Raw genomic sequence first — 56,338 nt, 5'->3', positions numbered from 1 at the left:
GCCCGCATTTCTGCTGGATGTGCCATTGGATGCCAGACATGGCGGGCGTTGTGCTCGGTCAGGAAGTTGCTATCGGCCATCGTATCGTACTCCTTGGAATCGGTTTTGTTCAGGCGGAAAGAAGCGAGAGAGCGCGCTCATAGCTAGCGCCTGGGCGGGTTACATCGAAATGCACGCAGGACATCCCAATAGCCTCGCCGCCACGGATGTTCTTCAACTGATCGTCGACGAAAACGCAGTCGCCGGCGTCTATTGACAGGCCGTTGGTAATAAAGGCGAAAGCGCGTGGATCGGGCTTCAGGATCTCGGTATATGTGGCATCGACGATCAGGTCGAAATCGGCGAGGAACGGCAGCTTGGCGCGGAACTCCTTGCCATAGAAGAGATCGAGTTCATTGGATAGAATGGCCAATCGATGGCCCGCACGCTTTGCTGCGCCGATCGCTTCAAGCGCTTCGGGACGGATGACTTCCGATGGATCGTTGCCGCGAACGGCGGTCAGGAAGGGCGGCAGTGTGTCCCAATCCTTGCCCACAAGCCTTCCGGTCTCGCGAGCGCGCGTGGTCCAATAGTCGCGCTCGGTGATGACGCCGGCCTGCATGTCGCGCCAGGGCGGATCCGTGTCGACGTCAAAAGGGCCACGCCAGGTCAAAGTACCAGCGGCAAGGTCGAGCGCCCTTTCGCTCAGGTCATGCGTCTCGAAGAGGGTTTTCGAGATCACCCCTCCAAAGTCCAGCACCAGTGCTCTTCGCGTCATTTACGCGTTCTCCTTGATCTTCATGAGAAAGGTATTCGGCGGCTCTCCACCCATTGCCCGGGTTGCCGTGACCGATGCCCGCAGCACAACGCCCTCAATTTCGCGTTCCAGCTCTGGTGTCATGCGCGTGGAGATGCATGCCGCTGAGATCGTCGCCTGGATCTTGCCGTGCCAATTGAAAATTGGAGCGGCGATACCAGTGACGTCATTTTCAAAACTCCTGCTGGAGATGGCGCAGCCGTTCTTCCGTATCTCCTCAAGCCGCTGTCGAAGCTCAGTCTCAGACTTGACGGTGCTATCGGTATAGGTTGTCGGTACATTGAGGCGCCGCAGCGCTTCATTGACGATCGCATCGTCTGCGTAGGCCAGAAACACCAGGCCGGAAGCTGTGGCGTGGATGGGAAGAGGCTGCGCCGGATCAATAAATACTCTCGTAGATCGGTGCGGCTCGGCAATAGCGATTGTCGTCATGCCCTTGCCGGAGAATAAGCATGCATGCGTCGATTCCCCGACCTCTCCCGTTAGGGTCTCAAGTATCGGCTGTAGTACCGCAATCACCGGAAAACTCGCCTCACGGATGCGGGCGAGCCGCAGGACTGCGGTGCCCAGACGGTAGCGCCGGGTCTCCGGGTGCTGTTCCACAAAACCACTGGCAACAAGCGAAGCGAGGATCCGCATCGTTGTGACCTTGTCCATGTCAGCTGCGCGCGCAAGATCGCTAAGTCGATATTCAGGCGTTTCAGGTGCGAAAAAGCCAAGTAAAAACATGGCTTTATCGATCGTTTTCATGGTGGAACCAGGACGCTTGTCTTTGCTCTCGATCATTTTCTAATCCCCGCAATCTTTAGATACTTGACAGAAACTAGTCGCGGATGCAACATGTTTGAAACAGCGTAGATAATAATGGAACAGCACGCAACCCAACTGGAGGAATCGAATGAAAAATTTCCTGAACGGCGCTCTTATTGCGCTCATGGCGTCAACCGGAATGGTCGGAAATGTTCAAGCCGAATACCCGGAGCGGCCTATAACGATTATCGAACCCTGGCCGCCGGGAGATGTGGATGACCAGCTTGTTCGCGTGATAGCCGAAGAGTTTACGAAGCAGACAGGCGTCCCCGCAAAGGTAGTAAACCGGCCCGGCGGATACGGTGTCGAAGGTGCCCAGTCTGTGCTGACCTCCGCCGCAGACGGCTATACGGTTGGCAACTTTCTGATCGACATTCCGACGAGCTACATCGTGCAGGGCATCACGCCCTTCGGGCGCGAAGACATGGAAGTCGTCGGTCTCAATATGAACTTCCCCTTTATCCTCGCCGCCAAGAAGGACGCGCCCTACAATAATCTTGCCGAACTGGCCGAGTACGCGAAGAATAACCCGGTCAAGCTGGCCCATTTCGGCTTTGAGACGATCCCTGCGCAGCAGACGTTTGAGGCTGCGCGCCAGCTCGGTTTCAAGTTCTCGACTGAAACAGGCTACGACGCGACGGACTGCACGACGCTTGCCAATGGCGATGCCGACGTAATGAACTCCACCGTCGGGCTGGTGCTGGCCTGTAAGGACGATATCAAGATCATCGCGGCCTATACTGAAAAGCCGATTTCGGTCTTTCCTGAAGCGCCTCTGCTGCGCGACCAGATCACGGGTCCAACCTTCTCTCTGTGGTCTGGGCTTTTTGTACCAAAGGGCACGCCCCAAGACGTAAAGGACAAGCTCGCCGCAATCGCGGAAAGGGCCATGATGTCCGAGCAGGCAAAGCAAATCGCCGCAACAAGCGGCGCCGAAGTCTACTGGCAGGGCTCTGCCGAGGCGCAGGCACGTATCGACAAGGACTTCGAAGCGGTCAAAGACCTCTTCTCGAAGATGAAGAAATAAGTCTTCACATCGGTCGGGCTCCTCGTCCGGAAAGCCCGACCGTCCTCGGTCTATAACATGTCAGGATATCGCGCCATGACTGTCCATGTCGATCACATCCCAACAGCTGCGGATGCGGAAACGCCGCAGTTTGAGGATGACGTCACACCTGAAGCCGCATCCACGGCAGGGACCCTATTTTGTATTTTCGCAGCGTTCGCGCTCATTCTTCTGCCCTTCGCAACGGTCGCAGGCAAACGTCCACTCGGCTGGATCCAGGAGCCGTGGTCCTGGCCTTTCATTGTGCTGGTCGTCGCCCTTCTCGGCGGCGGCGGACTGGCCTTCGATTATCTTAGGCTGCGCCGGAAGCCGGGATTTTCTGCGAAGGCAAAGGAAGCCTTTGCAGGAATGGGAAGGTCTTTTGCCTATGCGGCCGCCTTCTTGGCTTTCATCGGAGGGGTATGGCTGATTGGGTTCACGTTGGCCTCCATCCTCTTCATGCAGGCCTTATATTACATGTCTGGTCTTCGGGGCGCGAAGTGGAGCCTTATCGGGCTCGCTGTGACCGTGGCGATTGTTCTCGCCTTCCGCGTCGGCCTCGGCATCTGGTTCCCACTCCCCCCGATCATGCTTCTCTTCCCTGACTGGGTAGGCAACGCGCTTGGAGAATACCTATGATGGATTCGATCATCCTCGGCTTCCAGGAAGTCGCGCACTGGCAGGTAATCGCTGCGCTCCTGATCGGTGCGATCGCCGGCATCCTGGTTGGCGCAATTCCAGGCATGGAGCCAGCCGGCGCAATGGCTATCGCCTTGCCATTCACGCTCACCATGGAGCCGCTACCGGGCATTATCCTCCTGCTCGGATGCTATGGTGGTGCATGGTATGGCGGCGCCATCCCGGCAATTTTGATTAGGGTCCCAGGAACACCCGTAAACGTGCTGACGACCTATGACGGCTACCCGCTCGCCCAGAAGGGCCATCCAATGCGGGCACTGTCGCTCGCCTACTCATCGTCCTTCGTCGGCGGTATAATCTCGATCCTCGCACTGATTTTCCTGGCCCCCTTCATGGCCAAGATTGCTGCGAAATTCGGTCCGCCGGAATTCGCGGCGGTCATGATCCTCGCATCGGTTTCGGTCGTTCTTGCGCATCACCAGAATATCCGGGGCGCGATCTTGACGTTTGGCATCGGAATGTTCCTCGGAACCGTCGGCTTCGAGAGCCCACACCATACGCTGCGCTACACCTTCGACCAGACTTGGCTGCTGGGCGGTATTCCAATGGTGCCAATGGTCATCGGCCTCTTTGCGCTGAGCCAAGCCTTCATCTTGCTCGAAACAAAGTCGCCGCCAAAAGTACCGGAGAACCTCTCGTCGACCGGACGGTTTGTTGGTCTACTCGAAGTTTTCAAGTACCGCGCAACCGTGATCCGGTCATCGCTCATCGGGCTCGTTATGGGGCTGCTTCCGGGGGTCGGCGAATTCGGGGCTCAGTTCCTATCCTATTCGCTTGCCCGCCGCTTCTCGAAGAAGCCGGAGGAGTTTGGCAAGGGCTCGCCCGAAGGTCTGGTGGCGTCCGAAGTCTCCATCAACGCCTGCACCTCGACCGTTCTCGTGCCGCTGCTTTCGTTGGGCATTCCGGCCGATCCGCTGATGGCTATGCTGCTAGCGGTGTTCATGATCCACAACATCGTGCCCGGGCCGCAGCTTTTCGTTGAGCATGCGGACTTCATTTCTGGCCTCTATATTTCACTGTTCCTGCTCAACATCTTCGTGATGATATTCCTGCTGATTTTCACCAAATATGTCGTGCGCCTGTCGTCAATCTCGCCACGCGTTATCGGCGCGGCGATCATGATTCTGGGCTTTATCGGCACATATACGCAGAACTTCCGCATTACGGACGGTTTGGTCGCACTGGCATTCGCCATTGTGGGCCGCTTCATGTTGAAGAACGGAGTGCCGGCTTTCCCGATGGTTGTCGGGCTTGTGCTCGGACCAATGATGGAAGGCAGGATCAAGCAGGCCTTCAGTATCTCCAATGGAGATCCGTCAATCTTCCTGACGCGTCCGCTTGCCGCGACGTTTCTTACGCTCGCTGTGGTCGCCGTCGTCACGTTCAGCTGGAACCACTTCAGGAACAAGACTGTGGAGGCGCACTGATGCAGAACGAGATCAATGCGATGCGGGGGGATCACATCCCGCCGCAAGGGCTTCTTGTTGACGGTAAGTTTCGCTCCGCCTTATCCGGTCAAGAGCTTGATGTTCTCTCGCCGCTTGACGGCACGCGGCTGACGACCCTTGCTGATGCGGGTCGGGAAGATGTCAATCTCGCCTGCCAGTCGGCCCGCGCCGCCTTTGAGGCGGGTGTCTGGTCGCGGACGGCGCCTGCCCACCGCAAGAAGGTGCTGCTGAAGCTGGCCGATCTCATCGAGAAAGAAGCCTTGAAGATCGCCGTGCTTGGCGTGCGCGACAATGGCACCGAGATCGCCATGGCGTTGAAGGCCGAACCAATGAGTGCGGCCTCGACTTTCCGTTACTATGCGGAACTGATCGATAAGACATACGGCGAGATTGCGCCGACCCAGAGCGATGTGCTCGCACTGGTGCACAGGCACCCGGTTGGCGTGGTGGCTGTCATTGTGCCGTGGAACTTCCCGCTGATGATCGGCGCCTGGAAAATTGCGCCGGCGCTCGCAGCCGGCAACAGTGTCGTGCTGAAGCCTGCGGAGACCGCTTCGCTCACATTGCTGCGGATTGCCGAGCTAGCGCTTGAAGCCGGCGTTCCGCCTGGTGTCTTCAATGTCGTAACGGGACAGGGCGCTGTCGCCGGCGAAGCACTTGGGTTGTCGATGGACGTCGACGTGATGGCCTTCACCGGATCCGGTGGCGTCGGGCGAAAACTCCTTGAATATTCCGCCCATTCCAACCTGAAGCGGGTCTATCTCGAACTTGGTGGCAAGAGCCCGAACATTGTCTTTGCCGACGCGCCCGACCTGGACAAGGCAGCGAAGGTCGCTGCTTACGGCATCTTCCGTAATTCCGGCCAGGTCTGCATTGCCGGGTCGCGTCTCCTGGTCGAGGCGTCAATTGCCGACCAGTTCGCAGACAAGGTGGCAGCGATTGCGGCGTCCATGAAGGTCGGAGATCCGCTTGATCTTACGACCGAAGCCGGCGCCCTCAACTCTGAGACACATCTGGACCGTAGTCTCGGCTTTGCCGCGCGGGCTCAAATGGAAGGTGCTGAGCTTCTAACCGGCGGCAGCCGCATCCTGCAGGAGACGGGAGGGTGGTTCATGGCGCCGACCGTCCTGTCGAATGTTCGTCCGGAAATGGAAGTTTCGCGGAACGAGGTCTTTGGCCCTGTCCTCGCCATCACGCCTTTTACCGACGAAGCGGATGCTATCCGCGTGGCAAATGGCACCGATTTCGGCCTGGCGTCTGCGGTTTGGACCTCCAATCTTTCGCGGGCGCATCGAATGGTGGAGAGCCTTCGCACTGGCTTGGTACACGTCAACACCTATGGCGGCTCGGACCTCACCGTGCCGCTTGGTGGTGTCAAGCAGTCTGGCAATGGCCATGACAAGTCTCCGCACGCACTCGATAAATATCTCGACCTCAAAACTGCATGGATACAGCTGTGACCGTAACCAAAGCGCTTCCGCCATCCGCACCGGCCGTCATTATTGGCGGCGGCATCATCGGTGTCTCGACACTTTATCACCTTGCGAAGAAGGGGATGGAAGGAGCCGTCCTTTTGGAACGCAAGCAGCTTGCGTCCGGCACTACGTGGCATGCGGCCGGCATTGTTGGCCAGTTGCGTGAGAGCTCAGCGCAGACCGAGCTTTCGAAATATACTGCGCGCCTCTTTACAGAACTGGAAATCGAAACAGGACAGGCAACCGGTTACAAGCAGAACGGAACCCTGCATCTGGCCTTGTCGGATATCCGCGCCGAGCAACTGCTCCGGAATCAGGATCATGCGGCCCGCATGAAGATCGAAAGTCGCATTCTCTCGGTCGAGGACATAAACGAGCTTTGGCCACTCGTCGACACGTCCGATGTGCATTGCGGCTTCCTTGTTCCCTCGAACGGGCAGGTCAATCCACTTGACGTGACCCAGGCGCTGGCAAAAGGCGCCAAGGCGCGAGGCGCACAAATCTTCGAGAACACTAAGGCCATTCGTATCCTGACACGGAACGGCAAGGTGGTCGGCGTCGAGACAGATCAGGGCGTTATTGCAACGGAGAAGGTTCTTCTGGCGGCGGGCATGTGGTCGCTGCGTTTTGCCGCCGAGCATGGCGTGACCGTTCCGCTCCACGCGGCCGAACATTTCTACATCCTCACCGAAGCCATTCCTGACCTGCCGCGCACATTGCCCGGTCTCGTCGTTCTTGAGGAACGGCTCTACACCAAGGAGGATGCCGGCAAACTTCTGATCGGTGGCTTCGAAGCACGGGGCAAGGCCTGGGGTCGCGAGGGCATCCCAGAGAGTTTCGAATTCGACGAGCTACCCTTCGACATGGATCATGTGGAGCCGGTACTGGAGAAATTCTTTACGCGTTTCCCGGCTCTTGAAACGATGGGTATCCAGACCTTCTTTAATGGACCGGAGAGCTTTACACCGGACGGACGGCCATACATCGGTCCCGCTCCGGAGATGCCCGGGCTCTTCATCGCCGCCGGCATGAACTCGAACGGCATCCTCAATTCTGGCGGTGTCGGGCTCACCATGGCAGCCTGGATGACGGAGGGCCAACCACCGCGCGCTGTCGCCTCGATGCTGGCCGCACGAGCGCATCCTTTCCAGAAGAACATGGCCTACAATGCCGAGCGTGTGACCGAAGGCGTCGGTCTTCATTGGGGCTTGCATTGGCCGGGCCGGCAGATCGAGACAGCGCGCGGCGTTCGCCGGGTACCGCTGCATGACCGTCTACTTGCGGCCGGGGCCGTTATGGCCGAGCGTATCGGCTGGGAAGTGCCGATGTACTTCGACCTCGAAAACCCGAGCTGGACTGAGCGTGCAAGTCTGGGTTGGCAGGACTGGTCGGAACGGGTCAAGGCAGAGTGTTTTGCAGCACGCGATCATGCGGTGCTCATTGACCAGTCGATGTACGGAAAGATCCTCGTGCAGGGACCGGATGCCGTCAAGGCTTTGAACCGTGTCTCCGGCGCCGAAATCGATGTTGCGGTCGGCACCTCGGTCTACACGCAGTTCCTCAACGAGAAGGGCGGGATCGAAGCGGATGTCACCGTGACCCGCATCGCCGCGGAACAGTTCATGGTCGTGACCGGTCATCCAAGCCAGATCCGCGACCAAACCCACATTCGCGCCCATGCAGAACACGCCTGGCGCTTCGAGATTTTCGACGCGACCTCGGCCTATGGTCTTTTGACCATACACGGCCCGCAGTCCCGTGCGATCCTCCAGCAGCTTTCGGCGGACGACCTGTCCAATGAGGCATTCCCGTTCGGCGCGGCGCGCGAGATTGACCTTGGCTTCGCGCGCGTCTGGGCCATCCGCCGCTCGTTCCTGGGCGAGCTCGGTTATGAGTTGATGATTTCGAGCGAGTTCACGGCGCACGTATACGACGAAATCATGCGTGCCGGCGCTCCACTAAGTCTGCGCCACGCCGGCATGTTTGCACTCGGTGCTTGCCGCCTCGAAAAGGGCTTCCGGCACTTCGGCCACGATATCGGTGAGGAAGACACGCCAATCGAAACGGGCCTCGGCTTTGCTGTGAAGCTCGCTAAGGAAGGCTTTGTCGGTCGCGAGGCGCTGATGCGCCAGAAGCAGTCGTATGGTGCCGCCACGCCGCATCGCAGCGTTTCCGTGTTGGTAGAGGGTGCGTCCGCTGAAACAGGTCCATATCTCATTCACAACGAGCCGGTCTTCAAGGATGGCGCACTCGTTGGTCATATTACCTCCGGGGGCTGGGGCTGGAGACTGAACGCGATGATTGGACTTGCTTCTCTTAACCGCGAGAACGGCGTCACCAAGGATTGGATCGATGAAGGTCGTTTCGAGGTGCAGGTGGCAGGCAAGCTTTATCCGCTCCGGGTCCAACTCGGCGCTTTTTATGATCCAGCCGGGACGATCATGCGGGGCTGATTCACACAAAAGAAGGGGAACTGAAGATGAGCGCAATAAAAACAATCCTCGTGATCGGCACTTACGACACGAAGGATCAGGAGCTCAACTACGTCGCTGATTGCATCAAGAAGCTGGGTGGGAACGTGATCTCGATGGACGTCAGCGTGCTTGGGGATCCGTCGCAACCAACGGATATTTCCAAGCACGAGGTCACTGCCGCAATTGGAAAGACTATCGATGAGGCGGTGAACGCCGGTGACGAGAATCTGGCCATGCAGATCATGGCTTCTGGTGCGTCCACGCTCTGCGCCAGACTCTATGCCGAAGGTCGCATCGACGGCATGATTGCCCTTGGGGGCACCATGGGTACCGACCTTGCATTGGATTGTGCCCGTGCGCTGCCGATCGGCGTTCCGAAATATGTCGTCTCGACGATCGCGTTTTCACCGCTGATTGCGCCGGATAGGCTTTCCGCGGATATCCAGATGATACTGTGGGCTGGCGGTCTCTACGGCCTCAACGACATCTGCAAGGCGACGCTCAGCCAGGCGGCCGGCGCCATCTATGGCGCGGCGCTCGCAGTGGAGCCGCCTGACCCGGACCGGCCAGTCATCGGTATGGTGAGCTTCGGCTCTTCCGCGCTTCACTATATGATTCACTTGCGACAGCCGTTGATCGACCGCGGCTTTTCCGTCGCAGTCTTTCATGGAACTGGCATGGGGGGCATGGCTTTGGAAAGCCTCGCGGAGCAAGGTTACTTCGCGGCAGTGCTGGAGCTCGCGGTGGCCGAGATCGGCAATCTTATGGTCGGTTCTGTCGTGAACGCGGGCGCCAACCGCATGACGGCTGCCGGCCGCTTGGGCACACCGATCATTGCCGCACCCGCCTTTGGCGACATGATCGACTTCGCGACATGGCAGCCCGTGCCCGAACGGTTCCGGGATCGGCCCTATCATGCTCACAACCGCCTGCTCGCCTCTGCCTCGCTGACTGCGGATGAACGCCGCGAACTTGCTCGTGAAGTGGCTCACCGGCTGCAGCAGTCCTCGGGGCCGGTCCATTTCGTGCTTCCGACGCAGGGTATTCATGCCTGGGACGTTGAGGGCATGCCCGCGCATGATCCGGAAGCGCTTGCCGAAATGGTAGACGAGTATCGGAAGGTGATGGTCGATCCGATCGAGCTTTCGGTGCTCGATTGCCACATCAACGATTTGGCCTTCTCAGAAAAGGTGCTCGAGGTCATCGATCGGTGGATTGCTGACGGCACCATCAAGATGACGCGGTAAAGATGTGATGGATCCGCGCTATTCAATACTTTTCGAGCCGCTGAAGATCGGGCCGGTCACCGCGCCAAACCGCTTCGTATCGATGCCGCATGCAATCGGCCACAGCTATTTGATGCCGAACGGAGCCATTGGCATTCGCGAAACCCGTGCCGAAGGCGGTTGGGGCATTGTCGCAATGCATCTGAGCGAAATCGATCCTACTTCTGATCTCGCCGGTTTGCCATATGAGCGGCTTTGGGACGAGGGCGACGTTGCCGCGCATGCGCGATCTGTCGAGCGAATCCATTCTCATGGAGCGCTCGCCTCGATTGAGCTTGCGCATACGGGAATTCGTTCGCGGGGGATATCAACAGGATATCCGGCGATGGGGCCATCCGTCGTCCCTATCCTGAAGCCGGACATGCCCTTCATGGCAAAGGCTATGGACAAAGAAGATATCCGCAATCTGCGACAGATGTACCGCGCGGCAACGCGACGGGCAAAGGCCGCCGGTTATGACATCGTCTATGTCTATGCCTCGCACGAAGCCTCGATTTTGTGGCACTTCCTGTCTCCTGCTTACAACTTCCGCACAGATGAGTATGGCGGCAGCTTTGAAAACCGGTTGCGGCTTTTCCGTGAAGTGCTGGAGGAAACCAAGGATGAAGCGGGTGACGACATGGCTGTTGCGGTGCGCTTTGCCGTGCATGAGCTTTCCGGCCCGAAGCGTATCCTGAATAGCGGCGAGGGCAGGGATGTCGTTGAGGCGCTCGCCGACCTACCTGACCTTTGGGATGTGAATGTCTCGTCCTGGAGCCGAGACAGCGGCACGGCTCGCTATGATGCCGAAGGTTTCCAGGAGGAATTTACCAGCTTTGTGAAGCAGGTAACCGGCAAACCGGTCCTGGGCGTCGGGCGCTTCACCTCCCCCGATGCAATGGTTAGCCAGATCAGGCGCGGGGTCCTCGATCTCATCGGTGCCGCCCGTCCGTCTATTGCGGATCCATTCCTGCCTGCAAAAATCCGTGAAGGCCGGATCGAAGACATCCGAGAGTGCATTGGCTGCAACATTTGCGTCGCGGTTGAGACGATCGGGGTGGAACTGCGATGCACGCAAAATCCGACGATTTCCGAAGAATGGCGTCGCGGTTGGCACCCTGAGAAAATCCCTGCGGCCGGCAATGCAAAGACCGTACTGATCGTGGGCTCTGGACCTGCGGGTCTTGAGGCGGCGCTCGTTCTTGCCAAGGCGGGCCACGAGGTGACGGTGGCTGAACGCGCCGAGGAAATGGGTGGTCGCTCAGCGCGCGAGGCTCGGATTAAGGGTCTTGCTTCCTGGGGGCGGGTCAAGGACTATCGGCTGTATCAGCTTCAGCAGATGCCCAACGTCAATCTCTATCCCGGTAGCGAGCTGGATGCCGATGGCATTGCTGAGTTCGGGGCTGACCATGTCCTCCTCGCAACCGGTGCTCCATGGCGCGGCGATGGGGCTGGGCGAACGCGCCTCACTCCAATACCTGGTTTCGCGGGTGCAGCTCTGACGCCCGACGATGTCATGGACGGTGCTGCCATAGCCCATTCAGTCGTCATCTACGACGACGATCACTATTACATGGCCAATGCGCTGGCGGCGGATCTTGCTGCCAGGGGACACGCCGTGCACCTGGTAACTCCCATGCCATCCCTTTCGGCCTGGATGGGGCATACGCTTGAGCAACCCCGCATGGTTGCCGAGATGAAAGCCGCCGGTGTGCGTATGTATCCGAACAGCGTCGCAACCGGCTGGAGCGGGGAAGGGCTTGCTGTCAGCCGAGGTGACACGGGGGAGGCGCTACCGGCAATTGCAGGTGCGACGTTGGTCGCCGTGGGCACACGGCTGCCTGACACGCGTCTTGGCGAGGCGCTCACCGCACAAGGCTTGCCTTACCGGACCATCGGCGATGCAGAGTGTCCGGGCATCATTCAGGGCGCTGTTTATTCCGGCCATCGTCATGCGCGCGAACTGCTAGGCACGGAGCCCGATGACCGCGTTTTCAAGCGCGAGCGCCCAACACTTTTTCTCTGAGATCGAAGGGATCGACAATCATGACCGCAAAACGGACGCCGCTTTATCACGCCTTCAAGGCGCGCAATGCCGAGATGGCCGAGAAGGCCCATTTTCTCACCGCCAACGTCTTTACGGATGCGAAATCAGAACATGAGGCCGTGCGAAACGCGGCAGGCCTGTTCGAGATTTTCGGGCAGTTTCTTGTCGAAGTCGCAGGCGCAAAAGCCGAGACATTTCTGAACGAGACGTTCGTGGCGGATATGTCAAAGGTCGCTCCGGGAAGGGGCATCTATGGCGGCATCCTGAACGAAAATGGCGGCTTCATCGACGATGTTATCACCTATCGTCCGGCGCCGGACACGTTCTGGGTCGTTCCTGCGCCCCATCGTGTCGAAAAGGTCGAAGCCTACCTCAAGGAGTGCGGAAAGCCTTACGGCGTGCACGTCGTTTCGCTCGGATATCGATACGTGTCGCTTTCCCTTCAGGGGCCGCAGTCACGTGCCTGCCTGGAGCGCGTTACGAGTGAGGATGTTTCGGGCCAAGCGCTTCCTGGTTTCGGGATGGTGAAGGCAACGGTAGCCGGCGTGGACGACGTCATCGTCACGCGAACGGGTTTCACCGGAGAACTTGGCTACGAGCTCTGGGTGCCGACCGAGCACATCGAGAGTTTCTATGACGCCCTCCTGGAAGCTGGCAAGCCGCTCGGGCTCGTGCCGTGCGGGGCCGGGTCGATGGGCTCGCTTCGTATCGAGAAGCGTTTTCCGATCTGGGGCCGGGATATCGGTGAGGACACGACACCCGTTGAAGCGGGATTGGGTTGGACCGTGAAACCGAAGGACTCATCCTATCCTGGCAAGGCGGTTGTCGAACGACAGAAGCAGGACGGAGTGGAGCGCATGCTCGTTCTTCTCGAACTTCCTGTCGGTTCTGTTCTTCCCGCCATTGGAACGGTGGTGAAGCTTGGTGGTGACGCCATCGGAAAAGTCACCTCGGCTGCGCATGGACACACTGTCGGGCACGGACTTGCCTTGGCTTACGTCCAGATCGCCTGCGCAGGCGACGGACAAGTTCTCACACTGGAAGATGGGACAGGTGTCACGGTTCGCAGGACCGCCGTCTACGACCCAAAGTCCGTCCGTTCGCGTGCTTGAGCAGGAGGATCGGTCATGAAAATTCTGGTCACAGTCAAGCGCGTTGTCGACTACAACGTGAAGATCCGCGTCAAGACGGACGGTTCGGGCGTCGAGCTTACCAACGTCAAGATGTCGATGAACCCGTTCGACGAAATTTCGGTCGAAGAAGCCCTGCGCCTGAAGGAAGCCGGCAAGGCGTCCGAAGTCGTTGTCGTATCCATCGGCCCGGCCAAGGCGGAGGAGACGCTGCGCACGGCACTCGCCATGGGCGCGGATCGCGCCATTCTGGTCGAGACCGATGACGTTATCGAACCGCTGGCAGTGGCCAAGATCGTCAAGGGCGTCGTCGAAGCCGAACAGCCCGGCCTCGTCATCGTCGGCAAGCAGGCGATCGACGACGACAGCAACCAGACCGGACAGATGCTGTCGGCCCTGCTTGGCTGGGCACAGGGCACATTTGCCTCCAAGGTAGAGATCGGCGACGGCAAGGCGCAAGTGACGCGCGAAGTCGATGGCGGTCTGCAGACCATCGAGATCAAGCTTCCGGCCGTGGTTACTACGGATCTTCGCCTGAACGAGCCGCGCTACGCCTCGCTGCCGAACATCATGAAGGCCAAGAAGAAGCCGCTCGACAAGAAGACGCCCGCCGATTTCGGCGTCGACACGACGCCGCGCCTCAAGGTCCTCAAGACCGAAGAGCCGGGTGGTCGTAAGGCTGGCATCAAGGTCAAGTCCGTCGCCGAGCTTGTCGACAAGCTGAAAAACGAAGCCGGCCTTCTGTAAGGTTCAGGAAAGGAATATACGATCATGACCATTCTTCTTCTGGCTGACCACGACAATGCAACGCTTTCGGACCAGACGGCCAAGACGCTGACCGCAGCCGCAAAGATCGGTGGCGACGTGCATGTGCTGGTCGCCGGCAAGGGCGCGCAGGCCGCAGCCGACGCAGCCGCCAAGCTGTCGGGCGTCGCCAAGGTGCTGCTGGCCGATAGCGACGATCTGGCCAACAATCTGGCCGAGCCGCTGGCAGCCCTGATCGTCTCGCTGGCGCCGGCCTATGACACCATCATCACGGCGGCGACCTCCGTGGGCAAGAACGTCGCACCGCGCGTCGCGGCCCTGCTCGACGTGGCGCAGATCTCGGAAATCACCGAGGTCGTCTCGGCAGACACCTTCAAGCGGCCGATCTATGCCGGTAATGCCATCCAGACCGTCCAGTCGGGAGATGCCAAGAAGGTCATCACCGTGCGCACGGCCAGCTTCGCCTCGAACGGTGACGGCGGTTCGGCTGCGGTTGAAGCCATCGCGGCTGCCGCCAATCCCGGCCTGTCCTCCTTCGTTGGCGATGCTTTGTCCTCGTCGGACCGTCCGGAACTGACCTCGGCAAAGATCATCATCTCGGGTGGCCGCGCACTCGGCTCGTCGGAAAAATTCCAGGAGGTCATCCTTCCTGTTGCCGATAAGCTCGGCGCCGCCGTCGGCGCATCGCGCGCCGCTGTCGACGCCGGTTATGCACCCAATGACTGGCAGGTCGGCCAGACCGGCAAGGTCGTCGCTCCGCAGCTCTACATCGCGGTCGGCATTTCCGGTGCCATCCAGCATCTCGCCGGCATGAAGGACTCGAAGATCATTGTCGCCATCAACAAGGACGAGGAAGCCCCAATCTTCCAGGTCGCAGACTACGGTCTCGTGGCTGATCTCTTTGAGGCACTACCTGATCTTGCGCAGGCCATCTAATCAACACAAATCAAATGGACCTGAAAATGAACACGTACATCCTCAACGTATCATGCGTATCGACCCGCGGAATTGTGGCCGCTATTACCGGGTTGCTGGCGGAAAAAGGCTGCAACATCGTTGACTCCTCGCAGTTCGACGATCTCAACACGGGCATGTTCTTTATGAGACTTACCTTCACTAGTGAACAAGGTGTAGGTATCCAGGAGATCACAGAGGCTTTTGAGCCCGTCCAAAAGAAGTTTGGCATGATCAGCGACTTCCATAGCGGCGACACAAAAATGAAGGTGTTGCTGATGGTGTCGCGTTTCGGCCATTGCCTCAACGATCTGCTCTACCGCTGGAAGATCGGCGCGCTGCCGATCGAGATCGTCGGCGTCGTCTCCAATCATGTCGACTACCAGAAGGTCGTCGTGAACCACGACATCCCCTTCCACCATATCCCGGTGACTAAGGCCAACAAGCCGCAGGCGGAAGCCCGTATCATGGACGTGGTTGAGCAGACCGGCACCGAACTCATTGTGCTCGCTCGCTACATGCAGATCCTGTCTGATCAGATGTGCCAGAAGATGTCGGGCAAGATTATCAACATCCATCATTCCTTCTTGCCGAGCTTCAAGGGCGCTAACCCCTACAAGCAGGCCTTCGAGCGCGGTGTGAAGCTGATTGGAGCGACGGCGCATTACGTTACGGCCGATCTTGACGAAGGACCGATCATTGAGCAGGACGTCGCCCGCATCACTCATGCGCAGTCAGCCGAGGATTACATCTCGATTGGTCGTGACGTCGAAAGCCAGGTGCTGGCCCGCGCCATCCACGCGCACATCCATCACCGCACCTTCATCAACGGGAACCGGACGGTGGTATTCCCGGCGAGCCCAGGCTCCTTCGTTTCGGAACGGATGGGCTGACCGATGGGGAGAATTATCGACGGCAAGCAGATTGCTGGGTCTGTGATTGACTCGGTGAAGACTTCCACTGAGGTCCTGGAGAAGGAGGCGGGCGTCACACCTGGTCTTGCCGTTGTGATTGTCGGCAATGATCCAGCGAGCCGCGCCTATGTTACGTCAAAAAGCAAGATGGCGAAGGAGTGCGGCTTCCTTTCCGTTCAGCACACGCTACCGGAAGAGACGACGCAAGAAGAGCTTGCGCGTCTGATCGAGACACTGAATGGCGATGAAGCGATCCACGGCATCCTTGTGCAACTGCCACTGCCTAAACATCTCAGCTCCGAGCCAGTCATTCAGTCGATCAGCCCGGAGAAGGATGTCGATGGCTTGCATGTTGTCAACGCCGGCAAGGTCACGACGGGTGACCTGGATGGCGGGCTCCTCTCCTGCACGCCCGCTGGCGCGATGGTGTTCGTTCGCCATGTCCACGGTCAAGACCTCTCAGGCCTCAACGCGGTCGTGATCGGCCGGTCCAACCTTTTCGGTAAACCAATGTCGGCCCTGCTGCTCGCCGCCAATGCCACTGTCACGACGGCGCATTCACGCACGAAAGACCTCGCCAGTGTCTGCCGGAATGCGGATATCCTTGTTGCCGCAGTAGGCCGTGCGGAGATGGTAAAGGCCGACTGGGTAAAGCCCGGCGCGACAGTCATTGATGTTGGCATCAACCGCGTTGATGCTCCGGAAAAGGGTGAGGGTAAGTCCCGCCTCGTCGGTGACGTCGCATTCGATGAATGCGCCAAGGTCGCCAGTGCCATCACCCCTGTTCCCGGTGGCGTCGGTCCGATGACAATCGCCATGTTAATGGCAAATACCGTTATCGCCGCCCACCGTAAGGCCGGCAAGACGCCACCAAAATTCTCGTAGGTAATGAGGCCCGCGCTAAATGAGAGAGATGCCTGAACGCGAAAGCATGGAATTCGACGTGGTGATCGTCGGTGCCGGACCGGCCGGTCTCTCGGCTGCGATCCGGCTGAAGCAGGTCAATCCGGAGCTGTCCGTTGTCGTGCTGGAAAAAGGCGCCGAAGTCGGCGCGCATATTCTGTCCGGCGCTGTGGTCGACCCTGTTGGCATTGACCGACTTTTGCCGGGCTGGCGCGAGGAGACGGATCATCCCTTCAAGACGCTGGTTACCGACGACCAGTTCCTGCTGCTCGGTCCGGCCGGCTCCCTGCGTCTCCCCAATGCCGCTATGCCGGGCCTGATGAGCAATCACGGCAATTACATCGTTTCGCTCGGCAATGTCTGTCGGTGGCTGGCCACCAAGGCGGAGGAACTCGGCGTCGAAATCTACCCCGGCTTTGCCGCGACTGAAGTTCTCTACAACGAGGCCGGTTCGGTCATCGGCGTGGCTACCGGCGACATGGGCATCGAGAAGAACGGCGAGCCAGGCCCTAGCTTTGCCTGCGGCATGGAGCTTCTCGGCAAGTACACGCTGATCGGCGAGGGCGTGCGCGGCTCGCTCGCCAAGCAGCTGATCGCGAAGTACGATCTCCAGAAGGATCGCGAACCGCAAAAATTCGGCATCGGCATCAAGGAACTCTGGCAGGTCAAGCCCGAGAACCACAAACAGGGCCTCGTCCAGCATTCGTTCGGCTGGCCGCTCGGCATGAAGACCGGCGGTGGCTCGTTCCTTTATCACCTCGAAGACAACACCGTCGCCGTCGGCTTCGTGGTCCACCTGAACTATAAGAATCCCTATCTCTACCCATTCGAGGAGTTTCAGCGCTTCAAGACGCATCCGGCCATTCGTGGAACGTTCGAGGGCGGCAAGCGGATCTCCTATGGCGCCCGTGCCATCACCGAAGGCGGCTGGCAGTCTGTGCCGAAGCTTACTTTCCCCGGCGGTGCGCTGATTGGCTGTTCGGCCGGCTTCGTCAACGTGCCGCGCATCAAGGGCAGCCACAATGCAGTGCTGTCGGGGATGCTAGCGGCCGACAAGCTGGCGGAAGCGATGGCGAGCGGTCGCGCTCATGACGAGGTGATCGAGATCGAAAACAGCTGGCGCGCCTCCGACATCGGCAAGGACCTGAAGCGGGTGCGCAACGTCAAGCCGCTGTGGTCGAAGTTCGGCACGGCGCTGGGCGTGGCGCTAGGCGGTCTCGACATGTGGATCAACCAGATCTTCGGCAGCTCGCCGTTCACGCTGAAGCACGGCAAGACCGACGCGGCTTCGCTGGAGCCTGCGGCCAAGCACAAGAAGATCGACTATCCCAAGCCCGACGGCGTGCTGACCTTCGACCGCCTGTCGTCGGTGTTCCTGTCCAACACCAATCATGAGGAGGACCAGCCGGTCCATCTGAAGGTGAAGGACATGGACCTGCAGAAACGGTCCGAGCACGATATCTATGCCGGCCCGTCGTCGCGCTACTGTCCGGCGGGCGTCTACGAATGGGTGGAAAAGGATGGCAGGCAAGTCTTCGTCATCAACGCCCAGAACTGCGTCCACTGCAAGACCTGTGACATCAAGGACCCCAACGAGAACATCACCTGGGCTCCGCCGCAGGGTGGCGAAGGGCCGGTCTACTCGGAGATGTAGGGACAATGAAAATTGAAGAATATACCGAGAAGCTGCGAGAGGCTCATTTTGGGGAACTCGTCGGTGAAATATTGTTTAGAGAGATGGCAATTCTCTTCCCCGATAAGGCACAAGATTTTCAGACGCTCTCAATAGTAGAGCAACTCGTCGGAAATGCTCTTGGTGAACTCCTGGAGCGATACGAAGTGCGGCCGGTGGAGAACGCGCGTGTTATTGAACTTACCAGGCATCTTCTCGCAGACATACAGCCGGACGATTGGAACGGCTGGCTACATCAGTTTCGCGACGTTCTAAAACCATTTGTGCAGGAATTTGACGACCTGTACATTCACGGCCCGTCATCAGATTTAGTGCAATTGCGTTTACTGCGCGATCACGAGCGCATGTTGTTGTCCTACGTTGATCTTGAGATCGCCGGACATAATGGTCTATCAGTCATACAGTCCTTGCTGGAAAGCTTCAATTATCGAGGCGGACGATAGTTCCATAAATATGCTTATGCAATTTTTGCTAAGCTATTGAAATAGTGTATTTAATACCACCTCTCTATCATTCGGAGTTTGTGGTAACTTGCCTCTATCGCCACCGGTCTCGAGAGATAGATGATCCGCTTCCTCAGACGATGGCTCGCACATCGCCGGGCAATACGGCGGCGATGGCAGGCTGATGCGAGGCTTCTCGCAATCTCGGATCCAGCAGGATCCTACTACGAAGCACAGCGCCGTGCGTTCCATAGCCGGTCCATTGATGATCTCGACGAGTTCTGGCACTGGTCGAAAGTCGCCAGCGAAATAGCCCGGATAGAGCCACGCGCTGAGATGGACTTCGCTGTTCTCAAAGCCTTGTCCGATCAGGAGAAAGCCGGCCGTCGCTGACTGGTGGGCTGGTCAGACAGATGCTCGGCAACAAATGCTGAGCTGGCTTCCGTGAACCATCTCCGCCGCATACCTCAATTCCCGCCGAAGCAAACCAATCCCGCTCTTTATGGATGGCGTCCTGGACCAGGTCCGGATCTCCGTCGATCAACCCACTATCGGGGTCGGCTAGCAAGCTGCCGCCGCTTGTCTTCGACTGCGCGGTGATCGCGACCGTCCCTGGTCCTTTGAGGAGCCATCGAGCGGGATCGGCCCGCTCCGGACGGAGGTTTCTCACATGGCACAGGATCTTGCACTCGCACAAAGCCACGCATTTTCGCTTTCCCGCATCCTCATGGTTCCCGTCACACTATTCAAATCCGGCGACGAATTCGGCGTCCTTCCCTCCGACGAACTCGATGACGAAGACGATCTTGAGATCGTGCATGAATATTTCCCCCGCGGGTCTCATTGAGACCCGCATGTCCCTGCCGCTGGCGACCTGTCGGCCGCAAGGGAAGCTTCGCCGCAGCAATGTGCTGCAACATTTGTCAGTTGCTTGCTGCGCCCTTGCCCCCTTTGCTCTTCGCGGCGAGTGGAGGGTGGCCCGCACATTGCGGGCATGAAGAACGGATGGCCGCGTCGCGGCTGAGGAAAAAAGATGAAACGAGAAGAGTTGGAGGCGCTGCGCGCCAAGGTCAGTTGCGAAGCCGTGCTGGAACGAGCCGGCTATGAAATCGATCTGAAGGAAAGCACGCGACGCGCCGTCAAATACCGGCGTGGCGACACCATCGTCATTGTCACGCATGACGGACGCGGCTGGTTCGATCCGCTCAGCGACGAGAAAGGCGATGTCTTCGGCCTTGCCATGTTCCTGGAAGGAATTCCATTCCCGTCCGCAACGGAAGCGGTCGCGTCAATTGTCGGGTATCAACTCTCCCGGCCGGCATGGAGGTCCTTGCGGTCTTCAGTGCCCATAAAAGACATCGGCGATCGTTGGCGCAGCCGGCCCACGCCTTCGCCCGGATCCGGTACCTGGCGCTATCTGTGCTGGGGGCGCTGGATCCCGACGGCCATCGCCCGGCAGGCTATTCGAGAGGGTGTCCTGCGGGAAGGCCCCTTCGGCAGTATGTGGGCGGCCCATGTCGATAGCGAGGGTCGCGTCGTCGGTTGGGAAGAGCGCGGTCCCGACTGGCGTGGCTTTGCCACCGGGGGCTCGAAGGTTCTTTTCCGTTTTGGACCAAGCGATGCCTCTCGTCTTTGCGTTACCGAGGCCGCGATCGACGCGATGAGCCTTGCGGCACTCGAGGGCTCGCGCGAGCAAACTCTATATCTGAGCACTGGCGGTGGGTGGTCTCCGGCGACAGATGCGGCGCTTGCCGAACTTGCTGTGCGGCCGGGACTGACACTGGTCGCGGCCACGGATGCGAATTTCCAAGGGGATGTCTATGCAGAACGATTGCGGGTGCTCGCCGAGGCGTCCGGCTGCGATTGGCAGCGATTGCGTCCGCCGGCGGAGGATTGGAACGAAGTTCTCCAAAACAGGGAAAGGGAAAAGCGGGAAAGGAAGAGCGGGAAGAACAACGAGGACTGCCGCATGCGCGCCGGCCGCATCAAGGGAGGCTCCGCCCGGCATGCGCCGGCCCTTGACCCGGCCGGACACGAGGCCGGCAGCGCGGAAGGGGTCATGAAGGACTGAAGAGGATGGCGAGGTTGAAACCACATTGCTGCCTTTGGTCCTAAACCCCGAAAGGATTAAGCTGATGACCTCGAGAGCCCTTCCCCGCAAAATCTTTCAAGGAGCGGCCAAGCGCGCCGACATGTTCCGGATGTTCGACAGGCACACGATGCGCCCCGACCGCTTTGCTGGCGACCAGTCTGCCGTCTATGCCGGCGAATGGTTCGAGATCGATGAAACCTCCTACTCCTATATGCTCGACATTCTGCCGCCGCTCTGGATGCGCGGGCCGATCTTTGCGATGCGGGAGTTCATGAGCGGTTCGGTGACCTCGGTGTTTTACGCGATCCGGATTGATGAAGCGGTCCGTTATTTTCACACCTACTGCGACCTCTCGGATCTGGCCTCTGTGGAGGCGATGCGGACCGCAATCATTGACCGCGAAACCCGACCAGTCCGGGGGATGAGCCGGGAAGAGCGGCTCGAGCATATCTGGAGCACGACAACCGACGACTATCGAGGCTATGCCGGCGCGTGTTGGCCGACGGCGATGCAGGGCCATCGTACGGTGATGCTCTACGGTGGCAGTGAAGGCACGTTCCTGAAACTGCTCGACACCCTGTCTGACGACGAGATCGCGGCAAAGCTGCCGGTGCATCTACGCCACCTCCCCTCAGCCCTGGCCGCCTGAGCCAGATCATCATTCGCAAATTTCGCGCCGATAGCGGCCTTCTCGGTGGCCGAGCGATGGCGCACGCCCTCATTTCAAGGAGCTTTCCCATGAGCAACGATCCCTTTACATCAGACATGTTCGGCTCGAGCGTGCTTTCGTCCGGCCTCGGACTTGGCGTGACAGCGTTCGGCGGGTTCTCGCCTGATGCCGCCAATGACGACGATCCGGATCCCCTGCCGCCAGCACCTGCACCCGCCCTCCCCGTCGCTGCCACGCCTGTCCGGCGCGCAAGGCTTCGAGCAAACTTCCATCTCGACGGCGACCGCGGGCTGGCCGCCTCCTGGAAGGATCGCGCCCGCGCCAATGTCGTAGCGATCCTCGTCGCCGACGGCATTGCCAAGCAAGACCGGCCGGCGACACCCAAGGAGCAGGCGCAACTGATCCGGTTCACCGGCTTCGGCGCCGGCGAGCTGGCCAATGGCATGTTTCGCCGACCGGGCGAGGTCGATTTCCGCAAAGGTTGGGATGATCTCGGCTCCTCGCTCGAAACCGCTGTCTCGGAGGCAGATTACGCCTCGCTCGCCCGCTGCACCCAATATGCGCATTTCACGCCCGAGTTCATCATCCGGGCGATCTGGGCGGGGATCGCAAAACTTGGCTGGCGCGGCGGCCGGGTACTCGAGCCGGGCATTGGCACGGGCCTCTTCCCGGCCCTGATGCCGGAGCCATATCGTGACACCGCTTACGTCACTGGGATCGAACTCGACCGTGTCACGGCGCGTATCGTCGGCCTGCTGCAGCCAAAGGCGCGCATCATCAGCGGCGACTTCGCCCGCACCGATCTGGCGCCGATCTACGATCTCGCCATCGGCAACCCGCCCTTTTCCGATCGTACTGTCCGCTCTGACCGCGCTTACCGGTCGCTTGGCCTTCGTTTGCACGACTATTTCATCGCCCGGTCGATTGACCTGCTGAAGCCCGGCGCGCTCGCCGCCTTCGCCACCTCGCATGGCACCATGGATAAGGCCGATATCACGGCACGGGAGCATATCGCCAAGTCCGCCGATCTGATCGCAGCGATCCGCCTGCCCGAAGGCAGCTTCCGTCGCGACGCCGGCACGGATGTTGTCGTCGACATCCTCTTCTTCCGCAAGCGCAAGCCCGGAGAGCCGGAGGGAAATCAGCTGTGGCTCGATGTCGATGAGATCAGGCCGGCCACCGACGACGAAGGCGCGATCAGGGTCAATCGCTGGTTTAGTCAGCATCCGGACTTCGTGCTCGGTACACACGCCCTGACCTCCGGCCCGTTCGGCGAGACCTACACATGCCGCCCACGCGATGGAGAGGATCTTGAAGCCGCCCTTGCCACTGCCATCGAGCTTCTGCCGGCTGATCTCTATGACAGCGAGCCGACACCGATCGATATTGATCTGGAGGAAGAACTCGGCGAGATCATCGATCTGCAGCCGAACGGCGGGACTGTTCGCGAGGGCAGCTTCTTCCTCGACCGGTCGAAGGGCCTGATGCAGATGCTTGACGGATCGGCCGTGCCGGTCACCGTCCGCAAGGGTCGCTCAGGCGATGGGGTCCCGGAAAAGCACGTCCGGATCGTCTCAAAGCTGATCCCGATCCGCGATGCAGTGCGCAAGGTCCTGAAGGCGCAGGAAACCGATCGGCCATGGCGCGATCTCCAGGTGCGATTGCGCATCGCCTGGTCGAGTTTTGTGCGCGATTTCGGGCCGATCAACCACACAGTCGTGTCCGTTCATGAGGATATCGAGACCGGCGAGGTCAAGGAAACTCATCGCCAACCGAACCTCGCGTCGTTTCGCGACGATCCCGATTGCTGGCTGGTCGCCTCGATCGAGGACTACGATCTGGAGACCGACACGGCAAGACCCGGCCCGATATTCTCCGAACGGGTGATTGCTCCGCCAGCCGCACCGACGATTACCTCACCTGCCGATGCGCTCGCTGTCGTGCTGAATGAACGAGGCCACGTCGATATCGACCATGTCGCCGAGCTGCTGCACAGCGATCCTGCTGATGTGGTCGACGAGCTGGGCGAGGCCATCTTCCGTAATCCGGCCGATGGATCGTGGAAGACGGCAGACGGATATCTCTCAGGGGCCGTCCGCACAAAGTTCGCCGCCGCGCAGGCCGCAGCCGAGCTCGATCCGACGTATGAGCGCAATGTCCGCGCGCTTCAGGAAGTCCAGCCGGCTGATCTCCGGCCATCCGACATCACAGCCCGCCTCGGCGCCCCGTGGATCCCGGCCGCCGATGTCGTGGCCTTCGTCAGGCAAAAGATGGAGGCGGAAATCCGCATCTACCACATGCCAGAGCTTGGGTCCTGGACGGTGGAGGCACGGCAGCTTGGTTACAGCGCCGCTGGCACATCGGAATGGGGAACGAGCCGCCGCCACGCCGGTGACCTGCTCTCTGACGCGCTCAACAGCAGGGTCCCTCAGATCTTCGACGTCTTCAAGGATGCCGGCGGCGAGCGCCGAGTGCTCAATGTCGTCGATACCGAAGCCGCGCGCGACAAGCTTCAGAAGATCAAGCTGGCGTTTCAGGACTGGGTCTGGACCGATCCGGATCGCACCGACCGGCTGGCTCGCGATTACAATGATCGCTTCAACAACATCGCGCCGCGGAAATTCGACGGCTCCCACCTGAAACTCCCTGGCGCCTCTGGCGCCTTTGTTTTGTATGGGCACCAGAAACGCGGCATCTGGCGGATCATTGCCGATGGCTCGACCTATCTTGCCCACGCCGTCGGCGCCGGTAAGACGATGACGATGGCGGCGGCCATCATGGAACAGCGGCGGCTTGGCCTGATCGCCAAGGCGATGCTGGTCGTGCCCGGTCATTGCCTGGCGCAGGCCGCCCGCGAGTTTTTAGGCCTCTATCCGAATGCCCGCATTCTCGTCGCTGACGAGACCAACTTCACCAAGGACAAGCGCGCCCGGTTTTTGTCGCGTGCGGCGACTGCAACGTGGGATGCGATCATCATCACGCATTCGGCATTTCGCTTCATCGCCGTGCCATCGGCCTTCGAGCAACAGATGATTCAGGACGAGCTGCAGCTCTACGAGGGTCTGATGGCCAAGGTCGATAGGGAGGACCGCGTCTCGCGCAAGCGCCTCGAGCGGTTGAAGGAAGGTCTGCAGGAGCGGCTCGAAGGTCTGGCGACCCGCAAAGACGACCTTCTGACGATCTCAGAAATCGGTGTCGACCAGATCGTCGTCGACGAGGCGCAGGAATTCCGCAAGCTCTCCTTTGCCACCAACATGTCGACGCTGAAGGGCATCGATCCGAACGGCTCGCAGCGCGCCTGGGATCTCTATGTGAAGTCCCGCTATATCGAAACGAGGAACCCCGGCCGCGCGCTCGTACTCGCTTCTGGCACCCCCATCACAAATACTCTCGGGGAGATGTTCTCGATCCAGCGCTTGCTCGGCCATGCAGCGCTTTCTGAGCGCGGGCTGCATGAATTCGACGCCTGGGCGTCCTGCTTTGGCGACACGACTACCGAACTAGAGATCCAGCCATCCGGCAAATATAAGCCGGTCAGCCGCTTCGCTTCCTTCGTCAATGTTCCCGAACTGATCGCCATGTTCCGCTCGTTTGCGGATGTCGTCCTGCCTGACGATCTCAGGCAATATGTGAAGGTCCCCAACATCTCGACCGGGCGCCGGCAGATCCTGACCGCCAAACCGACGGCTCTTTTCAAGACCTATCAGCAGATGCTTGACGCGCGGATCAAGGCGATCGAGCAGCGTGAGAGACCGGCCAAGCCCGGTGATGACATTCTTCTATCGGTGATCACCGATGGACGGCATGCCGCAATCGACCTGCGCTTCGTCATGCCGGCAGCTGAAAACGAGGAGGACAATAAACTCAATCGCTTGGTCCGCAATGCCCACCGGATCTGGAAGGAGACCGGGCAGGCAATCTATCGGCGCCCCGATGGGAAGACCTTCGAACTGCCCGGTGCTGCCCAGATGATCTTTTCCGATCTCGGCACGATCAATGTCGAAAAGTCCCGCGGCTTCTCGGCCTATCGTTTTATCCGCGACGAGCTGATCCGGCTCGGCGTGCCGGCATCGCAAATCGCCTTCATGCAGGACTACAAGAAGACCGAAGCCAAGCAGCGGCTGTTCGGCGACGTCCGCGCTGGCAAGGTACGGTTCCTCATTGGAAGCTCGGAGACGATGGGCACCGGGGTCAACGCCCAGCTTCGGCTGAAGGCGCTCCATCACCTGGATGTGCCATGGCTGCCGTCGCAGATCGAGCAACGGGAAGGCCGGATCGTGCGCCAGGGCAACCAGCACGACGAGGTCGATCTTTTCGCCTATGCGACGGAAGGCTCGCTCGATGCATCGATGTGGCAGAACAATGAGCGTAAGGCTCGGTTCATCGCCGCGGCCCTGTCAGGCGACACCTCGATTCGGCGGCTGGAAGATGTTGGTGAAGGGGCGGCCAACCAGTTCGCTATGGCCAAGGCGATCGCATCTGGCGATGAACGGTTGATGCAGAAGGCAGGCTTGGAGGCCGATATCGCACGGCTCGAACGGCTGCGGGCCGCCCACGAGGACGATCAATACGCCGTCCGCCGGCAGATGCGAGATGCAGAGCGCGAAATCGAGGTCTCGACGCGGCGGATCGACGAAATCAGCCAGGACATCGCGCGGCTACAGTCGACCACCGGCGAAGCCTTCACCATGACGGTGCTCGGTAAAGAACATGCCGAGCGCAAGGAGGCCGGCCGGGCGCTGATGAAGGAAATCCTCACGCTTCTGCAGCGCCAGCATGAGGGCGAGGTGCATCTCGCCACGATCGGCGGCTTCGATCTGGTCTATGAGGGTGAGCGTTTTGGCAAGGGCGATGGCTATCACTACGAGACGTTGCTCCAGCGCACTGGCGCAGAGTATCAGATCGACCTTGCAATCACGGTCACTCCATTAGGCGCGATCTCACGGCTGGAACATGGACTCGATGGGTTCGATCAGGAACAGCATCAGTATCGCCGACGTCTCGAAGAGGCCGGGCGCCGGCTGGCCTCGTACCGTTCGCGAGACGGAGGAGCGTTCGCGTTCGCTGACGACCTGAAGGAGAAAAGGCGCGAGCTACGTGATATCGAAACTCAGCTGGCGGGCGGCCTCGGCAATGAGACCAACGCGCTGGCCGCATAGCTGCATTGCACAATAAATGTTTTCCGATTGGCCAAAATCAGGCACAAAGCCTGCAGCTGATGCATATGGCGGTCACCTCCCAGTTTCGCCGCAGCAGCTGTTCCCCTCTGGAGGTCAAAGATCTCCACACTTTATGGGCCGCGGTTTACTCCGTCGGCCCTTTTTTCTTGCACATTATCATCCAGAGATATCTCATTCTGGCCAGGCTGCCGACCACGGTGCTGTTCTTCCTTGAGAGAAAAACTGTCGAGATAGCGCTGGCGCATCGTACGCATGTCGATGTCGCCACTGATCCATGCATCCAGCAGAGCCATAAAGATTGGGCCCTCGTCGATCGGCATACCACGCGACTTCGCGCGATTGATGGCGCGGTGTGCGATGGCCCTCCGGGTTTCAGGATCGGTACTCATCTTTCCTCGACTGGCACTCTTGAGGGCGGCGACATTTATCAGCGAGTATTCACGCTCGCGACTTGAATATTCCCGCCATCAACAATATCTGAGCATCACTTCCCGTTCAGATGATGTCCTGCCGCCGCAATCGCTGTGGCTTTCGACGTCGTCCGGGATCTTAAAGGGCGCTCCCCTCGCGGGTCGAGCGCCCTTTTTCGTTTCTGTTTCCGGTCGAGGTTTTTGCATGTCGTTTGCGCCTGCCCGTGCGCGAGCCGGCTCTCCGGTAGAGAAGAGGAAATGAAGGAGGGAAAGAACCGATCGCCGATCGGTCCTCCTGCCGACGCGTGCGCTCAACCGCCGCCTGCGCTATCCCGGCCACTCGTTCTTCGCAGGGCTGTCAGCCCCGCTTGTCCTTCGCAGCAGGGATGCTCGGTCGCAGTTGCGTCAGTCCGGCCGTTCGGCGGTCCGGGAGGTGTCTTCGAGAAAAAATGAAGACAGGAAGGGCTGGCATGGCGCCGGTCCGGAACCCTCTAGACAAGGACAAATCCCATGCAGATCATGAAGGTTGACCCGCGCGCTCTGAAGGAAAACCCCGACCGGATGCGCCAGTCGAAGTCGTCGCCGCAGGCCGATGCGCTGATGCTGGCGACGATCAAGGCCGTCGGCATCGTCCAGCCGCCGGTGGTCGCGCCGGAGACGGATGGTGGCAACGGCTACATCATTGACGCTGGCCATCGCCGCGTCCGCCTCGCCATCGCTGCCGGCCTCGAAGAAATCGAAATCCTCGTAGCTGATGCAGCCAACGACAATGGCGCGATGCGTTCCATGGTCGAAAACAGCGTTCGTGAAGCGCTCAATCCCGTCGATCAATGGCGAGGTATTGAACGCCTTGTTGCTCTCGGCTGGACCGAGGAAGCGATCGCCGTCGCTCTCGCTCTTCCCGTCCGTCAGATCCGCAAGCTGCGTCTGCTCGCCAATGTCCTGCCGGCCATGCTCGAGCAGATGGCGCTGGGCGACATGCCGAATGAGCAACAGTTGCGGGTGATCGCAGCGGCGGGCCAGGTCGCCCAGAAGGAGGTCTGGAAAGCGCACAAGCTCAAGAAGGGCGACACGGCGCCATGGTGGCAGATCGCAAATGCGCTCACGAAGAAGCGCATGTATGCCAGGGACGCGAGCTTCGGCGACGATCTGGCTCAGGCCTACGGCATCGAATGGGTGGAGGATCTCTTCGCACCGGCCGACGAGGACGGCCGCTACACCACCAATGTCGAAGGCTTTCTCGGTGCCCAGCACGAATGGATGACCAGCAATCTGCCGAAGCGCGGTGCGATCGTCGAGGTCAACAGTTGGGGCCAGCCGGAGCTGCCGAAGAAGGGATCCCAAGTTTACGGCAAGCCTTCCAAGTCCGACCATACGGCGCTCTACATCGATCGTGACGGCAAGGTCCAGACGGTGCATTACCGCATGCCCGAAGCGGCGAAGCCGAAGGGTGCTGTTGGCGACGGATCGGTCACTGGCGGCGATGACACCGACGCAGTCGCCACGCCGAAAGCCCGGCCCGACGTCACGCAGAAGGGCCACGACATGATCGGCGATTTCCGCACCGATGCCCTGCACGATGCGCTCGGTCGCGCGCCGATCGAGGATGATATGCTGATGGCGCTGATGGTCCTGGCGTTCGCCGGCCAGAATGTCCGCATCGACTCCGGCGCAGATGGCACCTTCTACGGCGGCAAGCGCTTCTCGCGTCATGCCGTCGGACTGTTTGACGAGCATGGCAAGCTCGCCTTCAATCAGGACACGCTTCGGGTCGCCGCCCGCTCGGTGCTGATCGACGTCCTCTCGTGCCGGCGGGGCATGTCGAACAGCGGCATGGTCGCGCGCATCGCCGGTGAGGCTATAGGCGCCGACGCGTTCCTGCCAAACATGGGCTCGGAAGATTTCCTCTTGTGCTTGTCGCGCCAGGCACTGGAAGCCTCTTGCGCTGAGGCATCGATCCAGCCGCGCCCGAAGGTCCGCGAGACGCGTACAGCGCTCGTCGAGCATTTCGCAACTAAGCACTTTGTCCATCCGTCGGGCCGCTTCGCACCGCCGGCTGACGAACTGCTCGACTGGATCCGGGCAGGCTCTGCCACAGATGTCGTCGGCGCCACGCCCGAGGATGAAGGGGAAAGCGATATCGATGATCCGTCGGAAGTTCAGGCAGAACCAGATAGCGACGACGGGGTCGAAGGCGAACCCAAGGATGCCGACCTGCCCGATGACGCTGAGCTTGACGAGGACTTCGATCAGAGGGCAGCAGCATGACGGCCGCCCTCAATTCGAACATGGCAGCATCCACCTCCGATCTTTCGGGGGTGGAGTTTGCCACCAGCGCGGACGGCCTGCCCGTGGCCCGCATCGGTGACCTGGTCCTTGGCATGATCACATCACCCAGCGGCTTTGCTTTTGTTGCAAGCGCCGGTGCGATCCGTCGGCCACTCGCAGATCTGACGCGGGCAGATTTCATCGGGCATGACGGCCGGGTGGCGGATGAAGCGGAATTCCGTGCGCGCGTCGCCGAGACCGCTGGTCACAAACGTGATCTGGCCAAGCTGCACCGCGTGCAAACCCGCATGTCGGCTAGTACACCATGGGGCGGATCGCAGATGGCGGTCGTGTACGCAGAGGGCGTCGTCGCCCACATGACATCAGGGCATGGCGGCTTCCATCTCTCGACAGAGCGCAATGCCAAGGTCCATCGGCTGCTGCGGAAGGATATGCCCTGGTACGAGGAAGACTGCGAATGGGCGATCGTCGCGATAGGTTTCCCGGACCTGTTTACCGCCTACGAGCGGTCAATGGCAGAAAAGACTTACCGTAATACCTGGCCCGACGTCTGGGAGAAAATCCATGGCCGCTCGCTCGCCGAGGGTGAGAGCTGGGTCAAGGATCGCCGGGCGTTCGATCAACGCCATGCTGCGGACTACATCGTTATGTCGGCAATCTTGTCCGATCAGCGCCCCGGTATGACGGAGGTCGTGGCGAAGATCGGCGGAGGCCATATCCGCGGTGGTGCAGAACGCCGCTTTCTGTTGGCAAGCGACGAGTATGCGGGGCGGGGGCGGTTCGGCTTCGTCACCGATCTCGCTCGCCACGCTGAATATGATGGCCCCTCCTCCTTCATTGGCTGGCGAAACCGGGGGGATGGGTCATGATCGACATCCGCCTCTTGAGGCCGCTGGCGAAAGCAATCGGCGCCCGGCGCGAGACCCCGCGGCATCTCGAGTGTCTGAACCGTCAGATTGCGGCGCGCGCCGGAAGACAGGCGACCACAGTGAAGGTCCGGAGCCGCGCGCGGCGCCGGTCCAGTCCCCGCCTCTACCATCGGGAGCTCGTCGACCGCTTTGCCTTCGAGCGCTGGGAAGAACTCGAGACGATCGCCTGCAGGCTGGCGATGCAGGAGCAGCTCATCGGGGCGTTCTAGCATCGCGACCGCGAGCCTGTGCTGAATTCGGCGATATAGGAGGACCCGGGGCGAAAGGACCTGGCGATGTCATACCCGGCTTCGATGTCATCGTCAGGGGGCTTGGCCATGTCTATCGCTTGCCTTGGGATTGATTTCGGACCCGTGCCGGACTGCCCTTCTTGTTCGCTGCGGTCTGAACCGGCGGCCGGTCGTTTCAAGGCCGCTGTCGCGCCGCGGGCGGCCGATCCAGCCTCTCTGCGCGAGGGCAGGCTCGCGGTCTGCTCAGGTCAAGACCTGCTGGCCCGCAACCCTGCCCTGCTCGCTCAGTTGGATCGGACCTGTGAAGCCGCCCGTCCCTTGCCGGTTCCTGGTTGTCCGCATCGAAGGGCAGACCGGCACGGGCCGGAACCGCTTCGCAACCAAGGAAGGAACAGATATGGCCAAGCCCTCTACCCCCAATCGCTCCAACGCCAGGTCGTTGCAACTCCGTAAGGGCGCAACCCTTGAAATGGTCCGCCTCTCCTGCCCAGACGCCACCCAGGCGTCCAAGATCGCGACAAGCTTTGGCACGGCAGTCATCGACAGCGATGGCATCCGTAGCCTCCACGAGCGGCTGATCGTTGAGACCGCCGAAAGCCTCTCCGAAGGCCTCGGCGAGAAGGCCATGCAGATCCATCTGCAGCGCATTGTCGGGGCCTTCGTCGGATCCGCGCATGGCGCCGGGCAATTCTACTCCCGCGCCGTCACAGAGGCGCGCGACGCAACGGCCAAGGCGTCAAACGATGCTCGCGACGAGGATCTCGACGGCCCGGTCGGCTATGACAGTGCCGCCCAGCGCAAGCGGGAGTTCGCGGCCGACATGGGTGTCCAGTCCCACGCGCTGCGCATGGCGGCCGAGGGCGCAGTCGCGGCTTACGAACAGGTCATCGGCGAGACCTGGAAGCCCTTCGACCGGCCGGTGGAGAACCCCGGCGCATCGCTCGACCGCAAAGCAGCCGAAGCTCAGTTGGCTGCTTTCGGATAATACGAACGGCGGGGTCGTACCCCGCCCCTTCCTTCTTGTTTCTTGGCTGGCGCCTGCATGCGCCGGCCTTTTCTCAGGTCGAAAATGAAGCTGGATGCGCGCCTATAGCGGCCCGTCCCGCTCGGCGGTCCTGCAGGAGCCGGGCACCCATGCAACGGCTTTGCCGTCCTCCACGCTGTTACGGCCGTTCCGGTGCATGGCCGCACTATCGGCCCCTGACTTCGGACCTCCGTGACGGACCGCGATAGGCGCGGTCCTGAGAAAAGGAGAAGAAGTCATGACAAAGAAATCGGAATCGGACCGTGCGGATATCTACACGCGGATCACCGATCGGATCGTTGAAGATCTCGAACAGGGCGTTCGCCCCTGGATGAAACCATGGAGCGCCGCCAACACGCATAGTCGCATTACACGGCCGATGCGCCACAACGGCCTCCCCTATTCCGGCATGAACGTGCTGCTCCTGTGGTCGGAGCAGGTATCGCGCGGCTTCTCCTCCTCGATGTGGATGACCTTCAAACAGACCCTCGAGCTGGGCGGGGCCGTGCGAAAGGGCGAAACCGGCTCGACAGTCGTCTTCGCCAGCCGGTTCACAAAGTCGGTGGCCGACGGAAACGGCAATGATGTCGATCGAGAGATACCGTTCCTCAAGGCATATTCTGTGTTCAATATAGAGCAGATCGAGGGTTTGCCCGACACCTATTATGCTCCGCCGGCCAAGGTCCGGGATCCTGTCGAGCGAATAGAAAGCGCCGATCTCTTTTTCCGCAACACCGGCGTGGTCATCCGGCACGGCGGCAACCAGGCCTATTATTCGCCGATCATGGATTACATCCAGATGCCGCCTTTCGAGGCGTTCTGTGATGCTGCCGGATACGCGGCCGTCCTCAGCCATGAGGCGACCCACTGGACGGCGGCGGAACATCGCGTCGGTCGAGATCTTTCGCGCTATGCGAAGGACCGGACGGATCGCGCGCGCGAAGAACTGATTGCCGAGCTCGGCAGTTGCTTCCTCTGCGCCGATCTCGGTATCGCGCCGGAGCTCGAGCCGCGGCCGGATCATGCATCCTACCTGAAGTCGTGGCTTTCAGTGCTGGCCAACGACAAGCGGGCGATCTTCCAGGCGGCGGCCCATGCGCAGCGCGCTGTAAGTTTCCTGCATTCCTTGCAGCCGGAAGCGGAAGTCAAGGCTGCGGCCTGACGCTCAGTCGCGGTTGTCACCGCCTGTGGCGACCGCGTGATCCTCATCCTGTTCGTCCTTGAGACCTTGTGCGATGTCAGCATCCAGCCTTCCCCAGATTGACGGTTTTTGAGCGTCGGGTTTGGGTTTACGGGACGGCTTGCGCTCAATTATGAACGGCTTGGTCTGCTGGCGCATTGATCCTCCAGGCTGCGATTGGCGAGTGCAACGATATCGCACCGGGGAGATCGGGCAAGCGAGCCAATGTTAGCCCGAACTTGTGTCCCCGACTGAAGCAAACAACGACGGTCGAAGCGGGGGATGGCGCAAGATGCCATTCGTGCCTGGGCGAGTGCGGCGGAGCACCATTGCTGTATCCCTTCACGTCAGAGTTTCCGGCAACCCATCTGCGGGCTCGATAAGGCATGTCTGACCGGAGACCGGCTGCGCCTCGATCGTTTTCCCGCAACGGCTAGCCGCAGATTTCTTACCCCGGAAGGCTGCGCCTTTCTCCTCGCCCACTAACAAATCTGCGACTTGCCGCCCTCCATTTCATTCCGGCCTATTGGGTGCGGTCCGATCGTCACCGGTCTTTTGACAGCTATCGAGGTCGCGATGGGCGCGGCCCGAACATGAGAAAAGGAATACGACAATGGCAACCATCGGCACATTCACCTCCACCGAAAACGGCTTCACCGGCTCCATCCGCACGCTCGCCCTCAACGTCAAGGCCCGCATCGCCCGCGTCGAGAACCCCTCCGACAAGGGCCCGCAGTTCCGGGTCTACGCCGGCAGCGTCGAGCTAGGTGCCGCCTGGCAGAAAACCTCCGAACAGGGCCGCGACTACCTCTCGGTCAAGCTCGACGATCCGAGCTTCCCAGCTCCGATCTACGCAACGCTCGCCGAAGTTGAAGGCGAGGATGGCCTCCAGCTCATCTGGTCCCGCCCGAACCGGGACTGATTGACATCACGGGGCTCCGCCGTCGGCGGAGCCTTCTCCTCTGCCGAGAAGTCAAAGCAGGACCCGGTATCGAGCCAGGTCCTGCTTTTTTGGTGGCATACGGAAACGGGGGATAGCTGCTCAGATCTGTCGAGAATGCCGGGCCGGAATGACGGCCTCAAGGACGAGCGGTTCCCCCAATTTCGCGCGAACGCTCGAAGAGCGCCCGCACGAAATCGGCTCCCCCACTCGCCGCCGCTGGCGGTCGCATCCGCGATCCCTGACCCCGCCATCCCGTCCCGCCCTGCGAAATCGTCTTTCACAAACTCAAGGAGATGAGACGATGACGATCGAACAGCACATCGAAGAACTGCGGGCCGAGCTGAAGACCGCTTGCGACGCTGCGGAGCGCCGCGAGATCCAGACCGAGCTGGACCTGGCTCAAGCGGAGTTGGCAATCATCACGGCAGAGCAGGACGGTAGCGTCGATGCCGGGCCGCCCTTCTGAGGGCGGTAGACTACACAGCCAGGCGTTGTCTCTGTGTAAGATGTCGAAAGGTGGAGACATTGCACGGTGTCCTGTCGAGTGAGGTCATCGACATAAGGGATGTTGCAGTCCGGTCGTCGGTCAGCAACTCATCGCCATCAGAATTTTCCCCGCCGCTTCGCGTCTCCTTGCGCGCCAAAATTCAGATGTCGATAAGTCCTCCGCTTCGCTGCGGTCGTACCGATGCAACCCTCCTTGTCCCGGCCTGCGGCAGATCCCTGCGATGTCCGCAATCGACAAGGAGAAACCACCATGCAACGTCTCGCACAATTCCTCGCAGCCACCGGCCGCCAACTCCGCAACCTCGGCAAAGTCATCTGTCACTTTTTCCGCAAGGGCAAACTCGGCCTGAAGCTCGCGATCAAGATCCCGTTCTTCGTTGAGATCGAGATCAGTTTCGAGACCGACGGCAACCGGCGCCGCTAACCGAATGCTGGACGGCCCTCACACGGGCCGTCTCCAGCACCACGGCTGTCGCCGGCCGTTCCAAGTTCTGGCCAGGCCTTCCGATACGAGAATATCGCCGAGGCTCCTGCCGTCACGGATGAGGACGCGGAGCTTGCGACCATATCTGTCTTCGTCGCGTCCGGGCCATGCGCGAAGCTTGAAGGAACCCTGATTGACCAGTTCGATCAGGCGATCGGTCGCTCGATTTCCCAGCGCCAGCTCTGTTGAGCATTTCGGCTCGCTGATCTCGGGAGCGTCGATATCGGCAATGCGGATCTTTGCGCCCTCAATCCAGAGAGTATCTCCGTCCACGACGCAGGCGAAGCGATCACCACCGAAACATTTCCCGTATGTTGTCTCCGGACTGATGACCAAGCTCGCAGCCTCGGCGACTGGAACGATCCCAAATATGTGAGCGCCCAGCGCACAGCCGGATACTGCGATCGCGACGATGATCTTTCTCACGGGATAACGGAACTCTGGCCGAAGGCTATGGTCATTCTTCTGCAATTCCATGGGTCTCAATTTGAGTTCGATCCGTCAGAGATGGTTTTCATATCGCTCTTCGGTGCAACTGGCGCTAACGCTGCTGCGAGCTTTCGCGATACGTATGTTGCGCCGAGTTGATTGTACGGTATCCCCGGTGACGTTTTTGCCTGACGAGATCAAGGAACAATTCAACCGCGTCTTTCTCTTGCTCGAAGTGATGAAGCTTTAGCTGGCCTCTGGTGCCGATGCGTCCCCAACGCCGCATAAGACAGGCCTCTCCGAAGAGGGTCGGCTCGATCGATATGGCATAGAAGCGTGCCATATTCTTCTCAGCATCCGTGCGTTCGATATAGAGGTGATAGGGCTGGGCGATCATGGTGAGAGGATCGCGCAATCGGGCCCATGCGTCCAACGACAGTTGTGAATCGATGGTCGCGGAACGATTCAGTTTTGTGAAGTATGGACAGAAGGAGCATTGGGCGGTCCGCCTTTGGCGTACGGCTCTATTCGCTGAAGCGAACGAAGCCCAACTGTGGTCTTCGCCGATCCCGGTAACGATCCTCCCGCGATAGCCGACTGCCATTGATCAGTATCCCAGGTAACCGAGAATATCGGCGCCACAATAGTCGGCTTGCTCGTCTGGATGAACGATGAGATCACCGGTCGTGACATCCACCGAAGCGCTATCGCTTTCGCGAACGATGGCCTCAATTTGATGGACGCGGCATTCTTCGATGGCCTCTTCTACCGTGACCTGTGCCTCGCAGGCTTCCCAATATCTCATCGCCCGGTCTCCGGATTTGGGTTCTCCCTCAGACCTTGATTTCCAATGGTCCACGGTTTCCATGGAAGCGGTTATCGCCAACGCAGGACTTCATGTCGGTTCGCCGGAACCACATCGCGCGACCGCATCGAAGCGGCGCATTTCCCCCGGTGAACACAATCTGCTCATCGGCACGCATTCGCAGGACTTCGTGCGGCTGGATCAATGGTCGGCTGGCAAGTTGCTTTGATCGGGTTCGTGACGAACCCCTCGCCTGAAAGCTGCGGCTGACCTGGTCGATCTCGACTGTCGTTGTTCCACAACGCCGGGAGATATAGTCCGCGGTCTCCGGATCGTTGATCGCTGAGAAACTGATCCAGCTCGCGCTTTCGAACCACTTGCTGGTGGCGTCGCGTCCGCCATAGGTTTCGCGCATCTGGCCGATCGACTGATAGATCATGAGAAGCGTGATCCCGTACTTTCGGCCGGCATCGCGTGCCGTCTCAAGGATCCTCATGAAACCCAGGCGAGCGACCTCGTCGAGAAGGAACAGAGCGCGTCCCGGCATCGCCCCGTCACGATTATAGATGGCGTTCAGGAATGAGCCGATGATCACCCGCGCCAGACCTCCGTGGGTTTCCAGCGTTTTGAGATCCAGTGCGACGAACACGTCGGTCGTTCCCGACGCGATGTCATCGGTCGAAAAGGTCGAACCGGACACGAGACCGGCATAGTTCGGATAGCTCAGCCAATGTGTTTCTTTGATCGCATTGGCATAGACACCGGAAAATGTCTCCGGCGTCATGTTCACGAACGCTGCCACGTTCTCCTTCACAAAATCGGACTCGGAGTTGTCGTAGATTTCCTGAAGCCGCGCGCGCAGCTTCGGCTCCGGTTCCGAGAGGTTCATGCGCACTGTCCGCAGCGTTTGATCCTTTTTTTCCGTATGACCGGAGAGGCAGACATCGGCGATGATCGCCGTCAGCAGCTGCAAGCCGGATGCCCGAAAGAAATCGTCCCGTACGCCGCTGGCGCGGCCGCTTTCGCTCATGATCCACGAGGCGACCGCAGCGATATCCTCTTCCTTCGTCCCGCCATGCTGACCGATCCAGTCCAGGGCATTGAACCCAATATCGGGATCTTTCGGGTCGAGCACGATTACATCACGGCCGGCCTTAATCCGGTGCGCCTTGACCATCGGCGCCACCTCATTGGATGGATCAAGTACGATCAGCGTGCCGCCCCATTTCAGCGCCGTGGGAATCGTGACCGACGTTGTCTTGAAACCCCCGGAGCCGGCGAACACGATGCCATGTGACGATCCGAACGAACCGTCGAAGCAGAGCAGCGGTGACTTGCCCCCGGCGCCCCATGTTTCAGGCAGATCGGCCCGGAACGAGAGTGCCGCTGTGCTATCGCGATCGACACGATATCGCTCGCCGATGACGATGCCGCCACCCTCTGCGAACAGCTTCCCTGCTTCCGGCAGTTTCATCCATTCTGCCTCGCCATGCAGCGCACGTTTACCCTGGATTCGTTTCGGCTCGGAACGCGAGAATGCCGCGTTGCCGATCACCGCTACCCGCAGCGCGAAGATGCCGGAGAAGAGAGCTGCCGCAGCACCTGTCATTGTTGCCGGATCGATATAAGACAGGATCGACCGGACCGCTGGCAACTCTCCGGCAAATTGCGAAAGCCGTATTCCTTCCCGAACGATGGCGAGTGCAATGACGGCCACCGATCCCGCCACGCCGCCCCACCCTGCGGTCTTGATATTGACCGATCCCTGGGCACTGAGGAGAAAGATCAGCCCGATCGCAGCGCTCGCGATATAGGGCAGCGACAGTCCAATTCGGCCGAGGGTCAATTTCGCCTCTGCCGTTTTTCCGAACGTCGCAAGCCATTGTTCGATCCCCGGCAACGCGAGGGCGATGGCAATCATCATCAGCGGCGGGACAACGGCGAGCAGGATCCTAGTCGCTGTCATTGCCGAATGCCTCCGCGCCGATTGCGGTCAGACGGGATCGCTCCGCCTCATCGTCCTTGATCCTCGTCTTCGCTTCGATCAACAGACCGAGCAACAGCGCGCGTTTCTCATAGCGCAACCCGGCTTTGACGATCAGGCCGCCCAACTCGATCTTCTCGCGAGCGTCCTTCTTTCTGGCCTCTGCTGTGGTCAGTCGCTGCATCCGCTCAAGCCTCGCCAGCCTGGCCCGCAACCGCGCCAGCACTGAGCGACGTGGCCGGCAATGTTCCGGTCGCTCCAGCGGCACTCTTTTCTTTTCCGTTCGATCCGGCTTTGGTTCCGCGAAACCGCTTCGCCACGTCCTCGAACGCCGCCTGAAGGTCGGCGTCGTCGATTTCGATCTCTCCAAGTCCGGCCTTCAGCGCAATGCGGCCGATGCGTTCGGCGTCACGCGTTTCCGCCTGCTTCAGCTGTTCCTGCAAGCGGGCAAGTTCTTCGCGGATTTTGGACGTTGGCTTCTTCATCGGGATGCAATCTCCAGTGATATCCGTGGAATGATGGCGGAGAGTCCCCGATTTTTTCCCGGCAGGACAGGTACAAATTTGTACCTCGCCAAAGCGTCAGCATTTGGCGAATGATCCCGCCGCTCGACAAGAGCGGATCCAAGGGCGCAATTATACGTCGCTGACGCGACGTTCTGCTTTTGCCCCCTAGCGGGGCCACCTCTTGCGATCAACCTGTTGATTTCGTTCGTAAGAAGGAACGCTCCACCCGTGGCCGTCCCGCATTTTTCAGTCAGCATCGTCGCCCGTGGCTCTGGCCGCAGCGCCGTGCTGTCTGCGGCCTACCGGCACTGCGCCAGGATGGACTACGAGCGGGAAGCACGCACAATCGACTACACAGGCAAGCAGGGTCTGCTGCACGAGGAGTTCGTGATCCCTGCCGATGCGCCACACTGGCTACGCGTCATGATTGCCGATCGATCGGTCTCGGGAGCCTCGGAAGCGTTCTGGAACAAGGTGGAAGTGTTCGAGAAGCGGGTCGATGCCCAGCTTGCCAAGGATGTGACCATCGCGCTGCCGATCGAGCTATCCTCCGAGCAGAACATCGCGCTGATGCGAGACTTCGTTGCCGAGCATATCACGTCGAAGGGTATGGTCGCGGACTGGGTCTATCACGATGCACCCGGCAACCCGCATGTCCACCTGATGACGACATTGCGGCCTCTGAGCGGGGACGGGTTCGGTGCCAAGAAGGTCGCTGTTCTTGGACCAGACGGCCAGCCCTTTCGCAATGACACTGGCAAAATCATCTATGAACTCTGGGCGGGTGGCACCGAGGACTTCAATTCCTTTCGTGATGGATGGTTTGCTTGTCTGAACCGGTGCCTGGTGCTTGCCGGGCTGGATATCCGCATCGATGGCCGATCCTTCGAAAAGCAGGGTATCGACCTGACCCCGACCATTCATATCGGGGTCGGCGCCACCGCCATCGAGCGAAAATCGGAAACGGAAAACGGGCTGGCGACAGCCGGGTCACGGAAGCTCGAGCGGATCGAATTGCAGGAAGAGCGGCGCGCGGAGAATGTCCGGCGCATCCAGCGCAATCCCGGCATCGTGCTTGATCTCATCACTCGGGAGAAGAGCGTTTTCGACAACCAGGACGTGGCGAAAGTCCTCCATCGCTATGTCGACGACGCGGCTCTCTTCCAGAGCCTGATGGCGCGGATCATGCAGCATCTGGACGTGCTGCGTCTCGACCGTGAGCGTATCGACTTTACCTCCGGTGTCAGGACGCCCGCGAGGTATACGACGCGCGAGATGATCCGCCTTGAGGCTGAGATGGCAAACCGGTCGATATGGCTGTCCCAGCGATCATCGCATGGCGTCCGCCAGAAGATCATCGGGGCGGTGTTCGAGCGCCATGAGCGCCTCTCGGATGAGCAGAAAACGGCCATCGAGCATGTTGCAGGTCCTGAGCGGATTGCAGCCGTGATCGGCCGCGCCGGCGCCGGCAAGACCACGATGATGAAGGCGGCGCGCGAGGCCTGGGAAGCGGCCGGCTATCGTGTCGTTGGCGCCGCCCTGGCGGGGAAGGCGGCCGAAGGGCTGGAAAAGGAAGCGGGTATTCTTTCCCGTACATTATCCTCCTGGGAACTGCGCTGGGCCCAAGGTCGCGACCATCTCAATGACAAGACCGTTATGGTTTTGGACGAAGCCGGCATGGTCTCTTCGAAACAGATGGCGCAGCTTGTTGAAGAGGCAACGGTGCGCGGGACAAAGCTCGTTCTCATCGGTGATCCCGAACAGCTGCAGCCGATCGAGGCAGGTGCCGCCTTCCGCGCCATCGCTGATCGCATCGGCTACGCCGAACTCGAAACCATCTATCGCCAGCACGAGCAATGGATGCGCGACGCTTCTCTCGATCTCGCCCGCGGCAACATCGCCAAGGCTGTCGAGTCCTACAGCGCAAACGGTCGGATGATGGGATCGACCTTGAAGTCACAAGCCGTCGAAAACCTTATCTCCGATTGGAACCGCGAGTACGATCCGGCCCGGTCCTCGCTGATCCTCGCACACCTTCGCCGCGACGTCAGGATGCTCAACGAGCTGGCGCGCGCCAAGCTGGTGGAGCGCGGCCTTGTCGATGGCGGTCACGCCTTCAAGACGGAAGACGGTATTCGTCATTTTGCCGCCGGCGATCGGATCGTCTTCCTCAAAAATGAAAGCTCGCTTGGCGTCAAGAACGGCATGCTGGCCAAGGTCGTGGAAGCCGCCCCGGGGCGTATCGTTGCCGAAATTGGTGAAGGCGAACATCGCAAAGCTATCAGCGTAGAGCAGCGGTTCTACAACAATGTTGATCATGGATATGCGACCACGATCCATAAGAGCCAGGGCGCGACCGTCGACAGGGTCAAGGTTCTGGCCTCGCTATCCCTCGACCGTCACCTGACTTATGTGGCGATGACCCGTCATCGCGAGGATCTCGGCGTCTATTATGGCTCGCGGTCCTTCGCCAAGGGGGGTGGCCTTGCCGAGCTTCTATCGCGCAAGAACTCCAAGGAAACGACGCTCGATTACGAGAAGGGCGCCTTCTATCGCGCGGCCCTTCGCTTCGCCGACGCGCGCGGCCTGCATCTGGTCAATGTCGCACGCACCCTCGTTCGCGACCGCCTCGCCTGGACCGTTCGCCAGAAACAGAAGCTCGTCAATCTCACCGCCCGGCTGGCGACGATCGGCGCACAGCTCGGTCTCAAGCGCTCGAATACCCAAGTGACCCCGAAACCCGTCATGGAGGCAAGGCCGATGGTATCAGGCATCACAACGTTCCCGAAATCGATCGACCAGGCCGTTGAGGATCGCTTGGCCGCCGATCCGGGGTTGAAGAAGCAATGGCAGGAGGTCACGACACGCTTTACCCAGGTCTTCGCTGAGCCGGAGACCGCGTTCAAGGCTGTCAATGTCGACGCCATGCTGAAGGATCCGGCAAGAGCGCAGACAACGCTTGCGAAGATCGCAGCAGAGCCGGAAAGGTTTGGAGCGCTCAAAGGCAAGACCGGCATCTTCACCGGAGCGAATGAGAAGGCAGCGCGCGACACGGCGCTTGTCAACGCGCCTGCCTTGGCGCGAAACCTCGAGCGGTATGTAACGGCGCGCGTCGAGGCGGAGCGCAAGCATGAAGCGCAAGAGCGGGCAATCCGTCTCAAGGTCTCCATCGACATCCCTGCCCTCTCGCCATCGGCCAAGCAAACGCTTGAGCGGATCCGCGATGCGATCGATCGCAACGATCTTCCCGCCGGTCTCGAATATGCGCTGGCCGACACAAACGTGAAAGCTGAACTTGAAGGCTTCGCCAAGGCTGTGTCCGAGCGTTTCGGAGAACGCAGCCTGCTGCCGATCTCTGCTAAAGATGCAAACGGCGAGACCTTTCACAAATTGACGGCCGGGATGAACCCTTCGCAGAAAAGCGAAGTGCAGTCGGCTTGGAACAGCATGCGCACTGTGCAGCAACTCGCCGCGCACGAGCGCACCACGCTGGCATTGAAGCAGGCTGAAACAACGCGGCAAACCCAGACCAAGGGGCTCTCCCTCAAATGATTATGATGATGCGTGAAGGTTGGACGATGCCTCGTCAACGACGCCGCGCCTGCGTCACGATATCCGTGGCCGCTGGCATGATTGGCGTCCTCTTTGCTGCCGGTTGGAGTGGTGGTCTGCGCATCAACACGACGCGGAGTGAGCCGCTCGGCCTCTGGCGCATCGTTACGCTCACCCGCCCGGTCCTGCCCGGCGAAACAGTTTTCGTCTGCCCGCCCGACAATGCCGCCATGCGCGAGGCGAGGCAGCGTGGCTATCTCCGCCCGGGACTTTGCCCCGGCGGGTTTGGGCCGCTGATAAAGACTGTCATCGCGGTGGCGGGACAGCGCGTGGACGTCACCGATCACATCGCAGTTGACCGCGTACCGATCCCCGGCTCCCGCATCATGGAGAAGGACGGACAGGGGCGATCTCTTCGGCACGGTCAAAGCGGAATGGTGCGAGCCGGAGAGGTGTATCTGCACTCCGACTTCATCGGCTCATGGGATTCCCGATATTTCGGGCCGGTGCCTGTGTCAGGCGTGCTCGGTCTGGCGCAAGAGGTGTTGACCTATGCGCCGTGAGATCGTGATCACGGCCGTTCTCGTCCCCCTTGCCGTCGTCGTCGGGGCGATCGGCTGGAGCGGTCAGGCGCCGCTGCTGCCAGCGGCAACCTTCTTCCCGCTTCTGTGGGCCCGATCACCGACGCGGATCGCAGCGGCCCTCGTCGCGGCCGGCTATTTCCTGGCGGCGTCGCGAGGATTGCCGTCGGGCGTCGCACAGTTCTTTGCTGCGGATCTCTGGGTTGGCCTCCTCTTCTGGGTCGCGGCGGCATCGTCTTTCGTTGCTCTCCATGCGGTATTCTGGACAGCACGGTCGGGCTTGGTAAAAGCGGTGCGATATCTCCTCATCTTGGCTCTCACCGGTCTGCCTCCGCTCGGGATCACAGGCTGGGCGCATCCGTTGACGGCGGCGGGAATTCTGTTTCCTGGATGGGGATGGTGGGGGCTTCTCGTGTTGTCAGCCGGCCTAATCGGTCTGGTAACCCGGATTGGGCCGGCTATTGCCATTGCCCTGTCAGGTCTATGGCTTTGGTCCGCCGCATCGGGGACACATCAGATTCTACCGGAGGGGTGGCGTGGTGTCGACCTTGAAATGGGCGCAAGTCTCGGCCGCGATCAATCCCTTCAACGTCAACGTGACGTGGTGACGACTGTTCGGAAGGCTGCCGGAACACGAGAGACCGTCGTCGTGCTTCCCGAGAGCACACTGGGCTTTTGGACGTCAACGCTTGAACGTTTCTGGCGGAATGAGCTGCAAGGAACCCACGTGACTGTGGTCGCCGGCGCGGCGGTCGTCGATGCGGTTGGCTACGACAACGTCATGGTGGCCATCGATGCGCATGGGGGGCGTGTCCTCTATCGCGAGCGCATGCCTGTGCCGGTTTCGATGTGGCGTCCATGGGAGCGATGGACAGGAGAGACTGGCGGCGCCCGCTCCAACCTCTTGGCCAATCCTGTCGTCGAGGTCGCGGGCCGAAAGATCGCGCCTCTTATCTGCTACGAGCAGCTCGTACTGTGGCCCATTCTCCAGTCGATGCTACACCGACCCGACGCGATCGTTTTGATCGGCAATGGCTGGTGGACGACGGGTGGAAACATCGTCGCCATCCAGCGCGCGAGCGCCAAAGCCTGGTCCGCCCTGTTCGGCGTCCCCCTTGTGATTTCCTTCAATACCTGAACTTTGGAGCCTTCGTCATGGATGCTGCCTTTATCGCGGAATGCGCCGATCCCTCGCTGAAACCCGCCATCGTCGAGCAGTTCGTAGCCGCTGTCGGTCCGGGCGATCCGCTTGCTGTCACGGTCAAAGCCGGAGGGCGGCTCATCCTTGTACCAAAACCGAAGACGCTAGACGAGGCGATGGAGGTCATACGCCAGTATGTCGGGCAGGCCGTCGTGCGTGTGGGCCTGACACAGTTCCCGGCGGGTGTCGGCGTGAAGGACGCGTCCGCGCTGAAACCAGATCTGGTTGACCCATGCGAAAATCTTCGCATGGGGACGAGGATGTTTTCAAAGATCATGCGCATCGTTTCAAAGTGGTATGGCAACCCAACGAGCAGTGAGGTGCTTCCGCAGATCTTCGAAGATGCCGTTTACGCCTGGAACACCGGCCAGTTCGAAGGTGAAAGCGTGTTTCAGGCGGAGGATCCAGGTGGTACAATCGTCGATCGGAAGGAAGTTTCTTCGGATGCCGCAGACAAACCTGCTGATGCCACCGCCTCCCAGAGCGAAGGGGAGCCCTCAGACGAAAAGGAGGTTGGAACCGCGGGAATTCGGGTCGATCTGTCCCGGATCGGCGGGCAGTAACGCCCAAACACTGCAATCCGGCGGTGTATTCGTGACACTGAGCTCGTCAAGGCCATCCACCGAACTTGGAGTTCGGGCGTCAAGATAGCCCGGCGCGGACACTTATGCCTACCGTGCCGCGACTTCGATATCGGTGTGTATGAAGTCATCTCCCTTGAACAGCAAAGGCGCCGAAAGGCTTTTGGCGAGCGCGTATGCGGCACAGTCGGCAAGGTTAAGCCTGGCCTTCGCATCGATGCCCTTGCCGTACTTTCCGAAGGCCTCTGAAGCTCTTCGAGCCTGCTCCTCATCAAAGGGCAGGATCTGGACGCCGTTGTCTGTCAGAAAGAGCCAGAGGATTCGCTCACCCTCCGGCCCTCTACGGCGACGTAGAACGACCGCACATTCATGGGCGTTGACGGCCGACATCGTGAGATCGTCGGCATCCTGAATTACGCGAGCATAAAGAGCACTGTCGTCTTCCCGTTCGAGGATGGCGACTACTGCGGAGGAATCGACGACGATCATTGTTCGTTCAGGTCGTCGAGAATCTCTTTCGGCGACGATGGGTCAAACAGCGGCAGGGCCGAGACCTTTTCGCCGACGGCCATCATCTGCTCGACGGTCATGCGGTTGCGAACAGGCAAATCAGTGGAAACGCCAAGCGCCGCAGCCTCACGTTCGAGCGCCGCGCGAATAAGATCATCCGGTCTACGGCCCACACGGGCCGCAACCTTTCGGGCAAGCTGTTCGGTATCGTGTGTAAGCTGCAACATGGTCTCTCTCTAATGACAGTCCAGATATAGGACATTTTTAAAGACAATAACAGGTGGATGGACCGCACTGTCTGAAAAGTGAGGTCGGTCGGTCGACACCCCGACACGTTTTCCGCGAATAAACAAATTCCGAGGTTTTCAATCTCGCGGAAACGATTTAGAAAACCATTCCGTGATGGTCAACTTATGCGATTGAATATGCTTCATTCTTTACCAGGTCACTGTTCGCGCGCGTCGCGGGCCCTCTGACTGCCGACGCATTTCGCCACCGCGCAACGGGTGCGATTTACAGGGAGAGTATGGATGTCAAACTGGGTCGAGAAACTGCTGGATATCACCGTGATCGGAAACGATCAGTCCATGGTGAAGGGCGCCCTGGCCAATCTGGCTGATCGGTTCGATTTTGTGGGCTATGCCTTCGTAAACATTCGTCCCGGGCAGACCTATGCGGTCTCCAACTACGATATCGACTGGCAGAAAATCTATGACACGCTGGACTACCGGTTCATCGATCCGGTCATGCGGCAGGCCCAGCTTATAAGGCGCGCTTTCGCCTGGTCCGGCGAAGCCGACAAGAGCTCGCTGTCAAAAGAGCAGAAGAACTTCTTTTCGAAAGCCGCTGATTTCAACATTCGCTCGGGCGTTTCCATCCCGGTCGCCACCGCCAACGGTGCGATGTCCATGCTGACCTTTGCATCGGCGAAGCCTTCGCTTGCCAGTGATATGGAGATCGATGCGATTATGGCAGCCTCAGCGGTCGCCCAGCTTCATACGCGCCTTGAGCACATGCGGGTCACGCCCTCCATCGAGGAAAAGATCGTCCTGACGCCGAAGCAGGTGAACTACATTCGCTGGCTGTCGCTTGGCAAAACCGTCGAGGTGATCGCTGAACTGGAGCAGGCAAAGTATGCTGGCGTCCGCTCTGCGATTGACGATGTCAGAACGCGCTACAATCTGGCCAATCATGCGCAGGTGGTGGCTTTGGCTATCCGACGCGGCCTGATTTAGGATGATGTGGCGTTGTCAGGCCTTGGGCGTATAGCCTAGAATGTGCAGCAAGGTGGTCAGCACCGACATTTGCGCGTGCATCCTGATGGTTGCTTCGAGATAGGCAATATGGGTATCGCCAACAAGCTCCTTACCGGCTTTAACGTCAGCCGGCAGTTCATTGAACAGATTTTCTGCCCGCTCCAACAGTTCGCGATGTTCGCGGATTGCATCGATCGTGAGACGCTCAACGAGCGGTGACGGAAGCCCATGCAAGAGCCCTATCAGCGGCTTCAGATCGACTGCCTCGCCATTCAATCGGTCGTCGGCGTCCATGTTCAACTCCCAAAACAGGAATGCGCGGTGCGCCCCCGCATAGTTCCTGACCCCTGGCGATCGGGGAGTTAGTAACCGAGCATGCGCCGGCCCATAGACCTTTAGTTCCGAGGAACCTGGACATACGTCCATGGCTCCCCGACCATAGGTCGAGGAATTCGGCGCCCTAACGGCGGACGCCAAACCGGCATGCGTCGGGTTACTAAGCCCGGAGGCAGCGCGTACTGCCTCACCAGCGCTTATAGCGACCTAACCTCATCCGCGCCACCGCAGATTTGTTGGCGAACGAGGTCGGCTCGCGGCCAACGATTGAAGAAGGAGACTGCGTCGTTGTCGCTTTGGTGTCCAAAATGAAACGGGTGATCGTCCAATAGTCGAACGAAATTAACCTCGGCATTGCAATGCCTCTCTTCGCCGGAAAGTTGCGTTTGAACCACGAAAGCAATCAGGTTACAGCACGATCCCTTGAAGTTCTGCATCGCCGGCGAACTCGTTTGGCTGATCATTCGATCTCTGCGGCGGATTGTCAGGTCGCAGTGCTGGAAGCGGATATTGACACGATCTCTCGCCGATTTTTCCGACGTTAAGGAACGCCTTGCAAAGACGGGCTCGGTGACGGAAGCGCTACATTTCATACAGTCGGTCTATCGCGTCGATTTCATAACCTACCATCTCGCTTCGACGGTAATTGGTGATTTTGACACCCCGTTCGTGCGCACGACCTACCCGGATGCGTGGGTATCCACCTATCTGTTGAAGGGCTATGTCACCATCGATCCTGTCGCGCGAGGGCTTTTTGCGCCAGCTGCCATTCGATTGGCGAGAACTCGACGTCACGCCCGAGATGCTGATGTTTCTGGAAGACGCAATACGCCATGGGATCGGCCGTTTTGGTTTTTCCATCCCGATATCGGATAAAGCCGGCCGTCGCGCCATCCTCTCTTTGAATTCGAACGCCTCCGCCGAAGACTGGGAGGATCTGGTCAGTGCTCATCGGAGTGAATGGGGCGATCTCGCGTATCTCGTCCACCAGATGGCAGTGTTCGAGCTACATGGAGCGAGCGATCCGATCCCGGTCTTGAGTCCGCGGGAACGTGAGTGCCTCTACTGGAGCGCGCTCGGCAAGGATTACAAGGATATCGCGCTTATTCTCGGCCTTTCGCATCACACGACCCGCAGCTACATCAAGTCGGCGAGGACAAAACTCGGTTGCGCCACGATCTCGGCGGCGGCCACTCTTGCCCTGAAGCTACGCGTGATCACGATATGAGCCGACCGCCCGCCAGCCTTTGACAATACCCGCATATGGGTCTGACCATATGCGGGAATATCTGGCTCCTCCGCCAAGCGGCATCTTCCAGCCAAGATCAACAGCTGGAGATAAACCTTGTTCATTCTGGTTCAAGCGCATCAATACACCCGTTATCAGGCTCTCATGGATCAGGCATTTCGCCTGCGAAAACGCGTCTTTCACGACCAGCTCGGATGGGCCGTCACAATCGACGGTGATTGCGAGCGCGACGAATACGATGCTCTGCGGCCGGCTTACCTGATGTGGTGCAATGATCGCGCGGATCGCCTTTATGGAACCCTGCGGCTGATGCCAACCACCGGCCCGACGCTTCTCTACGACGTCTTCCGCAACACGTTTGCGGGTGCAAACCTGATTGCACCCGGTATCTATGAGGGAACGAGAATGTGCCTCGATGAGGAAACACTTTCCGTGGATTTCCCGAGCCTGGAAACGGGCAAGGCTTTCGGCATGCTGTTGCTGGCTTTGTGCGAATGCGGATTGTCGCACGGTATCGAGACGCTGGTGTCGAACTACGAGCCGCACCTGGCGCGCGTCTATCGTCGGGCGGGGCTCGCCGTTGAAGAGGTTGGCCGCGCAGACGGCTATGGTCGCTCTCCGGTTTGCTGCGGTATCTTCGAGGTTTCAGAAGAAGTTCGCACGCGCATGCAGCAGACGCTTGGTGTCGCGGCTCCCCTTTATGCAGGATATCGGCCGCGCAAAATTGCGAACAGCGAGACCGTGCGCATATCGGCCTGATCCAGGAATTGTCCAAAGGGCGGTTGCGGCAACGTGTGCCTCAACCGCCATAATTTCCGGGAAAGACAATATCCTGGTCGACGAGAACGTTGAACTTGTAGCCCGGTCGGATCTGGATGGTGGGCTGAACATTCAGGTTCTTGGAAATCGTCTGCTCCGCGACGCGGCCGAAGGTCTCCGCAAAGTTTCTACGCGCCGCGTCAGAAGCCGTATCCTGTGTGGCGAGGGTCGAACTCTCCGGAACTGCCATATCGATGCCGGTACCTATGAGTGCAACAAGCGCTGCCGATCCAAAGGTTCGGAAATAATGATTGTTGACCTTGTCGGAGAAGCCGCCATAGCCCTGCGAGTCTGTTCCAGCCATGCCGCCGATCTGCAGTGTAGAGCCATTCGGGAAGATGACATCCGTCCAGACGACCAGAACGCGGCTTTGGCCAAACGAGACCTTGCTGTCATAGCGTCCGAGTAGTTTGGTACCCTGCGGAATGAGAAGAAAATGCCCGGTGGCGCTGTCGTAGATGTGCTGGCTCACCTGCGCTGTGATCCGGCCCGGCAAATCGGAGATGATGCCGGTAATCATGGTGGCCGGGATGACGGAGCCGCGCTTCAATTCATAGCGTGACTGTTGGGGTACAACCTGGTTCGGCAGGTAGCCGAGATCCTTGATGTCGGCGTTGAAGAAATCTTCCTTCGAAGTCTGTCCGTTCGGATCGGCATTCTGACCCATCAAACCCGATTTCATGGCCGCCGCATAGAGATCGGAGGCACCGTTATTGGTGGCCGGCTGCCGGTCTGTTGTCCTGGTGTGGTTGGAGATATTTCCCAGCTCCGAGATTTTGACCTTCAGCGGCGAGTCAAACGCAGTGGCACGGGCCTGAAGGCTGGCCATCCGCTGTCGTTGCTGTTCACGCAGGACTTGTTCGCGCTGCTCGCGGCGAAGTCGGGCCAGCCATTCTTCTTCCGACTCCATTTGGGGTCTGCGCTCTTCCCGTGCCTGCTGCTTTATCTGCTCCTCTTCAATCGGCTTGGCCTCCACCTTTGTCTGGGTTGCGGGCGTGGGCTGGAATACGGACTGCTCTTCGCGATCCCCGATGATGCCGTCTTTCACCCCGCGCTTCATCTGATCAGCGAAGGTCGAGGCCGGGACGTTCGAGCCTGCTTCATCCGGAATTCTGTCGCCGAACCGCAGTCCCCTGGATGAGATGCCGTAGACAAGGACACAGGCGACGACGACTGCGATACCGATGCCACAGAACACCGGCAGGCGATTGAGCCGTTTCATGCCCTTTTCCTGCGAGGCGCTGCTCGGATTGCCGAGCTGGAGCGACTGGACCATATCTGTCTCTCCTCAGTTTCGCTTCATCAATGAAAGCGGGCTTGCCGGCGTGGCGCCACCTGATGACACCGAATAGGCTCGCCCAAGCTCGAGTGTCTCGCTGGAAAGTCTTGCCAGCACCTGTCCATCAACGTCGATCAACGAATATGCCAGCTCGATCGGTTTGGCGGTGTCTTTCAATGAGCGCGCCTTGTCATCCGTCACGACAGTGAAACCCCACCCCTTCAACGCGGCCTCGAGCGCGGTCGCGAAATCCGATGCGTCGTTGTGAAGCCTGATTGGCGTCGCGGTTGACCCTGCCTGCTCGGCATAACGCCCAGCCATGTCGCCGGCGATCGCGCTTGCGGCGGGGCCTGTTAGCGTCGAAGGCGCAGCACTCGTCGTGAGCGCGTCAGTTCCGGTCTGGCAACCAGAGAGAAGAACGGCAGCGACAAAAGGAAAAAGGCAAAGGCGCATCGATCAGCCTCCCTTCCTGATGGTAATTTTCTGCTGACGCCAGCCGACGCCCGAAACAAGGACAGCCTTGTCGATATTGTAATCGACGATCATCATGTCGTTCTTCATCCGGTAGTTTACGATCCGGTTTTGCCCGCCAGAAACCACGAAGAGGACCGGCGCATCCTGACCGGAGAGCGTTCGCGGAAACTGTATGTAGGTCTTCTGCCCATCCGAATAGACGCGCTTCGGCTTCCAGGGCGCGCTGCCGCTCAGCGAATAGGCGAAGGCAAGTTGCTCTGGCGGTACGCCGCCGTCGGAATTGGTCATCGTCTGAATTCGAGCGTTGATGTCGGACAATCTCGTCGCGGCCTCTTCCGGATACTCGAAGCCAACCCGGGCCATATACTGGTTTGGATGCGATTTGAGCTGAATATGATAGGTACGCCTCGACGTCGTCACCACCATCGACGTCACCAGACCCGCTTCAGACGGTTTGACGATCAGGTGAATTGCCTGGCCCCCTGCAGCACCGGATGTGGCCGGCTCGACCTTCCAGCGCACCGTGTCCCCAACAAGCACGTCGCGGACAATCTCCCCACCCTGAAGCTCGATGTCGCAGACCTGTAAAGGTGAGCAAACGACAGAGGGCTGCGTCTCACCGAACAGAAAGATGACTTTTCCGTCGGCACCAGTTGTTACCAGTCCCCGCTGCCCACGCCATTTGTTGGAGAGGGTGGTTCCTTTCGCCTCATTCGTCGTCAGGCTCTGGGCAAAGCCCGATGTCGTCGCCGTGATCAAAAGCGCAAGTGCGGTCATGCAGCAAAGCGCTGCCCGATTTAACCTTGTATTCATTGAAGTCCCCTGCCCTTACAGTTGCGCGGTCCAGTCGAAGTCCTTGACATAGAGGCCGATGGGATTGAGCCGGATGGTCGCCTCGTCCTGGGGCGGGGTGATCGCTACCGTGGCTATGCCGCGAAATCGGCGTGTTGCGATTTCCTTGCCTTTGCGGTCCCGTTCGTACTCAGTCCAGTCGATCTGATAGGTCTGGTTCGACAGCGCGACGATGTTGTTCACCTCGATGGCGACGGTCGCATTCACGGCCTTTTCGAATGGCGAGTTGCCACGGAACCAGGCATTAATCTTCTGGGTCGATGGATCGCTTGTCCTGAGAAGCGCATAGGTCCTGTCGATGTATTGTTTCTGGACGACGGCATCCGGCGTGATCGAGCGGAAACTGGTGATAAAGCCGCCGAGCGTTGCCCGGATGACCCGGGCGTCGGCATATTCGATCTGCTGCGGAAATCCTGCCGAGACGGTGTTTCCGACTTTGTCGACCTCGACGATGTACGGCACGAGTTTGACCTGCGTGCTCAGATACAGCGAGTAACTGAGACCGATCACCGCCATGCCGAGGCTCAAGATGCCGACCGTCCGCCATGCCGAGGCCGCCCTCACGTAAGAGCCGTATCGTTCCGACCATTCCTGCCTTGCGGCAAGATACGGGTTCTCCGGGGCGCGTTGCGCTGCCATATTATTTTCCCTGTCTTGAATTTACGATTTATCCTGCCGCTCCGGCGGCTGACCGGGTGAGGCTCCCTTGCCGCGAGCCTGGTCGAGCTTCGCGTTCGCTAGGCCAAGGATGGAGCCAGCATAGGCACCGGGCGACCCGATCGCCTTCTCCTTGGCTGCGGATCCTGCGGCCTGCCCGGCCGAGCCAAGGCCTGCACCCACTCCGCGAATAGCCGCTCCTCCAAAGGATGATCCGGCGGCCCGCGCCGCTTGACCTGCTGCAAATCCTGCTCCGGCCGCACCTGCGGCCAGGAAGGCTCCGCCAGTCGCGAAAGACGCCGCCTGCCCACCGTGCTGAATGGCTTCCATCCCGCCGGAAACAGACGCCCCCTGAACGACGCCCTGCATGATGTTTGGAATATACATCGCGATGATAAACACAACGACCGAGATGCCGGCGATCGCAAGTGTCGTGATGAACTGGTCGGTCTCGGCGGTTGGGGCCTGAGCAAGTCCCAAGAGGACTCCGGAGCCGATTTTAGCGATCATGACCAACGCCATGAGCTTCATGCCAACGCCGAAAGCATAAACGAGATATCGGACAGCAAAGTCCTTGGTGAACGAGGATCCACCGAGGCCGAGCATAATCATTCCCGCGAGTAGGCCGACATACATCTCGACCATCACAGCCACGAAAATCGCTGCCACCAGCGAGAAGCAGATCACAACAATACCCATGGCGAGAACGGCTGCGATCGCAAGAGCATTATCCTCGAAGACACCGAACTTGGCCTGTTCCGACATCTGCGAAGCGACACGGATACCCGCATCGAACACCTCCGCAGGCGAAGCTGACCCGCTGCCGGCCCCGATCTGATAGAGACTATCGACAACAGCTTTGGCAAACGTCGGTCCCTGGGTCAAAACAAAGGCAAAAAAGCCGATGAACATGATCCTCCGCACAAGCTCAGCGAACCAGCTGTCGAGGGATGCCGACTGAATGGCGAGCCACACCGCGGCAATCCCTACCTCTATTCCGGCGAGGATCCAGAACAGAGACCTTGCCGCATCCATGATGGTTGTTTCCCAACCCTTGGCAGCGGAAGAAACCTGATTTTCAAGCTCTGTGAGGACTTGGCCCTGCTGTGCAAACGCAGGGCCGGCCAGCATAAGGCAGGCAAGTCCAGTTGCGAAAAAGATCAACTCGATCCGTGCCCTCACCATCTTGGACGCATTTCCTGGCCCTTTTCGATCGGGGGCAGGTCCTTTTTCACACCGAAAAATTTCTCGCTCTTTTTGGATGAGGATCTCTCGTCGGACTTCATGATGAATACCGTTGCTGCTGACACTGACGCCGCCGCGACCAAAAGCGCGATAGCAATGACGATCGCGCGGCTCACCAGCGGGGCTCCATCTTCTGACCTTCGGGGACGGCACTGGTATCCGCGTTGAAGAACTTTTCCCGTCGTGCCTGTGCCAGATCCTTGTCGGTTTGCTCGCTTTGCAGCCACGTCCCCATCATCGTCATCTGCTGGGATACGAGACCACGCAGCTTTTGCGTTTGTGCAACCTGCTGCGCTGCAATCTCGTGGCCGACCTGGAGAGCTTTCATTTGGCCATCGGCAGATTCTGACATGTTTCTGAGGGAGCCCATCGTATCCTCCTCGCTGTCGAACTGGTCAGCGGTCAGGCTCGCAGCCTTAAGTGTGCTGGCGATGGTGTCGCGGTTGGTGTCTGACCAACGGGCGTAGTTCGAGGATAGGTCCGTCCCGTTGCCGGCGGCAGTCTGAAGATCAGCATAGGATTGAAAGCGCTGCTTCAGCACATCATCTGCGCTCCCCATCGAGAAAGAGATGCTCTGTCCCTGATCGATGATATCGCGGAGCTGATTGAGATCGCTCTCCACCTGCCCCCAGATATGATCGGGCAGCTGCGCCGTGTTTTGCAGCATGTTTTCGTAGATGTTCAGCTGGTTCTGGATCTGCTCGGCCAGCTGACTGATCTGTGTCAGCTGATTGTCGACTTGCAGGCCGGAGCTTTTAAGGAGGTCGACGAGCTGTGCATTGTTGGCAAGCTGTGTCCACTCGGTTGCAGCGCCCGTCGCTGAGCCGGCAAATGCTGGTGCCGAAGCGCAGACTGCAAAAGCTGCCACGACAGCGGTGGCGGATTTTCTTCTGAGCGATAGGATATGGTCAAGCATAGCTATTGATCCCTCTTTCATTGAGCCATTGGGTTGGCCAGTCTTTGCCGAAGGTTGAGAGAAGTTCCCGGATCCGAGCGAGGTCGGCTTTGCCGGAAGCACCGACGAAGGAGAGGGTGAGCGGCCCCAGCGCCATATCAAAAAGACGGCGTCCGTCCGGCGACGTCACGTAATATTCCCGCTTTGGAATAGCGGCTGCGACGATTTCGATCTGGCGAGGATTAAAGCCGATGCGCTCATAGAATTCTCGTGTCCCGGACTCGCGGGCAGCCCCATTCGGGAGGCAGATCTTGGTTGGGCAGGATTCCTTCAGGACATCGATGATGCCCGAGCGCTCTGCGTCCGAAATTGACTGTGTGGCGAGAACGACAGCGCAGTTTGCCTTTCGCAGCACCTTCAGCCACTCGCGGATCTTGTCGCGGAACACCGGGTGGCCGAGCATCAGCCAAGCCTCATCGAGAATGATGAGGCTTGGTGCCCCCGTGAGCCGTTTTTCGATCCGGCGAAACAGATAGGTCAGCACGGGGACGAGATTTCGCTCGCCCATATTCATCAGTTGCTCGATCTCGAAGCACTGGAACAGACCGAGGGTTAGCGAATCCCGTTCAGCGTCGAGAAGTTGGCCCATGGGGCCATCAACAGTGTAGTGGTGCAACGCGTCCTTGATCTCCCGCATCTGCACGCCGCTCACAAAATCCGACAGCGACCGGCCTGGAGCCCCCGCCATCAAACCGATCTGCCGAGATATGGCGTTTCGGTAGTCCGGGTTGACCGTGACACCCTGCAGGGAGACGAGTGTTTCGATCCACTCGGAAGCCCAGGCGCGGTCGGTCTCGGTCGAGAGGTCGGAGAGAGGGCAAAAGGCAAGCCTAGCCCCCTCCCCTGCCTCGCCGCCGATTTCGTAATGATTACCATCAACGGCCAGCGTCAGCGGCAGAATAGAGTTGCCTTTGTCGAAGGCGAAAACCTGCGCACCCTTATACCGGCGAAATTGCGCTGCGATGAGCGCGAGAAGCGTTGACTTGCCGGAACCGGTTGGTCCGAAAATAAGCGTATGCCCGACATCATCCACATGAAGGTTCAGTCGGAAGGGTGACGATCCGGAAGCCACCTGCGTCAGTGGCGGCGCGTCGGGTGGATAGAACGGGCAGGGCGCAAGTGGACTGCCCGACCAGACGGAATTGAGGGGGATGAGGTCCGCGAGGTTGCGGGTGTTTATCAGCGGTTCCCGGATGTTGCAGTACCAGTTGCCTGGCAGGCTCCCGAGGAATGCGTCCGTCGCATTCAACGTCTCGATCCGCGCGCCAAATCCCTCAGCCTGGATCAACCTTCGAACCGACTCAGCTTTATCGGCGAGCTTTTCTCTGCTCTCGTCGAATAGAATGATGACCGGCGTGTAGTAGCCATAAGCGACCAGCTGCGAAGAAGCCTCGGCGATCGCGTCTTCAGTCTCAGCGACCATGGCCATTGCGTCCTGGTCAACCGATCGGCTTTGCGTCTGGAAGAGTTGGTCGAAGAACGGCCGCACCTTCTGTTGCCATTTCTTGCGCGTGCGCTCCAACCGCTGTTTGGCTTCCTCGGCATCCAGAAAGATAAAGCGTGACGACCAGCGATAGGTGAGCGGCAAGAGATCGAGGCTATTCAAGATGCCTGGCCAGCTCTCGGCCGGCAAACCGTCGATCGCAATCGCGCTGAGGAACCGGTTTTCGACTTTCGGGGTAAGGCCGTGCTCTAGCTCCGCGGTCGCCAGCCAATCCAAATACATGGGAATTTCAGGCAGACGGACTGGGTGGTTTTCACCGGTGATGCAGAACCGGATGAACTGGAACAGCTCATCGTAGCGGGCAATGCGGGTGCCACCGCGTTCCGGCACCTCACGCGTCCGCATACGCTCAATGGAGATGACGTTGCCGAGGTATTGCTCAATCTCTCGGGTGGAGCGCCTGAAACTGTCGAGCACCGTGTCGGCATAGGTCGCCGTCCGGCTCTCAGTGTCCGAGTAGATATAACGCGTGACGCCAGATCGCCGGCGCTCGGGAGGGCGATATGTCAGGACGAGCGCATGCCGGCTCTCGAAATGCCCGCGCTCTTGTTCGAAGTGCTTGCGCCGCTCATCATCGATCATTCGAGTGACAGCATCGGGGAAATGACTGCGTTCCGCAGAAGGATAGTCAGTTGTTGGGATGCGCACGGCCTCGACCTGGATCATCCAGCCGGAACCTAGCCGTGAAAGGATCGTATTGATCTGACGGGACAGATCGTTGCGCTCGAAATCCGTGGCGCTCTCGGAGTCAGGGCCGGCAAAAT

Annotated in this window: 55 protein-coding genes and 1 pseudogene (1 of these 56 cut by a window edge); 34 read left to right on the top strand and 22 right to left on the bottom strand. The window is 59.7% G+C overall.

The window, feature by feature from the left end:
• The 3 genes in view from A3AY_RS0114005 to A3AY_RS0113995 are tightly spaced (at most 29 nt apart) and all read right to left on the bottom strand, a layout consistent with a single transcriptional unit that may run on beyond the window.
• Positions 1–80: the start of an aspartate aminotransferase family protein gene (locus A3AY_RS0114005; protein ID WP_018326291.1), read on the bottom strand. It extends 1,276 nt beyond the left edge of the window; only the first 80 of its 1,356 coding nucleotides appear in the window; it begins with the start codon at positions 78–80; its stop codon lies off the left edge, out of view.
• Between the two features lie 29 nt (positions 81–109).
• On the bottom strand, positions 110–757 hold the full coding sequence (locus tag A3AY_RS0114000) for an HAD-IA family hydrolase (protein WP_018326290.1): 648 nt from the start codon (positions 755–757) through the stop codon (positions 110–112).
• Positions 758–1,582 (bottom strand): IclR family transcriptional regulator, encoded by an 825-nt coding sequence (locus A3AY_RS0113995; RefSeq protein WP_018326289.1) that lies wholly within the window; start codon positions 1,580–1,582, stop codon positions 758–760.
• A 112-nt stretch (positions 1,583–1,694) separates the two neighbouring features.
• Between A3AY_RS0113995 and A3AY_RS0113990 the strand changes: the two genes are divergently transcribed.
• From A3AY_RS0113990 to A3AY_RS0113900, 19 genes are all read left to right on the top strand, one after another.
• A complete protein-coding gene (locus A3AY_RS0113990) occupies positions 1,695–2,633 on the top strand; it encodes a tripartite tricarboxylate transporter substrate binding protein (protein ID WP_018326288.1) in 939 nt (312 codons plus the stop codon).
• Positions 2,634–2,708: 75 nt separating this feature from the next.
• Positions 2,709–3,290, top strand: a complete 582-nt coding sequence (locus tag A3AY_RS0113985; protein ID WP_018326287.1) for a tripartite tricarboxylate transporter TctB family protein — start codon at positions 2,709–2,711, stop codon at positions 3,288–3,290.
• Positions 3,287–4,777 (top strand): tripartite tricarboxylate transporter permease, encoded by a 1,491-nt coding sequence (locus tag A3AY_RS0113980; RefSeq protein WP_018326286.1) that lies wholly within the window; start codon positions 3,287–3,289, stop codon positions 4,775–4,777. Before A3AY_RS0113985 ends, A3AY_RS0113980 begins: the two co-directional genes overlap by 4 nt.
• Positions 4,777–6,258, top strand: a complete 1,482-nt coding sequence (locus tag A3AY_RS0113975; RefSeq protein ID WP_018326285.1) for an aldehyde dehydrogenase — start codon at positions 4,777–4,779, stop codon at positions 6,256–6,258. Before A3AY_RS0113980 ends, A3AY_RS0113975 begins: the two co-directional genes overlap by 1 nt.
• Positions 6,255–8,726, top strand: a complete 2,472-nt coding sequence (locus A3AY_RS0113970; RefSeq protein WP_018326284.1) for an FAD-dependent oxidoreductase — start codon at positions 6,255–6,257, stop codon at positions 8,724–8,726. The genes A3AY_RS0113975 and A3AY_RS0113970 overlap by 4 nt, the downstream gene beginning before the upstream one ends.
• 26 nt (positions 8,727–8,752) lie before the next feature.
• Positions 8,753–9,994, top strand: coding sequence for a Tm-1-like ATP-binding domain-containing protein (locus A3AY_RS0113965; protein ID WP_018326283.1), 1,242 nt, complete (start codon positions 8,753–8,755; stop codon positions 9,992–9,994).
• Between the two features lie 7 nt (positions 9,995–10,001).
• Positions 10,002–12,038, top strand: a complete 2,037-nt coding sequence (locus A3AY_RS0113960; protein ID WP_018326282.1) for an oxidoreductase — start codon at positions 10,002–10,004, stop codon at positions 12,036–12,038.
• A 20-nt stretch (positions 12,039–12,058) separates the two neighbouring features.
• Complete coding sequence (locus A3AY_RS0113955) at positions 12,059–13,171, top strand: aminomethyl transferase family protein (RefSeq protein WP_018326281.1); 1,113 nt, start codon at positions 12,059–12,061, stop codon at positions 13,169–13,171.
• Between the two features lie 15 nt (positions 13,172–13,186).
• Positions 13,187–13,936, top strand: a complete 750-nt coding sequence (locus tag A3AY_RS0113950) for an electron transfer flavoprotein subunit beta/FixA family protein (RefSeq protein WP_018326280.1) — start codon at positions 13,187–13,189, stop codon at positions 13,934–13,936.
• Positions 13,937–13,960: 24 nt separating this feature from the next.
• Positions 13,961–14,890, top strand: coding sequence for an electron transfer flavoprotein subunit alpha/FixB family protein (locus A3AY_RS0113945; RefSeq protein ID WP_018326279.1), 930 nt, complete (start codon positions 13,961–13,963; stop codon positions 14,888–14,890).
• Positions 14,891–14,916: 26 nt separating this feature from the next.
• Complete coding sequence (gene purU, locus A3AY_RS0113940; RefSeq protein ID WP_026203423.1) at positions 14,917–15,801, top strand: formyltetrahydrofolate deformylase; 885 nt, start codon at positions 14,917–14,919, stop codon at positions 15,799–15,801.
• A gap of 3 nt (positions 15,802–15,804) precedes the next feature.
• On the top strand, positions 15,805–16,707 hold the full coding sequence (gene folD, locus A3AY_RS0113935) for a bifunctional methylenetetrahydrofolate dehydrogenase/methenyltetrahydrofolate cyclohydrolase FolD (protein ID WP_018326277.1): 903 nt from the start codon (positions 15,805–15,807) through the stop codon (positions 16,705–16,707).
• A gap of 19 nt (positions 16,708–16,726) precedes the next feature.
• Entirely contained in the window at positions 16,727–18,379 is a 1,653-nt protein-coding gene (locus tag A3AY_RS0113930) for an electron transfer flavoprotein-ubiquinone oxidoreductase (protein ID WP_026203422.1), read from the top strand.
• Between the two features lie 5 nt (positions 18,380–18,384).
• Positions 18,385–18,861 carry a hypothetical protein gene (locus A3AY_RS0113925; protein WP_018326275.1) on the top strand — a complete coding sequence of 159 codons (477 nt, stop codon included), beginning with the start codon at positions 18,385–18,387 and terminating at the stop codon, positions 18,859–18,861.
• 120 nt (positions 18,862–18,981) lie between these two features.
• Positions 18,982–19,254 carry a hypothetical protein gene (locus tag A3AY_RS0113920; protein ID WP_018326274.1) on the top strand — a complete coding sequence of 91 codons (273 nt, stop codon included), beginning with the start codon at positions 18,982–18,984 and terminating at the stop codon, positions 19,252–19,254.
• A 277-nt stretch (positions 19,255–19,531) separates the two neighbouring features.
• A complete protein-coding gene (locus A3AY_RS39720) occupies positions 19,532–19,708 on the top strand; it encodes a hypothetical protein (RefSeq protein WP_018326273.1) in 177 nt (58 codons plus the stop codon).
• Between the two features lie 186 nt (positions 19,709–19,894).
• On the top strand, positions 19,895–20,932 hold the full coding sequence (locus tag A3AY_RS0113910; protein WP_026203421.1) for a DUF3991 and toprim domain-containing protein: 1,038 nt from the start codon (positions 19,895–19,897) through the stop codon (positions 20,930–20,932).
• A gap of 64 nt (positions 20,933–20,996) precedes the next feature.
• Positions 20,997–21,602 (top strand): DUF1419 domain-containing protein, encoded by a 606-nt coding sequence (locus A3AY_RS0113905; protein WP_018326272.1) that lies wholly within the window; start codon positions 20,997–20,999, stop codon positions 21,600–21,602.
• Positions 21,603–21,691: 89 nt separating this feature from the next.
• The gene (locus tag A3AY_RS0113900) at positions 21,692–26,782 is read left to right on the top strand and encodes a DEAD/DEAH box helicase family protein (protein ID WP_018326271.1); all 5,091 of its coding nucleotides are present in this window, start codon (positions 21,692–21,694) and stop codon (positions 26,780–26,782) included.
• Between the two features lie 131 nt (positions 26,783–26,913).
• Here A3AY_RS0113900 and A3AY_RS35275 read toward each other — a convergent pair whose 3' ends face one another.
• Positions 26,914–27,192 (bottom strand): hypothetical protein, encoded by a 279-nt coding sequence (locus A3AY_RS35275; RefSeq protein ID WP_040668717.1) that lies wholly within the window; start codon positions 27,190–27,192, stop codon positions 26,914–26,916.
• 531 nt (positions 27,193–27,723) lie between these two features.
• Between A3AY_RS35275 and A3AY_RS0113890 the strand changes: the two genes are divergently transcribed.
• From A3AY_RS0113890 to A3AY_RS0113870, 5 genes are all read left to right on the top strand, one after another.
• Positions 27,724–29,481: a ParB N-terminal domain-containing protein gene (locus A3AY_RS0113890; RefSeq protein WP_018326269.1), complete on the top strand. Its 1,758-nt coding sequence runs from the start codon at positions 27,724–27,726 to the stop codon at positions 29,479–29,481.
• Positions 29,478–30,371: a DUF7007 domain-containing protein gene (locus A3AY_RS0113885; RefSeq protein WP_018326268.1), complete on the top strand. Its 894-nt coding sequence runs from the start codon at positions 29,478–29,480 to the stop codon at positions 30,369–30,371. The genes A3AY_RS0113890 and A3AY_RS0113885 overlap by 4 nt, the downstream gene beginning before the upstream one ends.
• Positions 30,368–30,640: a hypothetical protein gene (locus A3AY_RS0113880; RefSeq protein ID WP_018326267.1), complete on the top strand. Its 273-nt coding sequence runs from the start codon at positions 30,368–30,370 to the stop codon at positions 30,638–30,640. Before A3AY_RS0113885 ends, A3AY_RS0113880 begins: the two co-directional genes overlap by 4 nt.
• Before the next feature lie 418 nt (positions 30,641–31,058).
• Positions 31,059–31,646, top strand: a complete 588-nt coding sequence (locus tag A3AY_RS0113875; RefSeq protein WP_026203420.1) for a hypothetical protein — start codon at positions 31,059–31,061, stop codon at positions 31,644–31,646.
• Between the two features lie 277 nt (positions 31,647–31,923).
• Positions 31,924–32,847, top strand: coding sequence for an ArdC family protein (locus A3AY_RS0113870; protein WP_018326265.1), 924 nt, complete (start codon positions 31,924–31,926; stop codon positions 32,845–32,847).
• 3 nt (positions 32,848–32,850) lie between these two features.
• Here A3AY_RS0113870 and A3AY_RS39715 read toward each other — a convergent pair whose 3' ends face one another.
• The gene (locus A3AY_RS39715; protein WP_018326264.1) at positions 32,851–33,024 is read right to left on the bottom strand and encodes a hypothetical protein; all 174 of its coding nucleotides are present in this window, start codon (positions 33,022–33,024) and stop codon (positions 32,851–32,853) included.
• A 454-nt stretch (positions 33,025–33,478) separates the two neighbouring features.
• Here A3AY_RS39715 and A3AY_RS0113860 point away from each other — a divergent pair, with 454 nt between their 5' ends.
• The 3 genes from A3AY_RS0113860 (at position 33,479) to A3AY_RS39705 (ending at position 34,739) form a co-directional block, all read left to right on the top strand.
• Entirely contained in the window at positions 33,479–33,787 is a 309-nt protein-coding gene (locus A3AY_RS0113860) for a DUF736 domain-containing protein (RefSeq protein WP_018326263.1), read from the top strand.
• A 322-nt stretch (positions 33,788–34,109) separates the two neighbouring features.
• The gene (locus A3AY_RS39710; protein ID WP_018326262.1) at positions 34,110–34,274 is read left to right on the top strand and encodes a hypothetical protein; all 165 of its coding nucleotides are present in this window, start codon (positions 34,110–34,112) and stop codon (positions 34,272–34,274) included.
• 291 nt (positions 34,275–34,565) lie between these two features.
• Positions 34,566–34,739 carry a hypothetical protein gene (locus tag A3AY_RS39705; RefSeq protein ID WP_018326261.1) on the top strand — a complete coding sequence of 58 codons (174 nt, stop codon included), beginning with the start codon at positions 34,566–34,568 and terminating at the stop codon, positions 34,737–34,739.
• A gap of 18 nt (positions 34,740–34,757) precedes the next feature.
• Here A3AY_RS39705 and A3AY_RS0113845 read toward each other — a convergent pair whose 3' ends face one another.
• The 6 genes from A3AY_RS0113845 to traC form a co-directional block, all read right to left on the bottom strand.
• Positions 34,758–35,276, bottom strand: a complete 519-nt coding sequence (locus A3AY_RS0113845) for a thermonuclease family protein (protein WP_018326260.1) — start codon at positions 35,274–35,276, stop codon at positions 34,758–34,760.
• 64 nt (positions 35,277–35,340) lie between these two features.
• Positions 35,341–35,832, bottom strand: coding sequence for a WGR domain-containing protein (locus tag A3AY_RS35270; RefSeq protein ID WP_018326259.1), 492 nt, complete (start codon positions 35,830–35,832; stop codon positions 35,341–35,343).
• A gap of 3 nt (positions 35,833–35,835) precedes the next feature.
• Complete coding sequence (locus A3AY_RS0113835) at positions 35,836–36,033, bottom strand: hypothetical protein (RefSeq protein WP_018326258.1); 198 nt, start codon at positions 36,031–36,033, stop codon at positions 35,836–35,838.
• 28 nt (positions 36,034–36,061) lie between these two features.
• Positions 36,062–37,999 carry a Ti-type conjugative transfer system protein TraG gene (traG, locus tag A3AY_RS0113830; protein ID WP_018326257.1) on the bottom strand — a complete coding sequence of 646 codons (1,938 nt, stop codon included), beginning with the start codon at positions 37,997–37,999 and terminating at the stop codon, positions 36,062–36,064.
• Entirely contained in the window at positions 37,986–38,201 is a 216-nt protein-coding gene (gene traD / locus A3AY_RS0113825; RefSeq protein ID WP_018326256.1) for a type IV conjugative transfer system coupling protein TraD, read from the bottom strand. The genes traG and traD overlap by 14 nt, the downstream gene beginning before the upstream one ends.
• A 4-nt stretch (positions 38,202–38,205) precedes the next feature.
• Positions 38,206–38,502: a conjugal transfer protein TraC gene (traC, locus tag A3AY_RS0113820; protein WP_018326255.1), complete on the bottom strand. Its 297-nt coding sequence runs from the start codon at positions 38,500–38,502 to the stop codon at positions 38,206–38,208.
• 249 nt (positions 38,503–38,751) lie between these two features.
• Between traC and traA the strand changes: the two genes are divergently transcribed.
• The 4 genes from traA to A3AY_RS0113800 are packed head-to-tail and all read left to right on the top strand — an operon-like array spanning position 38,752 to position 44,420.
• Entirely contained in the window at positions 38,752–42,075 is a 3,324-nt protein-coding gene (traA, locus tag A3AY_RS0113815; RefSeq protein WP_018326254.1) for a Ti-type conjugative transfer relaxase TraA, read from the top strand.
• Positions 42,076–42,101: 26 nt separating this feature from the next.
• A complete protein-coding gene (traF, locus tag A3AY_RS0113810; RefSeq protein WP_234913205.1) occupies positions 42,102–42,638 on the top strand; it encodes a conjugative transfer signal peptidase TraF in 537 nt (178 codons plus the stop codon).
• A complete protein-coding gene (locus A3AY_RS0113805; RefSeq protein ID WP_018326252.1) occupies positions 42,628–43,794 on the top strand; it encodes a conjugal transfer protein TraB in 1,167 nt (388 codons plus the stop codon). The genes traF and A3AY_RS0113805 overlap by 11 nt, the downstream gene beginning before the upstream one ends.
• Before the next feature lie 17 nt (positions 43,795–43,811).
• Positions 43,812–44,420, top strand: coding sequence for a TraH family protein (locus A3AY_RS0113800; protein ID WP_018326251.1), 609 nt, complete (start codon positions 43,812–43,814; stop codon positions 44,418–44,420).
• Positions 44,421–44,528: 108 nt separating this feature from the next.
• On the opposite strand, the gene A3AY_RS0113795 is transcribed toward A3AY_RS0113800, so the two are convergent.
• Positions 44,529–44,927, bottom strand: coding sequence for a type II toxin-antitoxin system VapC family toxin (locus A3AY_RS0113795; RefSeq protein WP_018326250.1), 399 nt, complete (start codon positions 44,925–44,927; stop codon positions 44,529–44,531).
• Complete coding sequence (locus tag A3AY_RS0113790; RefSeq protein ID WP_018326249.1) at positions 44,924–45,175, bottom strand: hypothetical protein; 252 nt, start codon at positions 45,173–45,175, stop codon at positions 44,924–44,926. The genes A3AY_RS0113795 and A3AY_RS0113790 overlap by 4 nt, the downstream gene beginning before the upstream one ends.
• Before the next feature lie 303 nt (positions 45,176–45,478).
• Here A3AY_RS0113790 and traR point away from each other — a divergent pair, with 303 nt between their 5' ends.
• Positions 45,479–46,183, top strand: coding sequence for an autoinducer-binding transcriptional regulator TraR (traR, locus tag A3AY_RS0113785; RefSeq protein WP_015647751.1), 705 nt, complete (start codon positions 45,479–45,481; stop codon positions 46,181–46,183).
• Positions 46,184–46,198: 15 nt separating this feature from the next.
• Here traR and A3AY_RS0113780 read toward each other — a convergent pair whose 3' ends face one another.
• Complete coding sequence (locus A3AY_RS0113780) at positions 46,199–46,498, bottom strand: transcriptional repressor TraM (RefSeq protein ID WP_018326248.1); 300 nt, start codon at positions 46,496–46,498, stop codon at positions 46,199–46,201.
• Positions 46,499–47,050: 552 nt separating this feature from the next.
• Between A3AY_RS0113780 and A3AY_RS35265 the strand changes: the two are divergent.
• Positions 47,051–47,768: pseudogene (locus tag A3AY_RS35265) on the top strand (helix-turn-helix transcriptional regulator).
• Between the two features lie 117 nt (positions 47,769–47,885).
• Positions 47,886–48,548, top strand: a complete 663-nt coding sequence (locus A3AY_RS0113770; protein WP_018326245.1) for an acyl-homoserine-lactone synthase — start codon at positions 47,886–47,888, stop codon at positions 48,546–48,548.
• A gap of 40 nt (positions 48,549–48,588) precedes the next feature.
• Here A3AY_RS0113770 and trbI read toward each other — a convergent pair whose 3' ends face one another.
• From trbI to A3AY_RS0113730, 8 genes are all read right to left on the bottom strand, one after another.
• On the bottom strand, positions 48,589–49,884 hold the full coding sequence (gene trbI / locus A3AY_RS0113765; RefSeq protein ID WP_018326244.1) for an IncP-type conjugal transfer protein TrbI: 1,296 nt from the start codon (positions 49,882–49,884) through the stop codon (positions 48,589–48,591).
• A 12-nt stretch (positions 49,885–49,896) separates the two neighbouring features.
• On the bottom strand, positions 49,897–50,340 hold the full coding sequence (trbH, locus tag A3AY_RS0113760; protein ID WP_018326243.1) for a conjugal transfer protein TrbH: 444 nt from the start codon (positions 50,338–50,340) through the stop codon (positions 49,897–49,899).
• Positions 50,341–50,343: 3 nt separating this feature from the next.
• Positions 50,344–51,174: a P-type conjugative transfer protein TrbG gene (gene trbG / locus A3AY_RS0113755; protein ID WP_026203418.1), complete on the bottom strand. Its 831-nt coding sequence runs from the start codon at positions 51,172–51,174 to the stop codon at positions 50,344–50,346.
• A 15-nt stretch (positions 51,175–51,189) separates the two neighbouring features.
• The gene (locus tag A3AY_RS0113750) at positions 51,190–51,852 is read right to left on the bottom strand and encodes a conjugal transfer protein TrbF (protein WP_018326241.1); all 663 of its coding nucleotides are present in this window, start codon (positions 51,850–51,852) and stop codon (positions 51,190–51,192) included.
• A 21-nt stretch (positions 51,853–51,873) separates the two neighbouring features.
• Positions 51,874–53,055 (bottom strand): P-type conjugative transfer protein TrbL, encoded by a 1,182-nt coding sequence (trbL, locus tag A3AY_RS0113745; protein ID WP_018326240.1) that lies wholly within the window; start codon positions 53,053–53,055, stop codon positions 51,874–51,876.
• On the bottom strand, positions 53,049–53,231 hold the full coding sequence (gene trbK / locus A3AY_RS0113740) for an entry exclusion protein TrbK (RefSeq protein ID WP_018326239.1): 183 nt from the start codon (positions 53,229–53,231) through the stop codon (positions 53,049–53,051). The genes trbL and trbK overlap by 7 nt, the downstream gene beginning before the upstream one ends.
• Positions 53,228–54,031, bottom strand: coding sequence for a P-type conjugative transfer protein TrbJ (gene trbJ / locus A3AY_RS0113735; protein ID WP_018326238.1), 804 nt, complete (start codon positions 54,029–54,031; stop codon positions 53,228–53,230). Before trbJ ends, trbK begins: the two co-directional genes overlap by 4 nt.
• The coding region (locus tag A3AY_RS0113730) for a conjugal transfer protein TrbE (protein ID WP_018326237.1) at positions 54,024–56,338 on the bottom strand (2,315 nt) is incomplete at its 5' end. The genes A3AY_RS0113730 and trbJ, both read right to left, overlap by 8 nt.

It is taken from the genome of Rhizobium giardinii bv. giardinii H152, assembly GCF_000379605.1.
Taxonomy (GTDB): Bacteria; Pseudomonadota; Alphaproteobacteria; order Rhizobiales; family Rhizobiaceae; genus Pararhizobium; species Pararhizobium giardinii.
The sequence above is the reverse complement of the archived record's forward strand: the minus strand, read 5'-3'. Positions and strand labels throughout refer to the sequence as shown.

Excerpts from the sequence above, each read along its gene's own strand:
- A3AY_RS0113960 (WP_018326282.1), top strand. The coding sequence starts at position 10,002 with ATGGATCCGCGCTATTCAATACTTTTCGAGCCGCTGAAGATCGGGCCG.
- purU (WP_026203423.1), top strand. The coding sequence starts at position 14,917 with ATGAACACGTACATCCTCAACGTATCATGCGTATCGACCCGCGGAATT.
- A3AY_RS0113925 (WP_018326275.1), top strand. The coding sequence starts at position 18,385 with ATGAAAATTGAAGAATATACCGAGAAGCTGCGAGAGGCTCATTTTGGG.
- A3AY_RS0113930 (WP_026203422.1), top strand. The coding sequence starts at position 16,727 with ATGAGAGAGATGCCTGAACGCGAAAGCATGGAATTCGACGTGGTGATC.
- A3AY_RS39720 (WP_018326273.1), top strand. The coding sequence starts at position 19,532 with ATGGCACAGGATCTTGCACTCGCACAAAGCCACGCATTTTCGCTTTCC.
- A3AY_RS39710 (WP_018326262.1), top strand. The coding sequence starts at position 34,110 with ATGACGATCGAACAGCACATCGAAGAACTGCGGGCCGAGCTGAAGACC.
- A3AY_RS0113950 (WP_018326280.1), top strand. The coding sequence starts at position 13,187 with ATGAAAATTCTGGTCACAGTCAAGCGCGTTGTCGACTACAACGTGAAG.
- A3AY_RS0113875 (WP_026203420.1), top strand. The coding sequence starts at position 31,059 with ATGGCCAAGCCCTCTACCCCCAATCGCTCCAACGCCAGGTCGTTGCAA.
- A3AY_RS0113885 (WP_018326268.1), top strand. The coding sequence starts at position 29,478 with ATGACGGCCGCCCTCAATTCGAACATGGCAGCATCCACCTCCGATCTT.
- traC (WP_018326255.1), bottom strand. The coding sequence starts at position 38,502 with ATGAAGAAGCCAACGTCCAAAATCCGCGAAGAACTTGCCCGCTTGCAG.
- A3AY_RS0113750 (WP_018326241.1), bottom strand. The coding sequence starts at position 51,852 with ATGGCAGCGCAACGCGCCCCGGAGAACCCGTATCTTGCCGCAAGGCAG.
- folD (WP_018326277.1), top strand. The coding sequence starts at position 15,805 with ATGGGGAGAATTATCGACGGCAAGCAGATTGCTGGGTCTGTGATTGAC.
- A3AY_RS0113975 (WP_018326285.1), top strand. The coding sequence starts at position 4,777 with ATGCAGAACGAGATCAATGCGATGCGGGGGGATCACATCCCGCCGCAA.
- traF (WP_234913205.1), top strand. The coding sequence starts at position 42,102 with ATGCCTCGTCAACGACGCCGCGCCTGCGTCACGATATCCGTGGCCGCT.
- A3AY_RS0113985 (WP_018326287.1), top strand. The coding sequence starts at position 2,709 with ATGACTGTCCATGTCGATCACATCCCAACAGCTGCGGATGCGGAAACG.
- A3AY_RS0113945 (WP_018326279.1), top strand. The coding sequence starts at position 13,961 with ATGACCATTCTTCTTCTGGCTGACCACGACAATGCAACGCTTTCGGAC.
- traR (WP_015647751.1), top strand. The coding sequence starts at position 45,479 with ATGTCAAACTGGGTCGAGAAACTGCTGGATATCACCGTGATCGGAAAC.
- A3AY_RS0113905 (WP_018326272.1), top strand. The coding sequence starts at position 20,997 with ATGACCTCGAGAGCCCTTCCCCGCAAAATCTTTCAAGGAGCGGCCAAG.
- A3AY_RS0113870 (WP_018326265.1), top strand. The coding sequence starts at position 31,924 with ATGACAAAGAAATCGGAATCGGACCGTGCGGATATCTACACGCGGATC.
- A3AY_RS0113790 (WP_018326249.1), bottom strand. The coding sequence starts at position 45,175 with ATGTTGCAGCTTACACACGATACCGAACAGCTTGCCCGAAAGGTTGCG.
- A3AY_RS0113835 (WP_018326258.1), bottom strand. The coding sequence starts at position 36,033 with ATGAGATATTGGGAAGCCTGCGAGGCACAGGTCACGGTAGAAGAGGCC.
- trbG (WP_026203418.1), bottom strand. The coding sequence starts at position 51,174 with ATGAATACAAGGTTAAATCGGGCAGCGCTTTGCTGCATGACCGCACTT.
- trbH (WP_018326243.1), bottom strand. The coding sequence starts at position 50,340 with ATGCGCCTTTGCCTTTTTCCTTTTGTCGCTGCCGTTCTTCTCTCTGGT.
- A3AY_RS39715 (WP_018326264.1), bottom strand. The coding sequence starts at position 33,024 with ATGCGCCAGCAGACCAAGCCGTTCATAATTGAGCGCAAGCCGTCCCGT.
- A3AY_RS0113860 (WP_018326263.1), top strand. The coding sequence starts at position 33,479 with ATGGCAACCATCGGCACATTCACCTCCACCGAAAACGGCTTCACCGGC.
- A3AY_RS39705 (WP_018326261.1), top strand. The coding sequence starts at position 34,566 with ATGCAACGTCTCGCACAATTCCTCGCAGCCACCGGCCGCCAACTCCGC.
- trbL (WP_018326240.1), bottom strand. The coding sequence starts at position 53,055 with ATGGTGAGGGCACGGATCGAGTTGATCTTTTTCGCAACTGGACTTGCC.
- A3AY_RS35275 (WP_040668717.1), bottom strand. The coding sequence starts at position 27,192 with ATGAGTACCGATCCTGAAACCCGGAGGGCCATCGCACACCGCGCCATC.
- A3AY_RS0113980 (WP_018326286.1), top strand. The coding sequence starts at position 3,287 with ATGATGGATTCGATCATCCTCGGCTTCCAGGAAGTCGCGCACTGGCAG.
- A3AY_RS0113900 (WP_018326271.1), top strand. The coding sequence starts at position 21,692 with ATGAGCAACGATCCCTTTACATCAGACATGTTCGGCTCGAGCGTGCTT.
- A3AY_RS0113955 (WP_018326281.1), top strand. The coding sequence starts at position 12,059 with ATGACCGCAAAACGGACGCCGCTTTATCACGCCTTCAAGGCGCGCAAT.
- A3AY_RS0113995 (WP_018326289.1), bottom strand. The coding sequence starts at position 1,582 with ATGATCGAGAGCAAAGACAAGCGTCCTGGTTCCACCATGAAAACGATC.
- A3AY_RS0113780 (WP_018326248.1), bottom strand. The coding sequence starts at position 46,498 with ATGGACGCCGACGACCGATTGAATGGCGAGGCAGTCGATCTGAAGCCG.
- A3AY_RS0113845 (WP_018326260.1), bottom strand. The coding sequence starts at position 35,276 with ATGGAATTGCAGAAGAATGACCATAGCCTTCGGCCAGAGTTCCGTTAT.
- traD (WP_018326256.1), bottom strand. The coding sequence starts at position 38,201 with ATGCAGCGACTGACCACAGCAGAGGCCAGAAAGAAGGACGCTCGCGAG.
- A3AY_RS0113880 (WP_018326267.1), top strand. The coding sequence starts at position 30,368 with ATGATCGACATCCGCCTCTTGAGGCCGCTGGCGAAAGCAATCGGCGCC.
- traG (WP_018326257.1), bottom strand. The coding sequence starts at position 37,999 with ATGACAGCGACTAGGATCCTGCTCGCCGTTGTCCCGCCGCTGATGATG.
- A3AY_RS0113890 (WP_018326269.1), top strand. The coding sequence starts at position 27,724 with ATGCAGATCATGAAGGTTGACCCGCGCGCTCTGAAGGAAAACCCCGAC.
- A3AY_RS35270 (WP_018326259.1), bottom strand. The coding sequence starts at position 35,832 with ATGGCAGTCGGCTATCGCGGGAGGATCGTTACCGGGATCGGCGAAGAC.
- trbI (WP_018326244.1), bottom strand. The coding sequence starts at position 49,884 with ATGGTCCAGTCGCTCCAGCTCGGCAATCCGAGCAGCGCCTCGCAGGAA.
- A3AY_RS0113800 (WP_018326251.1), top strand. The coding sequence starts at position 43,812 with ATGGATGCTGCCTTTATCGCGGAATGCGCCGATCCCTCGCTGAAACCC.
- A3AY_RS0113920 (WP_018326274.1), top strand. The coding sequence starts at position 18,982 with ATGATCCGCTTCCTCAGACGATGGCTCGCACATCGCCGGGCAATACGG.
- A3AY_RS0113795 (WP_018326250.1), bottom strand. The coding sequence starts at position 44,927 with ATGATCGTCGTCGATTCCTCCGCAGTAGTCGCCATCCTCGAACGGGAA.
- A3AY_RS0113990 (WP_018326288.1), top strand. The coding sequence starts at position 1,695 with ATGAAAAATTTCCTGAACGGCGCTCTTATTGCGCTCATGGCGTCAACC.
- trbJ (WP_018326238.1), bottom strand. The coding sequence starts at position 54,031 with ATGCTTGACCATATCCTATCGCTCAGAAGAAAATCCGCCACCGCTGTC.
- A3AY_RS0114000 (WP_018326290.1), bottom strand. The coding sequence starts at position 757 with ATGACGCGAAGAGCACTGGTGCTGGACTTTGGAGGGGTGATCTCGAAA.
- A3AY_RS0113805 (WP_018326252.1), top strand. The coding sequence starts at position 42,628 with ATGCGCCGTGAGATCGTGATCACGGCCGTTCTCGTCCCCCTTGCCGTC.
- A3AY_RS0113910 (WP_026203421.1), top strand. The coding sequence starts at position 19,895 with ATGAAACGAGAAGAGTTGGAGGCGCTGCGCGCCAAGGTCAGTTGCGAA.
- A3AY_RS0113965 (WP_018326283.1), top strand. The coding sequence starts at position 8,753 with ATGAGCGCAATAAAAACAATCCTCGTGATCGGCACTTACGACACGAAG.